This window comes from Haloarcula limicola (assembly GCF_010119205.1).
GTDB classification, from domain to species: Archaea; Halobacteriota; Halobacteria; order Halobacteriales; family Haloarculaceae; genus Haloarcula; species Haloarcula limicola.
Genome location: NZ_WRXM01000003.1, coordinates 110,295 through 167,330, shown reverse-complemented (window position 1 = coordinate 167,330; position 57,036 = coordinate 110,295). Strand labels below are relative to the sequence as shown.

At 64.2% G+C, this 57,036-nt stretch carries 52 protein-coding genes (2 of these 52 running past the window's edge); 27 read left to right on the top strand and 25 right to left on the bottom strand.

The genetic code is table 11. The features are described 5' to 3' along the window. Nucleotides 1-878: the 3' portion of a zinc ribbon domain-containing protein gene (locus GO488_RS15820; RefSeq protein WP_162318815.1), read on the top strand. The gene continues 541 nt to the left of window position 1, outside the view; 878 of the gene's 1,419 nt are visible here — the last part of the coding sequence; its start codon lies off the left edge, out of view; its stop codon occupies nt 876-878. 1 nt (nt 879) lies between these two features. Here the strand turns inward: GO488_RS15820 and GO488_RS15815 are convergent, their stop codons facing one another. The 7 genes from GO488_RS15815 to GO488_RS15785 all read right to left on the bottom strand — a co-directional run bounded on the left by GO488_RS15815 (nt 880) and on the right by GO488_RS15785 (nt 7,041). Beyond that, the gene (locus GO488_RS15815; protein ID WP_162318814.1) at nt 880-2,271 is read right to left on the bottom strand and encodes a UbiD family decarboxylase; all 1,392 of its coding nucleotides are present in this window, start codon (nt 2,269-2,271) and stop codon (nt 880-882) included. Further along, nucleotides 2,268-3,800 carry a UbiD family decarboxylase gene (locus GO488_RS15810; RefSeq protein WP_162318813.1) on the bottom strand — a complete coding sequence of 511 codons (1,533 nt, stop codon included), beginning with the start codon at nt 3,798-3,800 and terminating at the stop codon, nt 2,268-2,270. The genes GO488_RS15815 and GO488_RS15810 overlap by 4 nt, the downstream gene beginning before the upstream one ends. After that, nucleotides 3,797-4,291, bottom strand: coding sequence for a hypothetical protein (locus tag GO488_RS15805; protein ID WP_206674421.1), 495 nt, complete (start codon nt 4,289-4,291; stop codon nt 3,797-3,799). The genes GO488_RS15810 and GO488_RS15805 overlap by 4 nt, the downstream gene beginning before the upstream one ends. 63 nt (nt 4,292-4,354) lie before the next feature. After that, the gene (locus GO488_RS15800) at nt 4,355-5,326 is read right to left on the bottom strand and encodes an MBL fold metallo-hydrolase (RefSeq protein WP_162318812.1); all 972 of its coding nucleotides are present in this window, start codon (nt 5,324-5,326) and stop codon (nt 4,355-4,357) included. After that, nucleotides 5,323-6,219 (bottom strand): amidohydrolase family protein, encoded by an 897-nt coding sequence (locus tag GO488_RS15795; protein WP_162318811.1) that lies wholly within the window; start codon nt 6,217-6,219, stop codon nt 5,323-5,325. The genes GO488_RS15800 and GO488_RS15795 overlap by 4 nt, the downstream gene beginning before the upstream one ends. Before the next feature lie 64 nt (nt 6,220-6,283). Beyond that, nucleotides 6,284-6,484 (bottom strand): hypothetical protein, encoded by a 201-nt coding sequence (locus GO488_RS15790; RefSeq protein ID WP_162318810.1) that lies wholly within the window; start codon nt 6,482-6,484, stop codon nt 6,284-6,286. Between the two features lie 50 nt (nt 6,485-6,534). Next, complete coding sequence (locus tag GO488_RS15785) at nt 6,535-7,041, bottom strand: gamma carbonic anhydrase family protein (RefSeq protein WP_162318809.1); 507 nt, start codon at nt 7,039-7,041, stop codon at nt 6,535-6,537. A 131-nt stretch (nt 7,042-7,172) separates the two neighbouring features. On the opposite strand from GO488_RS15785, the gene GO488_RS15780 reads away from it, so the two are divergent. The 8 genes from GO488_RS15780 (at nt 7,173) to GO488_RS15745 (ending at nt 15,547) form a co-directional block, all read left to right on the top strand. Further along, a complete protein-coding gene (locus GO488_RS15780; RefSeq protein ID WP_162318808.1) occupies nt 7,173-8,057 on the top strand; it encodes a 3-hydroxyacyl-CoA dehydrogenase family protein in 885 nt (294 codons plus the stop codon). Continuing rightward, nucleotides 8,054-8,866 carry an enoyl-CoA hydratase/isomerase family protein gene (locus GO488_RS15775; RefSeq protein WP_162318807.1) on the top strand — a complete coding sequence of 271 codons (813 nt, stop codon included), beginning with the start codon at nt 8,054-8,056 and terminating at the stop codon, nt 8,864-8,866. Before GO488_RS15780 ends, GO488_RS15775 begins: the two co-directional genes overlap by 4 nt. Before the next feature lie 435 nt (nt 8,867-9,301). Beyond that, entirely contained in the window at nt 9,302-10,645 is a 1,344-nt protein-coding gene (locus GO488_RS15770) for an NADH-ubiquinone oxidoreductase-F iron-sulfur binding region domain-containing protein (RefSeq protein ID WP_206674420.1), read from the top strand. A 1-nt stretch (nt 10,646) separates the two neighbouring features. Next, nucleotides 10,647-11,612 carry a 2Fe-2S iron-sulfur cluster-binding protein gene (locus tag GO488_RS15765; RefSeq protein ID WP_162318805.1) on the top strand — a complete coding sequence of 322 codons (966 nt, stop codon included), beginning with the start codon at nt 10,647-10,649 and terminating at the stop codon, nt 11,610-11,612. Continuing rightward, nucleotides 11,609-13,900 carry a formate dehydrogenase subunit alpha gene (fdhF, locus tag GO488_RS15760; protein WP_162318804.1) on the top strand — a complete coding sequence of 764 codons (2,292 nt, stop codon included), beginning with the start codon at nt 11,609-11,611 and terminating at the stop codon, nt 13,898-13,900. The genes GO488_RS15765 and fdhF overlap by 4 nt, the downstream gene beginning before the upstream one ends. A 2-nt stretch (nt 13,901-13,902) precedes the next feature. After that, nucleotides 13,903-14,637, top strand: a complete 735-nt coding sequence (locus tag GO488_RS15755; RefSeq protein ID WP_162318803.1) for a helical membrane plugin domain-containing protein — start codon at nt 13,903-13,905, stop codon at nt 14,635-14,637. Between the two features lie 156 nt (nt 14,638-14,793). Further along, a complete protein-coding gene (locus GO488_RS15750) occupies nt 14,794-15,105 on the top strand; it encodes a transcription initiation factor IIE subunit alpha family protein (RefSeq protein WP_194242924.1) in 312 nt (103 codons plus the stop codon). A 235-nt stretch (nt 15,106-15,340) separates the two neighbouring features. After that, the gene (locus GO488_RS15745; protein WP_162318802.1) at nt 15,341-15,547 is read left to right on the top strand and encodes a hypothetical protein; all 207 of its coding nucleotides are present in this window, start codon (nt 15,341-15,343) and stop codon (nt 15,545-15,547) included. 74 nt (nt 15,548-15,621) lie between these two features. Here the strand turns inward: GO488_RS15745 and GO488_RS15740 are convergent, their stop codons facing one another. From GO488_RS15740 to GO488_RS19850, 4 genes are all read right to left on the bottom strand, one after another. After that, nucleotides 15,622-16,260: a trimeric intracellular cation channel family protein gene (locus GO488_RS15740; RefSeq protein ID WP_162318801.1), complete on the bottom strand. Its 639-nt coding sequence runs from the start codon at nt 16,258-16,260 to the stop codon at nt 15,622-15,624. 153 nt (nt 16,261-16,413) lie between these two features. Next, nucleotides 16,414-17,259: a VOC family protein gene (locus tag GO488_RS15735; protein WP_162318800.1), complete on the bottom strand. Its 846-nt coding sequence runs from the start codon at nt 17,257-17,259 to the stop codon at nt 16,414-16,416. 30 nt (nt 17,260-17,289) lie between these two features. After that, nucleotides 17,290-17,781 carry a DoxX family protein gene (locus tag GO488_RS15730; RefSeq protein WP_162318799.1) on the bottom strand — a complete coding sequence of 164 codons (492 nt, stop codon included), beginning with the start codon at nt 17,779-17,781 and terminating at the stop codon, nt 17,290-17,292. Further along, nucleotides 17,781-17,978 carry a hypothetical protein gene (locus GO488_RS19850; RefSeq protein ID WP_194242923.1) on the bottom strand — a complete coding sequence of 66 codons (198 nt, stop codon included), beginning with the start codon at nt 17,976-17,978 and terminating at the stop codon, nt 17,781-17,783. Before GO488_RS19850 ends, GO488_RS15730 begins: the two co-directional genes overlap by 1 nt. A 62-nt stretch (nt 17,979-18,040) precedes the next feature. Between GO488_RS19850 and GO488_RS15720 the strand changes: the two genes are divergently transcribed. Beyond that, a complete protein-coding gene (locus GO488_RS15720) occupies nt 18,041-18,397 on the top strand; it encodes a winged helix-turn-helix transcriptional regulator (protein ID WP_162318798.1) in 357 nt (118 codons plus the stop codon). A gap of 142 nt (nt 18,398-18,539) precedes the next feature. On the opposite strand, the gene gdhB is transcribed toward GO488_RS15720, so the two are convergent. From gdhB to GO488_RS15705, 3 genes are all read right to left on the bottom strand, one after another. Next, nucleotides 18,540-19,847, bottom strand: a complete 1,308-nt coding sequence (gene gdhB, locus GO488_RS15715; RefSeq protein ID WP_162318797.1) for a glutamate dehydrogenase GdhB — start codon at nt 19,845-19,847, stop codon at nt 18,540-18,542. Then, nucleotides 19,844-19,987: a rubrerythrin-like domain-containing protein gene (locus GO488_RS15710; protein WP_162318796.1), complete on the bottom strand. Its 144-nt coding sequence runs from the start codon at nt 19,985-19,987 to the stop codon at nt 19,844-19,846. The genes gdhB and GO488_RS15710 overlap by 4 nt, the downstream gene beginning before the upstream one ends. A 110-nt stretch (nt 19,988-20,097) precedes the next feature. Continuing rightward, nucleotides 20,098-23,013 (bottom strand): bacterio-opsin activator domain-containing protein, encoded by a 2,916-nt coding sequence (locus GO488_RS15705; RefSeq protein WP_162318795.1) that lies wholly within the window; start codon nt 23,011-23,013, stop codon nt 20,098-20,100. A 158-nt stretch (nt 23,014-23,171) separates the two neighbouring features. Here GO488_RS15705 and GO488_RS15700 point away from each other — a divergent pair, with 158 nt between their 5' ends. Further along, nucleotides 23,172-23,624, top strand: a complete 453-nt coding sequence (locus GO488_RS15700) for a MaoC family dehydratase (protein WP_162318794.1) — start codon at nt 23,172-23,174, stop codon at nt 23,622-23,624. Nucleotides 23,625-23,799: 175 nt separating this feature from the next. Here GO488_RS15700 and GO488_RS20240 read toward each other — a convergent pair whose 3' ends face one another. After that, nucleotides 23,800-23,955 carry a DUF7535 family protein gene (locus GO488_RS20240; RefSeq protein ID WP_422111224.1) on the bottom strand — a complete coding sequence of 52 codons (156 nt, stop codon included), beginning with the start codon at nt 23,953-23,955 and terminating at the stop codon, nt 23,800-23,802. Between the two features lie 299 nt (nt 23,956-24,254). Then, nucleotides 24,255-24,845 carry a TetR/AcrR family transcriptional regulator gene (locus GO488_RS15695; protein WP_162318793.1) on the bottom strand — a complete coding sequence of 197 codons (591 nt, stop codon included), beginning with the start codon at nt 24,843-24,845 and terminating at the stop codon, nt 24,255-24,257. 179 nt (nt 24,846-25,024) lie between these two features. On the opposite strand from GO488_RS15695, the gene GO488_RS15690 reads away from it, so the two are divergent. The 5 genes from GO488_RS15690 (at nt 25,025) to GO488_RS15670 (ending at nt 30,515) form a co-directional block, all read left to right on the top strand. Continuing rightward, the gene (locus GO488_RS15690; RefSeq protein WP_162318792.1) at nt 25,025-25,624 is read left to right on the top strand and encodes a TetR/AcrR family transcriptional regulator; all 600 of its coding nucleotides are present in this window, start codon (nt 25,025-25,027) and stop codon (nt 25,622-25,624) included. Continuing rightward, the gene (locus GO488_RS15685; protein WP_162318791.1) at nt 25,624-27,093 is read left to right on the top strand and encodes an MATE family efflux transporter; all 1,470 of its coding nucleotides are present in this window, start codon (nt 25,624-25,626) and stop codon (nt 27,091-27,093) included. Before GO488_RS15690 ends, GO488_RS15685 begins: the two co-directional genes overlap by 1 nt. A 198-nt stretch (nt 27,094-27,291) precedes the next feature. Further along, complete coding sequence (locus GO488_RS15680; protein ID WP_162318790.1) at nt 27,292-28,563, top strand: chloride channel protein; 1,272 nt, start codon at nt 27,292-27,294, stop codon at nt 28,561-28,563. Between the two features lie 190 nt (nt 28,564-28,753). Continuing rightward, nucleotides 28,754-29,020 carry a DNA-binding protein gene (locus GO488_RS15675; protein ID WP_174242505.1) on the top strand — a complete coding sequence of 89 codons (267 nt, stop codon included), beginning with the start codon at nt 28,754-28,756 and terminating at the stop codon, nt 29,018-29,020. Next, the gene (locus GO488_RS15670; RefSeq protein ID WP_422111223.1) at nt 29,004-30,515 is read left to right on the top strand and encodes a hypothetical protein; all 1,512 of its coding nucleotides are present in this window, start codon (nt 29,004-29,006) and stop codon (nt 30,513-30,515) included. The genes GO488_RS15675 and GO488_RS15670 overlap by 17 nt, the downstream gene beginning before the upstream one ends. A gap of 60 nt (nt 30,516-30,575) precedes the next feature. Here GO488_RS15670 and GO488_RS15665 read toward each other — a convergent pair whose 3' ends face one another. Beyond that, on the bottom strand, nt 30,576-31,643 hold the full coding sequence (locus tag GO488_RS15665; RefSeq protein WP_162318789.1) for an iron transporter: 1,068 nt from the start codon (nt 31,641-31,643) through the stop codon (nt 30,576-30,578). A 219-nt stretch (nt 31,644-31,862) separates the two neighbouring features. On the opposite strand from GO488_RS15665, the gene GO488_RS15660 reads away from it, so the two are divergent. The 6 genes from GO488_RS15660 to GO488_RS15635 all read left to right on the top strand — a co-directional run bounded on the left by GO488_RS15660 (nt 31,863) and on the right by GO488_RS15635 (nt 38,161). Next, nucleotides 31,863-32,837 carry a transcription initiation factor IIB gene (locus GO488_RS15660; RefSeq protein ID WP_162318788.1) on the top strand — a complete coding sequence of 325 codons (975 nt, stop codon included), beginning with the start codon at nt 31,863-31,865 and terminating at the stop codon, nt 32,835-32,837. A 127-nt stretch (nt 32,838-32,964) separates the two neighbouring features. After that, nucleotides 32,965-33,342, top strand: coding sequence for a winged helix-turn-helix domain-containing protein (locus GO488_RS15655; RefSeq protein WP_162318787.1), 378 nt, complete (start codon nt 32,965-32,967; stop codon nt 33,340-33,342). Continuing rightward, entirely contained in the window at nt 33,339-33,623 is a 285-nt protein-coding gene (locus GO488_RS15650; protein WP_162318786.1) for a DUF7521 family protein, read from the top strand. The genes GO488_RS15655 and GO488_RS15650 overlap by 4 nt, the downstream gene beginning before the upstream one ends. A 509-nt stretch (nt 33,624-34,132) precedes the next feature. Continuing rightward, entirely contained in the window at nt 34,133-35,341 is a 1,209-nt protein-coding gene (locus GO488_RS15645) for an MFS transporter (RefSeq protein ID WP_162318785.1), read from the top strand. Between the two features lie 245 nt (nt 35,342-35,586). Beyond that, nucleotides 35,587-37,080, top strand: a complete 1,494-nt coding sequence (locus tag GO488_RS15640; protein WP_162318784.1) for a sensor histidine kinase — start codon at nt 35,587-35,589, stop codon at nt 37,078-37,080. 436 nt (nt 37,081-37,516) lie between these two features. After that, on the top strand, nt 37,517-38,161 hold the full coding sequence (locus GO488_RS15635) for an SDR family oxidoreductase (protein WP_162318783.1): 645 nt from the start codon (nt 37,517-37,519) through the stop codon (nt 38,159-38,161). A 373-nt stretch (nt 38,162-38,534) separates the two neighbouring features. Here the strand turns inward: GO488_RS15635 and GO488_RS15630 are convergent, their stop codons facing one another. Next, on the bottom strand, nt 38,535-41,282 hold the full coding sequence (locus GO488_RS15630; protein ID WP_162318782.1) for a S8 family serine peptidase: 2,748 nt from the start codon (nt 41,280-41,282) through the stop codon (nt 38,535-38,537). Nucleotides 41,283-42,631: 1,349 nt separating this feature from the next. Between GO488_RS15630 and GO488_RS15625 the strand changes: the two genes are divergently transcribed. From GO488_RS15625 to GO488_RS15610, 4 genes are all read left to right on the top strand, one after another. Beyond that, on the top strand, nt 42,632-43,702 hold the full coding sequence (locus GO488_RS15625) for a glycoside hydrolase family 88 protein (protein WP_162318781.1): 1,071 nt from the start codon (nt 42,632-42,634) through the stop codon (nt 43,700-43,702). Between the two features lie 104 nt (nt 43,703-43,806). Further along, entirely contained in the window at nt 43,807-45,141 is a 1,335-nt protein-coding gene (locus GO488_RS15620) for a glycerate kinase type-2 family protein (protein WP_162318780.1), read from the top strand. 38 nt (nt 45,142-45,179) lie between these two features. Continuing rightward, nucleotides 45,180-46,529 (top strand): nickel pincer cofactor-dependent isomerase, group 22, encoded by a 1,350-nt coding sequence (locus GO488_RS15615; protein ID WP_162318779.1) that lies wholly within the window; start codon nt 45,180-45,182, stop codon nt 46,527-46,529. A gap of 189 nt (nt 46,530-46,718) precedes the next feature. Further along, nucleotides 46,719-47,816, top strand: coding sequence for a Gfo/Idh/MocA family protein (locus GO488_RS15610; RefSeq protein WP_162318778.1), 1,098 nt, complete (start codon nt 46,719-46,721; stop codon nt 47,814-47,816). A 101-nt stretch (nt 47,817-47,917) separates the two neighbouring features. Here GO488_RS15610 and GO488_RS15605 read toward each other — a convergent pair whose 3' ends face one another. The 7 genes from GO488_RS15605 to GO488_RS15580 form a co-directional block, all read right to left on the bottom strand. Then, entirely contained in the window at nt 47,918-48,727 is an 810-nt protein-coding gene (locus GO488_RS15605) for an aldo/keto reductase (RefSeq protein ID WP_162318777.1), read from the bottom strand. Between the two features lie 81 nt (nt 48,728-48,808). Continuing rightward, nucleotides 48,809-50,863: an RICIN domain-containing protein gene (locus GO488_RS15600; RefSeq protein WP_162318776.1), complete on the bottom strand. Its 2,055-nt coding sequence runs from the start codon at nt 50,861-50,863 to the stop codon at nt 48,809-48,811. 136 nt (nt 50,864-50,999) lie between these two features. Continuing rightward, nucleotides 51,000-51,164: a DUF8005 family protein gene (locus GO488_RS19710; RefSeq protein WP_164509650.1), complete on the bottom strand. Its 165-nt coding sequence runs from the start codon at nt 51,162-51,164 to the stop codon at nt 51,000-51,002. A gap of 1 nt (nt 51,165) precedes the next feature. Further along, a complete protein-coding gene (locus GO488_RS15595; RefSeq protein ID WP_162318775.1) occupies nt 51,166-52,329 on the bottom strand; it encodes an ABC transporter ATP-binding protein in 1,164 nt (387 codons plus the stop codon). 6 nt (nt 52,330-52,335) lie between these two features. Further along, a complete protein-coding gene (locus tag GO488_RS15590) occupies nt 52,336-53,247 on the bottom strand; it encodes a carbohydrate ABC transporter permease (RefSeq protein ID WP_162318774.1) in 912 nt (303 codons plus the stop codon). Next, nucleotides 53,244-54,194: a carbohydrate ABC transporter permease gene (locus tag GO488_RS15585; RefSeq protein ID WP_162318773.1), complete on the bottom strand. Its 951-nt coding sequence runs from the start codon at nt 54,192-54,194 to the stop codon at nt 53,244-53,246. The genes GO488_RS15590 and GO488_RS15585 overlap by 4 nt, the downstream gene beginning before the upstream one ends. Before the next feature lie 93 nt (nt 54,195-54,287). Next, nucleotides 54,288-55,814 (bottom strand): extracellular solute-binding protein, encoded by a 1,527-nt coding sequence (locus GO488_RS15580; protein ID WP_241692953.1) that lies wholly within the window; start codon nt 55,812-55,814, stop codon nt 54,288-54,290. 155 nt (nt 55,815-55,969) lie between these two features. Between GO488_RS15580 and GO488_RS15575 the strand changes: the two genes are divergently transcribed. Next, a protein-coding gene (locus GO488_RS15575; protein WP_162318772.1) for a hypothetical protein crosses the window boundary here: on the top strand, nt 55,970-57,036 show its 5' portion. The gene runs 988 nt beyond the window's last position; the window shows 1,067 of its 2,055 coding nt (coding positions 1-1,067); it begins with the start codon at nt 55,970-55,972; its stop codon lies off the right edge, out of view.

Below are 57,036 nucleotides of genomic sequence, written 5' to 3'. Positions count from 1 at the left end.
CCGACGGCGTCGAAGAGCTGGACATCACGACCTACGAGCGCGAGACGACCCGCGACCTCGTCTCGACGGCCGTCGAAGCGCTCGACGTCGACCACGAGGCCGTCGATGGCGCGAGTTTCCACCAGCCGACGCCGGATATCCCGCATCGGATCGCCGGCGCGCTCCCCTACGACGCGGAGGCGGTCGCGCGGGGCACGCTCGTCGACGACGTCGGCGACGCCGGCGCGGCGACGCCGGCCATCGGCTTGCTCGCGGCGCTGGGCGAGAGCGACCCCTCGTCGACGACCGTCGCGGGCTTCTTCGGGAGCGGAGCGACGGCCGTCGCGCTCGCGTTCGAGACCCGGGACGCCCTCGATACGGGCGTCTCGGCGGCCGTCGAGAGCGGCGTCTCCATCCCGTACACAGCGGCGCTACGCGAGCGCGGCGTCGTCGGCGAAACGGAGGTCGCCGGCGGCGGTGCCCACGTGAGTCTCCCCTCCTGGCAGCGGACCATCCCGCAGCGATATCGGCTCGAAGCGGGTCAGTGCCCCGAATGTGGGGCAGTCGCGTTCCCGCCCGAAGGAGCCTGTCCCGACTGTCACGAACGCGTGGAGTTCGAGACCGTCGAACTTCCGCGGACCGGCGAGATCGTCGCCGTGACCGTCATCGGTCAGGGCGGCGCGCCGCCGGAGTTCGTCGAGTTCCAGCGCCGCGACGGGCCGTTCGCCGTCGCGATCGTCGAAGTCACCGCCGGGGACGGGTCGGCTCGGTTCCCCGTTCAGCTGACCGACTGCGAACCCGACGAGGTATCCGTCGGCGACCGGGTCAGCGGGCGGCTCCGGAGAATATACAGCGTCGAGGGCGTCACTCGATACGGACTGAAGTTCGTCCCCGAGTGACTCAGTCGTCCGAGGAGTCGAATCCGAGGTTGCTCCACATCTCCGCGACGGTCCGGCGGACCTCCTCGGGATAGGAGGTCTCGTAGGTCACCCGCGGCGCGATGTACTCCTCGTCCCAGCGCGGGTCCCACGTGGCGTTGATGAACAGCCGCGACCCCGGCTCGCCGTCGGTCCGGTACCGCGGTGCGGTCGCGGCTGGGGCGCTCGGTTCGCTGAACACCCAGTCCTGAGACGGGTGAGCCTTCACCCAGATGTCGTCTAGCGGGCGCGAGAGGTCCGCAGCCGAGGTGTTCTCGTCCAAGATGAGTATCTTGTCGAACAGGCTGGAGAAGGCGAAGAGCGTGTTCGACAGTTGCCACTCGAAGCCGGCGTACAGTATCTCGGAGGCGACGACGCACATGCCGAGGCTCATCTCCGCGGGGAGGCGAATCCACTCGACGGGCTCGATGCCCCAGTAGTTGTTCACGCGGTAGTTCAGGCGCGCCGACTCGGTGATGCCGACCAGTTGGACGTCGTCGGTGAGCGGCGTTCCGAGCGGGACGAACGGGACGAGCGGCGACTCGCGGTGGGCCACCGCGTCGACGCTCACGTCGACGACCTCCGTCTCCATCGCCAGTTCCCAGGCCGTTCCCCCGTCGACCGACGGCTCCGATCCCGCCTCGAAGTCCGCGACGCGGCCCGAGAAGAGGACTTCGGACGTGGCTGGGACTACCCGTCCCTCGTGGGTCGCCGTCGGCACGGCGTCGGACTTCGTCCCCGGACGGATGCTCCCGGTCTGGGATCGGTCAAGCCAGTGGAGGAGTGTGTTGGTCACCGCCGCTCCCGGCACACCGAGACAGAGCGACACCTCGGCGCTGGACGTCAGGCCGCTGTCCGCCGGGACGACCGCTCGGACGCGATGCGTGCCGCGGACGGACCCGCGGACCGGAAGCCACCGCGTCTCGTCCCCGTGTTCGAAAGCGAGTACGCCCAGCGTGAACGCGGGCGGCGCGCCGGGTTCCAGCGGCGGCAGGCCCAGCGAGTAACAGTCAGCGTCCGACGGGTCGGCGAGCAGGTCCGTCTCCGCGGGCTCCGTCGCCGCCGCCAGCGGCGCGGCGACGCGCTCTACGACGCGTCGGTACGACGCGTCCGTCTCGAGGCCGAGCGCGGTCGCGATGCGCTTCCACGGTCTCTCCGAGCTCTGTGTCACCTGCTCCGGTCCCGCGAACGCCCCCGAGACCGGAGTCACGACGCCGCTCGTTTCGGTGAATCGCACCGCCGGCCCGTTCGAGCGGGCCGCTTCCGCTGCGACTGCGGCGACGTCCTCGTCCGAGACGCGCTCGTCGACGTCGAGGAGGTCGTCGTTCGCCGCCAGCGCGTCGACGCCCTCGCGGAACGAGCGCGCGTCCGTCATTCGTCTACCTCCCGGTCGGCGTCGGCCGTCTCGGCGGCGGCACTCGCTAGACCGGCCGCTTCGAGTATCTCGCGCGCACGCCGTCTCCGTTCCGTGTCTTCGAGCCCGAAACCGCGTTCCTGACCCTGGCCCTCGGGACGCGTCGCGTCGATGTACGTCTTCGCCGTCTTCGCCTTCGACGTCCCCATCTGCACGTCCCCCTTCTCCTCGGGCGTCTGATAGATGTTGAGCGGCACTTTCGGCATCGTCTCCGCGCCGAACTGGTGGAAGTCCTCGTCCGGGTCGGCGTACAGCGCCATCGCCTCGAGTACCGCGCGCTGGTCGAACGGGTCCACGTCCGAATCGACGAAGACGAAGAAGTCCACGTGGAGCATCCCCCACGTCGTGAAGATGAAGTTGGCGAGCTCGTGGAGGTACGACGGATTGGTCGTATCCGTCGAGACGACGTAGACCGTTCGCGGCGTGAAGGGCCACGGAGCCAGTTTCTCCACGTCGAACCCGACCGCCCGGAGGCCGAGCGTCGCGTCGGGACCGACGCACGCGACTTCCATCGAAGAGGTCGTGTTGTGCGCGTACCCGACCTCCGACCACTCGACGGTGAACGGGATGTGGGGTCGTTCCCGGTGCGTGATCGCGTCGATCTCGAGGACGGGCATCGACCGACGCGGACCGTGCATGTACCCGAAGTAGTCGCCGTAGGGCCCCTCGTCGAGGCGACTGTTGGGGAGGATGCGCCCCTCGAGGACGATCTCCGCCGTCGCCGGGACGCGGAGATCGTTCGTCTCGCAGGGGACGAGTTCGACCGGTGCGCGTTTCAGCCCGCCCGCGAACTCCGCTTCGCTCCGCCCGGTCGGGATCCACATCATCGAGACGCACTCGACCGCCGGCTCCGCGCCGACGGTGATGGCGACCGGCATCGGTTCGTCGTGGCGCTCGTACTTGTAGTAGTAGATGTTCGGCGTCTGCTCGCCGGCGAGCAACAGCACGCTCGCCCGCGTGTTGTCGTGGAACATCGCGCGATGTGACGACCAGTCCGTCCACTCCGTGTCCCTGTCGTCCGCGATGAGCGTGTGTAGGTTCGAGTAGCGCCCGCCGTCGCCGACGTGGAGGAACGGCCACGGGAACGAGAGGAGATCGACGTCGTCGCCGGTGTGGACGGTCTCCTTACACAGTGCCGCCTCGCTGTCGACGACTGTCGGCGAGATGGGCGAACGCAACCGGTCGATGACCGCCTCGTAGAAGCTATCGGTCGTCAGGTCCTCGCTCAATCCCAAGGCCATCGCGATGCGCTTCCACGGTTTCCGGCGCGCTCCGCGATACGGGTCCCCCACGAGCCGAGCCGAGGAGTCGTCGCTCACGTCTTCGAAAACCGGAATCGCCGAGTCCTGCTCGTTGGCTCGCATCGTCACCGCGCTCGCCTCGAGGTTCCACGAGATCCGCTGGTCGATTCGATTACAGACCCCGCGTTCCGCTAACCGCTCTAGGTAGTCGCGAAAGCTGTCGACGGCGTCGCCCTGGCGATCAGTCATTTACTGTCACCGAACGAACTGGAGAGATCGTCCCGGATGCGCTCCGCTTTGGCATCGAGATAGGCGTCGAGTAGTTCGGGGTAGGTCTCTCGCATGTACGCGTTTACGATGGTCCGGACGGCGTCCGAGACGGAGTCGAACTCGTCGACCGCGACGAGATACTGTAATAGCGCTCGGGCGTCTTCCGACCGGGCGTTGATGACGTTGGACTCGGTGCGACTGTACTCGATGCACTCCTGGAGGATCTCCTCGTCTATCTCCTCGAGTTCCGGGTTCGCCTCCAGTATCTCGATGTACCAGTCCTCCTTGATGTTCTCGTGGGGACCGCGAACGACCGTGAGCGGCTCCGGGTCGTCGAGTTCTGTCTCGGACTTCGCGACGCGCGCTCGCGTGACGAAAATCTCCTTCGTGTCCGTATTTGTCAGTTGCAGACGCACTTCGCCTTCGGGGTCGTCGGGGAGATTCTCTTCGGCAGTACTGTATCTAGTCATAATGGGTACTCACGAGCGGAGTCTCGGAACCTAGAACGGTGTATACAGCGGTAATATATATAGCTATGCCTGCTGGCCTGTCGACAGCTGCGGAACGTCGTCGAGGGACTCGCCCGTCGTCCGATATCGGTGAGGGCGTTCGTCGGTCCGTTCCACTAAGCCGAGTTTCGCAGCGTGGGTGAGGTGGGCCGCCGCTTCGCCGGCCCCCATCTTGGCGTGGATCCCGGACATCTCACCGAAGAGCGTCCGAGCGACGGTCCAGGGCGTGACGGCCTCTCCGTCGGGGATCGCTTCGCAGCTATCGGCGATGCGTTCCCGATGGTGCGCTCTAATGACCGCGATGCGGTCGTCGAGAGACACGAGCGGGCCGTGCCCCGGCCGAGCCGTCTGCTCCACGTTCCAGTCGCCGATGCGGTCGAGCGTCCGCAGATACGTTTCGAGCGGGTTGCCGGCGGCGGTCCGAGTGTCGCTTCCGCCGACGTTCGGCGTGTACATCGGGAGCACCGCGTCGCCGACGTAGAGCGTCCGCTCCGCGCGAACCGCGACGTGGCCGCGCGTATGTCCGGGCGTGTGCTTGAGTTCGAGGTCAGCCACGCTGTCCCCGTCCTCGTGGCCGACCACCGGGACGCTGTCGGGCATCGGTGACGGCGTGTCGCTGTCGCGAACGTCCGAGACGATCCGCTCCGGCACGCCCCACGAAGTGAGCGTCTCGGCGTCTCGTTCGACCCGCCGCCGGCGCTCGGTCCCGTAGTCGCGGATCAAGGGGGCGTCTCGTTCGTGCATGTGCAGCGCGGCGTCGGCGGCCGTCGCCAGCCGCGGCCCGAGCCCGGCGTGGTCCGAGTGCCAGTGAGTGAGGACGACGTCTTCCACGTCGGCCACTTCGAGTCCGTACGCTTCGAGGCCGTCACGGAGGACCTCCCACGGCTCGTCACCCGGCGGGCCGGGGTCGATGACGACGCCTCGCTCCGGGAAGACGTACGCGCTGTTCTCTCCCTCCGGACTGCCGTGACTGTGAGCGATACGGAACGGGTTCATCTCACGTCGAACAGTTCGGCGGCGGTCCCATAGAGGATGCGGTCGACGGCGTCCGACGGCAGCGAGAGCGAGCGGACGGCCTCGGCGTTCTCGCCGATCCCGGGGACCATCGGACCCGGCCAGTCGGTCCCGAAGAGCACCTGGTCTACGACCTCCGCCAGCCGCGGGAAGTGCTCCAGCAAGTTCGACGGCGGGATGGACGAGATGTCGAAGTAGACGTTCTCGTGTCGGCGGAGGAGGAACCAGGCCTCGTCCGTGTACATCGGCCGTCCGCCGTGGGCCATGACGATGTCGAGGTCGGGGAAGTCCACGGCGACGTCGTCCAACGGCATCGGATCCGCCAGCCGGGAGCGAGCGCCGGGGAAGATGCTCGTTCCCGTGTGCACCATCACCGGGATGTCGGCCTCCGCACAGCGCTCGTAGAGGCTGCGCAGTTCGTCGAGCCCGCGATAGCCGGGGTCCGAGAGGTAGTCGTTGGCCTGTATGTTCTGATGCGGGGGGTGTATCTTGATCCCGTCCAGGTCGAGGTCGTCGATGGCCCGGTCGAGCTCCGCTTCCGGGTCGTCGGTATCGTTCGGGTCGAACCCTCCGAACGCGAGGATGCGCTCGGGAGCCGTGTCGCGGAACTCCGCGGCCCATTCGTTCACGTCGTGTGTGTACCCCAGAATCGGCGTCACGTAGTTGATGATCGCCGCTTTCTCGACACCCTGCTCGTCGAGGTACGCCACGAACTGTTCCGGGTTGCGAGCCAGTTCCACTTTCTGGTCGAACCCGTGCCCGTGTTCGCGGAGCAGTCCACGGGCGTCGTCGTCGAGTCGCCAGAACGGGTTCATGTGGACGTGCGCGTCGATGATGCGTCCGGTACCATCGGTATTCGTTGCGCTATCGGTCATAGCTCTCAGAACGACCGACGCCTCCTTATAAGTGCTGGTGCGCTGATTCGGCGGGCCGACCGCTTCACTCCTCGCGCGGTTCGACGGAGATAGCGACGTCGCCGGTCCGCGGGTCGAGGTCCTCGAACTCGATCCGCAGGGGAGTCTCACAGGTCGGACAGACGATCGCCACGCGCAGGCTCCCGTCCTCGATGCTGTCCGGTATCTCGCCGTCCTCTTCGAGCGGGTTACCACACGCTGGACACTCGGTAACGTCGTATTGCATGTGTCAGCGACGGATACGCTCCGGCGATATAAAAACGGTCGATACCGACGTCACTCGAACCGGCCGGTCTCCTTGTAATCCCGGCCGAGTTCCACGTAGTGTTCGTGGACCATGGAGATCTCCTCGCGCTGCGTCTCGCTCAGCGGTCGCGTCTCCGCCGGGACGCCGTAGGCTAAGTGCCCCTCGGGTATGGTCTGCCCCTGCCTCACGAGACTCCCCGCCGCCACGAGGCAGTTCGACTCCACCGTCGCACCGCGCAACACCGCGCTGTGCATCCCGACGAGAGAGTGCTCCTCGACGGTGGCGTAGTCGACGACCACGTTGTGTCCGACGGACACCTCGTCTTCGAGCGTCGCCCCGTGAAGCATCGTGAACTCCTGGACGTTACACTCGTCGCCGACCGTCGTCGGCATGTCGCTCTCGTCGCCGCGCAGGCAGACGAACGGCCAGAGACTGCTCCGTTCGCCGACCGCGACGTCGCCGACGAGGTACGCCATCTTCGAGACGAACGCCGAATCCGCCACTATCGGGGAAGCACCGTATATCGACTCTTGCACACGGTACGTGTGTTCGGCCAGTCACATCGTTCTTCCGCTGTTGCACACGCCGGACGAACTGACGCCGACTGCAAGGGTGCGCCCGACGCGTAGTATTAACACTTATACCGTCTCCTGTGTCGTTCGTACATATGCGGGTAACAGTACTCGGTGCCGGCACCATGGGCCACGGTATCACACAGGTCAGTGCGATGGCCGGCCACGACGTCACGCTTCGGGACCTCGACGACGACCTCGTCGCCGACGGCATCGACGCCATCGAATCGAACCTCGACGGCGGCGTCGAACGCGGGAAGGTCACGGAGGAAGAGAAGACGGAGACGCTCGGACGCATCACGCCGGAGACGGATCTGTCGACCGCCGTCGCGGGGACCGACCTCGTCGTCGAGGCCGTCCCCGAGAAGGTCGACCTGAAGAAGAGCGTCCTCTCGGAGGCCGAGGAGGCCGTCGAGGATGACGTCGTCCTCGCGACCAACACCTCGTCGCTCTCGGTGACCGAGCTGGCGAGCACGCTCGACCGGCCGGAGCAGTTCGTCGGCCTGCACTTCTTCAACCCGGTCCACATCATGTCGCTGGTCGAGACCATCGTCGCGGAACGGACGGCCGACCGCACGCGGGAGTTCGCCGTGGACTACATCGAGAGCATCGACAAGACGCCGGTCGTCATACGCGACACGCCGGGATTCGCGTCGTCCCGGCTCGGCGTCACGCTCGGCGTCGAGGCGATCCGGATGGTCGAGGAGGGCGTCGCGTCGCCGGAGGACATCGACGCCGCGATGGAACTCGGGTACAACCATCCGATGGGCCCCCTCGAACTCACGGACGTCGTGGGACTGGACGTCCGTCTCGACATCCTCGAGTACCTCCGAGAGGAACTGGGCGAGCGGTTCAAACCGCCGCAGTTGCTGAAGCGGAAGGTTCGCGCCGGCAAGACCGGACAGAAAGCCGGCGAGGGGTTCTACGTCTGGGAGGACGGCGAACGCGTCTCGATGAGCGGGCAGTGGGGTGACCGATGACCGACGACCCGGCGGCCGTTCTGGAGGCGGACTACGAGACGATTCGCGTCGACCGAGACGGGGAGGGCACCGCCACGGTCACCATCGACCGGCCGGACGCACGGAACGCGCTGAACGGGACCGTTCGTGCGGAGCTGACCGAGGTCCTTGAGGCGGTCGAGGACTCCGACGCCCGCGTCGGCGTGATCACCGGCTCCGAGGACTGTAACGCCTTCGTCGCCGGTGCGGACGTGAGCGAATTCCGCGACCGGGGGATGCTCGAACAGCGCGACGCGAGCGAGCGCCCCCGGATCTACGAGACCGTCGCGGACCTGCAGACGCCGATGGTCGCTCGCATCAACGGACACGCGCTCGGAGGCGGCCTCGAACTCGCGACCGCCTGCGACATCCGAATCGCCCAGCGCGGGGCCAAGCTCGGCCAGCCGGAGATCAACCTCGGCATCATTCCCGGCGGCGGCGGCACGCAGCGGCTCCCCCGACTGATCGGGGAGGGGCAGGCGATGAAGCTCATCCTGACGGGCGATCTCATCGACGTGGACGAGGCCCACGACATCGGGCTCGTCGACGAGGTGAGCGACCCTGAGGGGTTCGACGACTGCGTCTCGGACGTCGTGACCTCCATCGCCGAGAAGAGCCCCGTCGCGCTCCGATACGCCAAGGAGAGCGTCCGGGCCGCGTCACGGATGAATCTGGACAACGGCATCGAGTACGAGGCCGAGCTGTTCGCCCAGCTGTTCGCGACCGAGGACAAGGACGAGGGTATCGACGCCTTCTTCGAGGATCGAGAGCCCGAGTGGAAAGGGGAATGAACCGGATTCAGCGGCGCGATACCGCCACGTATATGCACCCGGAAGATGATGAACGAACGCAGGAACGGTACTCGTACCGCTGGCTGGCACTCGTACCCAGCTCTGCCGTACCGAACGCTTACCAAGTGTCTGTCCATGTGCTTCCGTCGCTGTCTCGCGGGGCGATCCGTTCCTGTTTCACTTCTTCGACAGCGACGGTCGACCGGCCGATGAGTATCGAGACCGCCGAAGCCTCGCTTCCGACGCGGTATCGTAGTGCATGATAGTCACACCCAAAGCCAGCAATACATGAGCGCTATCGTAACTGCCGACGAGACAGTCGTACGGGTAGCCGCCAGGGACTCACCGCGGCTGCTCTCAGAAACGAACGCGACCGCGGACGGTATCGTTGCGGGAGTAGGAACGACGGGCGTACGGGCGATCGAGCCGCTCGTCATGGCGACTCGCCGCGGCCGAACCGCGTTCTACACGCGGTGTTCCCCCGAACGGATCGAGGAAATCATCGAACGGGCCGGCGAATCTGACGGCGGGCCGCCCGGTACACCGGACGCCGTCGCCGAACACGACCCCGAGGCGACCCGGCTTCCAGTTCCCGAGGCGTCCGGACTGAGTACGGGCGTGCGGGACGTACTCGGCGGCTGCGGGTGGCGGCGACCGGCGAGTCCGTCGGACCACGAGCGGGCCGGCGGATTCCCCGACACGGAACCCGCGACGGTGCTGGAAATCGGGCGACAGCTCCGTGGCAGAGGGTGGGGGGACGCCTGTCACGACGAACTCGTGGCGGACGCGTGGCAGACCGTCCGCGACGCGGACGAGGAGACGACGCTCGTCGTGAACGGCCACGGGAACGACGGTGACGCGGTGTTGCTGGCGAGCGCTCCGTTCGAGGTGCTGGACGGCGTGGCCGCCGTCGCCCGCGCCGCCGATATCGACCGGGTGGTCGTGTACGCATCGGCCGACGACGAGCGACCCGTCGAGACGCTCCGAACGGCGGTAGACGACCACCCGAACCTCCAGACGCCGCTGGACGTGGTGACGGGCCCCGCGGACTACCGGGCGGCCGAGCCGACGATGGCCGTCGAGGCCATCGAGGGGAACCATCGACTGGAGGCCCGACTCCGACCGCCCGATCTGGAGGACGTGGGAGTGCACGGGCGTCCGACGCTGGTTCACACCCCCAGAACGCTCGCGAATCTCTCGGTAGCGCTCCGCCGGAAATCGCCACCGGCCTCCCGCGTACTGACGCTGACGGGTGACGTCGCCGCGCCCGCGACGATAGAGCTCCCCGAGTCGGGGACGATCTCCGAAGCGCTCTCGGCCGTCTCCGTGGAGGGGACGGTCAAAGCCGCTTGCGTCGGTGGTCGGTTCGGCGGACTGACCCGAGACCTCGACGTCGCCGTCGACCCGCACTCGCTCTCGCAGGCGGAACTCGGGACGGACGGCACGATCAAAGTGCTCTCCGCGGACCGATGTATCGTCGGATTCGTCGGACGACTGGCTCGGTTCGCGTCCGAGGAGAACTGCGGTCGGTGCGTACCGTGCCGAGAGGGAACGACGCAGTTGACGGACCTGCTCCGCGACGTCTACGACGGCGAGTACGCCCCCGACCGCATCGCGGAACTGGTTCGCGTCATGGAGACGTCGAGTATCTGTGCGTTCGGCGTTCAGGCCGCCCGTCCGGCCCGGACGGCCATCGACGTGTTCGAAGCGGAGTTTCGGGCGCACGCGGACGGGCGCTGTCCGGCCGGCAGCTGTGACAACGCGATAGAGGTCTCGTAACATGAGTTCGGAGAACCAAGCGACGACGGATGCACCGCCACTGACAGAGGAGATCGCACCGGGGACGGCGACCGACCCGCCGGTCAGAAGCGAGGAGTCGGTCACCGTGACCGTCGACGGGACGGCGGTGACGATTCCGCCGGAATCGACCCTTATCGACGCCGTAGAGGCCGTCGATACCGAGGAATCCGTCCCCGCGCTGTGTCACTACGGCCGAGAGGAGATCGGTCCGCGCAGCGAGTGTCGCACCTGTATGGTCGAGACCGACGCCCACGGCGTCGTCCCGGCCTGTAGCTTTCCGCCCGAGGAGGACATGACTATCCGAACCGATGCGGACGCCGCTTCGGAAGCGCGGGACGTGAACCTCGATCTGGTCCTCTCGGACCACAACCTCCGCTGTACCACCTGTGGGAAGAACGGCCGCTGTGAACTGCAGGACGCGGCGATCGAACAGGAGGTCGAGGAGCCCCGCTACGGCGTCCTCGACGACCGGGGCGAGTACGAGCCGCTGGACGACTCCTCGTCGTTCATCCAGATCGACCGGAACAAGTGTATCCTCTGTAACCGCTGCGTCGAGGCCTGCAACGACGTGCAGGTCGAGGGCGTCCTCCGCATGGAAGGGTCCGGAAAAGACACGCGCATCGGGTTTCAGAGCGACGCCGAGACGATGGACGACTCGGCGTGTGTCTCCTGTGGCCACTGCGCGACCGTCTGTCCGACCGGGTCGCTCGTCGAGAAGGGCATCGAAGACGCCACGACGCTTCCGTTACCCGGGTTCACGCAGAAAAACAGTATCGGTAAGGTCCACGAAAGCTCCGGGTCGTCCACCGGCCCGATGACACCGAAGAAACACGACAAAGAGCCGACGAGCGACACGCCACCGAGCGAAGCGTCGACGAGCGACGACGAAGGGACCGACGAGACCGACGTCTGGACGGACGATGCGAACAGCGGTGAGTGGCCATGAGTGACGACGAGATGGACGGGGTGGCGGGGTATATGCAACAGGCCAAAGATCGAGCGATCCAGAACGTCGAGCACTTCGCGGAAGGCGTCGCCGCGGAGACGCTGCCGGAGGGGAAACTGTTCGAGATCGCCCAGTCGGTCGGCGACAAGCGACTCGAAGAACTGAACGTCGCCGACACCACCTGTGGCTACTGCGCGGTCGGCTGTCGGTTCGACCTCTACTCGGACGGCGAGGAGATCCTCGCCGCGCGCCCGACGGCCGAAGAGGACGCGCCGGTCAACGGCATCTCCACCTGCGTAAAGGGCAAGTTCGGGTACGACTTCGTCAACTCGGACGACCGACTGACGTCGCCGCTCGTCCGCGACGAGAGCGGGGAGTTCCGGACAGCGACGTGGGACGAGGCTCTCGAACGCGTGGCCGAGGGACTATCCCGGATCAAGGACGAACACGGCGGCGAGTCGCTGTCGGTCATCGCCTCCTCGAAAGCGACCAACGAGGACAATTACCTGATGGGCAAGTTCGCCCGCCAGGTGTTGGGTACCAACAGCATCGACAACTGCAACCGCCTCTGTCACTCATCGACAGTCGCCGGCCTCGCCCGGACGTACGGCTACGGCGCGGCCTCGGTGAACATGGACGACATCGAATCGACCGACTGTTATCTCATCACCGGGTCGAACACCACGGAGGCCCATCCCGTCATCGGGACGCGCATCAAGCAGAACGTCCGCGACGGCGCGGACCTGCTCGTCTTCGACCCCCGCGAGGTCCAGATCGCCGAGTACGCGACCCAGTACAGCCGCGTCAACCCGGGCTACGACGCGGTCTGGATAAACGGCATCACGCGCTACATCGTCGAGAACGACCTCTACGACGAATCCTTCGTCGAAGAGCGGACGACCGGTTTCGAAGCGGTCTCCGAGGCGGTGCGAGAGTTCACGCCCGAGCGCGTCCGAGAGGTGACCGGCGTCCCGCCCGAGGAGATCGCGTCGGCCGCCGAGACGATCGCGGCGGCGGACACCTGCGTGTTCGGCTGGACGCTCGGCCTGACCGAGCACTCCCACGGGACGGAGAACGTCATGGCGATGGCGAACCTCGCGGCGGTGACCGGGAATCTCGGCAAGCCCGGCGCGGGCGTCTCGCCGTTCCGCGGCCAGAACAACGTGCAGGGCGGCGGTGGCGACATGGGGCCGCTCCCCGACAGTTTCCCGGGGTATCAGGATATCGCCGACGACGAGGTCCGAGCGAAGTTCGAGGACGCGTGGGACTGCGACATCTCCCCGGAGTACGGGTACTACACCACGCAGATGTTTCTCGAAGCCGACGAGGGAAACCTCCGCGGCATGTACATCATCGGCGAGAACTCCGCCCTCTCCGAACCGGGGGTGAATCACGCCGAGGAGGTGCTGGAGAACTTAGAGTTCCTCGCGGTGCAGGACCTCTTCGTCACCGAGACTGCGAAGTACGCCGACGTCGTCCTCCCGGCCTGTTCGTTCGTCGAGAAGACGGGGACGTTCACGAACACCGACCGGACCGTGCAGAAGGTCAATCGGGTGATGGAACCGAAAGGGGACTCCCGTCCCGACTGGCGGATTCTGCAGGACCTCGCCGGTCGGATGGGACGCGACTGGGACTACGACTCGACGGCCGAGATCATGGAGGAAGTGAACTCGCTGACGCCGCTTTACGGCGGCGTGACTCACGACCGAGTCGAGAACGAGGGCGGTCTCCAGTGGCCCTGTTGGGACGAGAACCACCCGGGGACGGAGCGGTTGTACGAAGACGAGTTCAACACGGACGACGGGAAGGCCCATCTGCAGGCGGTCGGCTACAGCGAACCCGCCGAAACGCCCGACGAGGAGTACCCGTTCACGCTGACGACCGGCCGCGTCCTCTACCAGTACCACACGGGGACGATGACTCACCGCGAGGAGGGAATCATGGAGTACACGCCGAGCGACTTCGTCGAAGTCAATCCAGCGACGGCAGAAGCGTACGGCATCGAGAGCGGTGACGCGGTGACCGTCGAATCCAGGCGGGGCGAGATCACCGTCCCCGCACAGGTGACCGACCGCGTCGGGCCGGAGACGCTCTTCGCGCCGATTCACTTCGCCGAGAGCGCTGTCAACCGGCTCACCGACGAAACCCGCCTCGATCCGTCGGCGGCGACTCCCGAGTTCAAGGTCTCCGCGGTCCGGATCGCTCCCGCAGACGACGGCGCTCTGGGAGAACGGACCCCCACTCGTGAAGTAACCGACCGCCCAGAGGCGCTCGAAGGGGGCGACTGACGATGGCTAACCCCACAGACGTCTACCCGAACGACGCCACTAACGGAGAACGCCGATTAGAGACTGGCGACGGCGAGGCGGCGCTCCGTGAAGTACTCGATCGCCACGGCGAAGCGCTGGCAGCGGCGGTCGAGCGAACTGACGAAGCCGAAGACGCGCTCGAGACGGCGATACTGATGCTCGCCACGGCCGACGAGGACGAGATAGCGCATCTCACGGCGTCGTCGGCCAACCTTCTCGAGGCGGCAGACGGGATCTCGACCCGAGAGACGGCCGAGCTCGCCGCCGACGTCGGAGCGAACGCGAGCGAACTCGCGGACGCACTCGACACCGTGGTCGCGCTCCAGCGAACTGGCGACCTCGACGACCTCGTTGCGATAGCGACCGCTTTCTCGGATTCGCTCTCCGCTGAGGAGATCAGCGACTTGGCCACGGTCCTCGAGGAAGGGGGAGGAGAGATGATCGAGACCCTCGAGATGCTCCTCGAGCTACAGCGTGAGAACCACCTCGAAGAACTGGTCGAGCTGGCGACCACGCTCTCGACGCTGGAGATAGACGCCGACACTGCAGCGGGTCTGAACGCGATGCTCTCGGCGCTCGGTGAGGCGCAGCGCGATTCCGAATCGGTCGGGCCGTTGGGACTGCTCAGTCGCCTTCGATCACGGGACGCTCGCGCAGGGCTCGGGTTCGTCGTCGAGCTTCTGACGGCCCTGGGAAGCCGAATACGGCGACGATGAGTACGAGACCGATAGGCCGCGGAACAGTCTGCCCGTCCCGTTCCATCGGCTGTCAGCTGACACGCGACGGAAATCGGGAGTCCGTAGACGAACTCGGTTTCGAGCGATAGCCGAGAATCGATAAGACAAACTGGCCTCGACAGAACAACTCAGTACATGACGCAGAAGTCCAGCGGGTCCGAGGGTCAGCGCGCGTCTATCGAAGATCTCTCACCGAGTGCGAAGCTCGTCTACAAGACGCTTCAGTACGAGGGAGAACTCACGCAAAAACAGCTCGTAGAGAAGACCGCGCTCGTCCAGCGGACAGTTCGGTCCGCGGTCCATCGGCTCGAAGCGGCGGACGAGATCACCTCACGGACCAAACTCGGAGACGCTCGACAGAGCGTCTATTCGATCGCGGATACCTCCCAGGAGACGACGACAGATCAGCCCGAGTACGTGCGAACGGACGCCCACTCGAGCAGATGACGCAGTCGAGATCGATGGTGCGGGTTACTTCGAGGACCCCGAAGTCGCCGATCGCTTCGCGCTTCTGGTCGAGACCAGCGAATCTCGCCGGTCTGTCGCTGGCGGCGGCGATCTGCGCAAGCTAATCGCGTGTCTCGTCGATATTGCCGGTATCGAACGCCTGATTCGCGAATTAGAAACGAAAAGGGTAGCATCAGTGAATGGCTGACCGAGGGTGAGCGTCGGACAACCCCTCGTGAGTCAGCAGAAAGGAGAGAAGAACGCGTTCGACCTCCACGAGACAGTGCCGTTCGCGCTGGTGGATTCGCTGGAAGCGATCGACTCGCATCGGATCGCTCTGCTCGTCGAGTGTTTCGAGGACCATGTCGAGTCTCTCGTGGTCGCCCTAGTGCCGGAAGACACAGCATTCGACGACGGAACGAACCGGGTTGCTGCGGTCTGAGCAGCAACTGTGTTCGGCGTAGTGAGCGGGTCCGGACGCCAATATCAAAGCGACTCACCGATCGAAGATTGGCCTCAACGGGTAGTGTCTATCGTGTACTCCCGAATATTGGGAAGCTCCCACTCGTATCGGACTGCGACGAGCCGCGTTCCGACTGTGATCCCAGCGCACCCACCGGCCGCGAGGAGCCCCCCTCCGGCGGTCATCGAGATCACCCAGTAAGTACACCCACCGAGCAGCGCGCAACTCGCATAGAAATCCTCGAGGAGGATAAACGGTGGCCGGTCGAGCAGAATATCTGCGAACGCCCCGCCACCGACGGCGTTGATCGTCGCGATAGCGATCACCCCGAACGGAGATACCCCGACGTTCGTCGCGACGATCGCACCCGTCGTCGCGAACGCACCGAGCCCGATCGCATCGGCGGCGAGCGAAAACGGATGGCGGTCGGGGTCCCTGAGATACACCGAGAGAACTACGGCCAGAATCACACCCAGCATCCCGAAACCGATGTTCGTGAGCGTCTGGAGGGAGAGCGGAACGCGCAAAACGAGGAGGTCCCGTGTCGTTCCGCCCCCGAACGCAGTCACGAGTCCGACGACTGTTACACCGAACGGATCAAAGCCCTCTCGAATGGCTTTGCTAGCGCCGACAAGCGCGAAAGCCGCCAGTCCAACGGCATTTACGACCCAAAACAGCGAGCTATCTAGCATCAGTTACTGTGGTTTCCGTACTCGGAGCGCCTGATTGAATCTGTCGCTTCGAGGGTGAGTGCGGCGTGTTCGGGTAGCCGAGATGGAGTCTCGAATGTCGATAGTGGGCGGCGACGGCCCTCTGGGCCCGCCATCCGAAGACGGTGGGCTGCGCTATCGGTCTGTTTCGACCCGAATGCGAACTTCAATTTCGTCGGGATCGCGAACGACGAGACCGCCGTCTGTCTCGGTGAACGGAACATCGCTGGCTTCGAGACGATCCTGAATTGCCTCGAGCGCTGCCCGTTCTGGGACGAGTAGCTCGAACCACGACAGTCCCCGCCCGCTGACCGGGCCCGTCCGATGGTTCCACGTGTTCGCCCCGATGTGGTGATGGTAGCCGCCAGCACCGACGAAGAGCGCGGCCGGCATCTCCGTTTGGACCGCGAATCCGAGAGTGTCCACGTAGAAGTCGTCGAACGTCTCCAGCGAGGACACTTCGAGGTGTACGTGTCCGAGGTCCGTCTCTGGAGGGAGTCCCGAGTCACCCGTGGCAGCGGCTTCCACCGCCTCGAGGTCGAGGGGATACGTCCCCATCTGAATACGCCCGTCCTCACTGCGCGGCCAGCCTTCACGCGGGTAGTCTCGGTAAATCTCGATGCCATTGCCCTCCGGGTCAGTCAGGTACAACGCTTCGCTGACGCCGTGATCGGACGCGCCGCCCAGCTGCCAGTGCTCCCGAATGCGGGCTAACGCGTCACCTAACGCCTCACGCGAGGGAACGCGGAACGCGTTGTGAAAGAGTCCCGTACTCGACTGGTGTCGTTCGAGCGCATCCTCAGCACCCTCCAAGACGAGGAGCGGTGTGCCCGCAGCACCGAGGACGGTCCGAGCGTCGGATTGCCGAAGCACGCTGAGCCCGACGATATCTCGGTAGAACTCGGTCAGCTCAGAGAGGTCATTGACACGGAGTGCGGTTCGTCCGATACGTGCGTTTTGCGGGAGTTCGTTCGAGTTCATTGAGGTCATAGTACGGGACGTGAGCAGCGCTTATCTGTCTGTGGTCCCCGCCTGAGACGACTCGCGGGAGCGACCTGCCTGTTCGAACAGCGCACGCTCTACCGACAGCGCTCCGGGGCCACTCAAGGCGAGTGCTACCGCGATCAAGGCCAGCGTGAGCGTCAACTCGATCCCGCTGCCCGCGGCTGGATACCCGTTGGGAAGATGGACGAGCACTGTGGCAACGAGCATGTCGATGGCGACTAACGCGCTCGTGATTCGAACGGCCAAGCCGGCTACCAACAAGACGCCACCGAGGAGTTCGAGGAGACCGACACCCCACGCCGCAACCGCGGGGAGCGGAACGCCGAGACCTCCCAAGAAGCCCGCGAAGCCGGAGATCCCCATCGCTTTCGGCCCGACTGCGAAGACTTTGCCGACGCCGCCGACCAACATCGGAATCCCGAGGGCCAGTCGAACGAAGGCCAGGCTCCACTGCGTCGCCGTCTCGGAGGAGCGCCGCTGTGGCGCGCTCTCGACCATTAGCTCTCCACCACCGATTGCCCGCCGGTCGTCTGAACGACCCGGTCCGCGACGCGGGCCGCGAGTTCGGCGTCAAGTGACTCGGCCAACGTGCGATCTGCGGCGGCGGCACCTTGGTCGACAAACTGGTCCGTCACGTTCGGGCCCGCGTTCCCGGTGGCACCGAGAACGAGTACCGTCTCGCTTCGTAGTTCCATTACAGTATCTAGTTTGAATGCAAACCCACATATAGTTCAGGCGACAAGCATGTAACCAGGTTATGGCGACCCAACCATCGGAGGGGGACGGTGAGGAACCGACCGACGTCGAACGGCGGAACGCGGACGTCTGTACCGTCGTTGGCGCAGTGGAAGCGGTCGGGTCGAAGTGGAAACTCATCGTCCTCAACGACTTACGGGGCGGGGAAAAGCGGTTCAACGAACTCAAACGGTCGACGGGGGCGAGTTCCTATACGCTCTCTCGCGTCCTCGACGGCCTGGAGACGGAGGGATTCGTCGAGAATCGCAAGGAGTTGGCGTCGCCGGTCGCCAGTTACTACTCGTTGACCGAAAAGGGCGGTGACCTCTGTCCGGTGTTCGACGCCCTAGACGAGTGGGGAACCGACTGGCTCGAGTGAACCGCCTCGGATCGTCCGAGGCGACCTGTCGTCTCGTGCTACCGAGAGAACGTCGCTCTCGCACGACGTGACCCTGGGACGGGTCACACGACTGCAACGAGAACGGAATACGCGTCCACGGGGAAGAAACGTGACCGCTCGTTTACGGCCACAGTCCACGCGCTTCGTGTGCGTCCGCGATCCGTGAGAGCGCGACGATGTACGCCGCATCGCGCCAGGTGACGTCGCGCCGTTCGAACTCGGATCGAACCGCGTCCCAGGCGGCCTGCATCTCCGCTTCGAGTTCGTCGTTGACTCGTTCGAGCGACCAGGCTCGCCGGTTGATGTCCTGGAGCCACTCGAAGTAACTGACCGTAACACCGCCGGCGTTGGCGAGGATGTCGGGAATCACGGCGATGTCCCGCTCCGCGAGAATCGAATCGGCCGTCGGGGTCGTCGGACCGTTCGCGCCTTCCACGACGAAGTCCGCCGCGATCGCGTCCGCGTTCTCCTCGGTGATCACGTTCCCCAAGGCGGCCGGAACGAGGACGTCGACGTCGAGCGTGAGCAGCTCGTCGTTCGATATCACGGTGTCGGCGTACGTAGTGACGGCCTCCGGTTCCTCGTCGTGTGATGGGACGGCCGCCGTCTCGATCCCGTCCGGCTCGTACATCGCCCCGTTCACGTCACTAACCGCGACGACGGTCGCACCCCACTCGTCGAGGAGGCGGGCCGCATTCGCTCCGACGCTCCCGTAGCCCTGAATCGCGACGGTCGTGTCCTCGAGTCGCCGGTCGTAGTACTCACACACCAACTGCGTGATGATCGCTACGCTCCGTCCGGGGGCCTCCTCGCGCCCTTCGCTCCCGCCGACGACCGGCGGTTTCCCGGTGACGACGCCCGGCGTCGTCTCGCCCTCCTGCATCGAATAGGCGTCCATCAACCATGCCATCGTCTGCGGGTCGGTACCCATGTCGGGAGCGGGAATGTCCTGATTGGGTCCGATGTTGTCGCGCAGTTCCTGCGCGAATCGTCGGGTGAGCCGCTCCTTTTCCTCGTCACTCAATTCCTTCGGATTGACCGCGACGCCGCCTTTGGCACCGCCGAAGGGGAGGTCCATCACGGCACATTTCCAGGTCATCCACATGCCGAGGCCGACACACTCGTCCCGAGTGACTTCGGGGTGATACCGAAGCCCGCCTTTGAACGGCCCTCTCACGCTGTCGTGCTGGGCGCGATAGCCCGTGAACACTTCGACTGACCCGTCGTCTCGCTCGATGGGGACTGTCACCTCGTGGACTTTCTTCGGATGTTTGAGCCGTTCGACGATGTTCCGGTCGATGTCGAGGTGATCGGCCGCGTGGTAGAGCTGTCGTCGAGCAGTTTCGAGCGCGGACTCCGGGCCGGTCGACTCCGCCGAAGCGTCGCCGGATTCGTCGTGGACGCTCTCGGTCTCCGATGCCATCGTCATTCGAGTGCTGTCAGGCGGTTTCGCATCGGGCCACCGCAATCAGGACACTGGCCGGGATCGTTCTCTGCGACGATAATACTGCCACACTCGAAGCATTCGTACGGCGTCTCTTCGTCCGATTTCGGGTTGACATCTCTCATTGTAGGTCACGAGCGCCCCGTAGCGGCGGGGTACTCGTTATAGGTGTAATAAGTGTATAAGGGAATATCTGGGGGTTGAGTACCTAGCCCCGATCCAGCTAACGGGTTCGTTATTCAACCGCCCTCGTAGAAGCCGCTACCGAGAGTTCGTTCTCCTCGAATAGCGCGGCGAACAGTTTCCGCTGGACGGTCCGGACGTGCTGATAGAACGCGGGTGGGGAGATGTCGAGCATCGCCGCGATCTCCTCGCCCGTGTTCTCGCGCGGCGATTCGAAGAACCCGCTGTAGTACGCCGTCTGAATCACTTCCAGCTGCCGGTCCGTCACCGCCTCGAGGAACTTCGAGTAGAGGTCGTGTTCCGCGGTCTGATCGAGCGTCTGCTTGGCACGGAGCTCGACACCGGTGAACGTTTCGCGGACGAGCCGCGCGATCGTTCGGACGTCGATGCTCTCCGGAATGTCGATAACGAGCGTCGTCGTCGTCGGCCCAGCAGTCGCTTCACGGAAGACGGCACCGTGATCGGCCAGATCTAAGGCGAGGAACGGCTGTGTGAGTCGGAGCTGCAGCACGCCTCCTTCGGTATCCGCGCTGATCTGTCGTACCGCGTCGATACCCACCAACTGCGAGGCGGCGTCCGCAACGTCGGTTACCGCCCCGTCGTCGACGGTCACGAACACGTAGCTGCCGTCCGTCGATTGCTGGACGCCGCCCTGGTACGAGAGGGTGCACTCCGTCTCCCGTGCGAGCCGTGAGAGGACGAACGAGGAATCGTCGATGGCGAACTCGACGCGTGTCATCGACGTCGTGAGCAACGCGTTCTTCCGCTCGATCGCACTGAGGGCCGACGCGATGGTGTCGCCGAGTTCCGTGAGGACCGCTTTCGTCGTCTCGTCGAACGCGTCTTGCGTCGGTGCGTACACCGTCAGGACGCCGTGCGTGAGATCGTTGTAGACGAGCGGGATGCCGAGGACGGAGAGGTAGTCCCGAGAGAGAGCGTCCTTCCGCCACGCTTCCTCGCGGAGCCCGGCAGCGACGTTCGTCACCATCGTCACGTTACCGGTGGCTGCGGTTCGACCGGCCGGTTCCGCCTCCGACTCGGCGATGTCGAACGATTGGCTATCTAGGTAGCCCCGTTCGGTGCCCGCCCAAGCCCGCGGCTCGAGGCTCTCGCTCGCCGGGTCGACCGTGCCGATCCAGGCGAACCGGAACCGGTCGTCGGCAGTCAGGAGTTCACAGACCGTGTGATCGATCTCCTCGCGCGTCTCCGCTTGCACGAGCGCTTGGTCGATCTCCCGAATCGTCTCGTTGATGCGGTTCAGCGCGGTCAGTTGCTCGTTTCGCGTTTGCAACGTGCGATCCTGTTCGCGGAGTCGGGACTCGCGCGTGACGCGGTCGAGGGCCGCCTCGGCGGTTGCAGCGAGTAGGTCAGCTAACTCTCGGGTCACCGCATCGAAGATGCCGACTCGGTCCGAGCCGGCGACGAACACGCCGTGGTTGCCGAGCGGGATGTAGGCCGCGCTTCGGAGGTCGGTCGCCCGGTTTTCGAGTCGGTCCGAATCGTGGACGTCGTCGAAGAACAGCACTTCGTCCTCGACGAAGCTGTGGCTCGGAAGCGTCTCGCCGTTCGCGGGAACGGTCGGGAGCGGCCCGTTGAGCTCTTTCATCGTCGCCGAGTGCGCCGCGGGCCTGAGTTCGTTGGTATCGCCGTCGAAGAGATAGACGGCACTCGCATCGAGATCGAGTACCCCCGGGGTGTCGTCGACGACGTGCTGAGCGATCTCCCGGTGCGTCTCGGCGTAGAGGAAATCGCGGGCCGTTTCGTGGAGCGTCGCGAGGGCCTCCTCCCGTTGTTTCCGTTTCGTGATGTCCCGACAGCTGAAGAGGAGCGTGCCGTCCTGGATCGAGACCTCCCGAACATTGACGAGCAGCGTGTGTTCGCGCCCGGCTTTGTCCGTCACCGTGGTCTCGATGTTCTTGAGGATCCCGTTCTCGGCGAGTTCTTCCCGGTCGAAGAGGTCGCCGCCGAGGAGGTCGTCGATCGCGCCGAGTTCCCGGATCTCCGCGGCCGTGTACCCGAAGATGAAGTGGACGTTGGGACAGACGTAGGTGTATTCCCCGTCCTCGTCCGTGATGAGGATCGTATCGGTCATGTTATTGAGCGTGACGCGATGGAGCTCCTCCGACTGGCGGAGGTTCCGTTCGAGGTCGACGCGTTCGGTGACGTCGACGCCTTCGACGACGACCGAGACGGGGTCGCCACGCTCGTTTTCGACGGGACGTACGGAGAGGTCGACGACGCGCGGATCGTCGACGTGTGGCGGCTGTAGGACGACCGCACTGCCGAACGACCCGTCGAGCGCCTTCTCCACGAGTTGTTGGATATCCTTGTTTGTGCCGTCCGGGCGCGACCACCACGGAAGTGTCCAGAACGGCTCGCCGACGACCGCGTCGATATCCGCGTCGATCATCTCCCGTGCCGTCTGGTTCACGCGGGCGAGTGACCCATCCGGGTCCAGTACCCAGGTCGCCGTCCGCGTGTCGTCGAAGATCGCGTCGAACTGTCTCGCGCGTTCTCGTCGCGTGGCCGACCGCTGTGCGGACCGAATCGCGCGTTCCGCTCGGGTGACGAGCTCGTCGGGCAACTGCTCGGCTGGATCCGTAAGCGCGATATAATCGGTGACGCCGGCTTCGATGGCGCTGCTGGCAACGGCTTCGCTTCCATCCGTAGTCACGAGGAGAAACGGCAGCGTGCTGGTTTCGCTGCGGACCGCTCTGAGGAGTTCGATGCCGGTCGTCTCCGCGAGCGCGTACTCGCTGATGAGACAGTCCGCCGCTCGCTCCCGGACGAGCTCCATCGCCGCCGCTTTGGTTTCAACCTGCTGTACGGTCGCACCGATCCGGGTGTCGAGCGTCGTTGCGAATTCCGCGAGCCACTCGCTCGACCCGACAACCAAAACGGTCGACGATTCGAGAACGGTCGGGGGGACCCCGTCTCGGTGCCGTTCTGAACCGCGATGTTCGCTCATTGCTTGTTCAGCATCAAACCACAGAGAGCTAAAACTGTTTGGTGTATAACCATTCAGGGACGAGACGCGGGATATGTAACGTGACGAACTGTTTCCCCTCCGTTCACGCCAAGAGGATGTCACTCGTTTTATCGTCCTCACGGACGAGCGTTCGCTTGATGCCGGAGATCTACTTCGAAGACATCAAAGAGGGCACAGTAAGAGACGTCGGCAGTTACACCGTTCCGAAAGAGGAGATGGTCGCGTTCTCCGAGCGGTACGATCCGCAACCGATACATATCGACGAGGAGGCGGCGTCGAACCACGTATTCGGAGAGATTATCGCCAGTGGCTGGTACACCGCCTGTATCTGCATGCGACTGCTCACCGATGCCTTCCTCCGTGAGACGGTGAGTATCGGCTCGCCCGGGTTAGATACGCTATCTTGGTCGACGCCCGTGTACGCTGGCGACACCCTCACCGTCGAAAACGAAATTCTCGATACCCGAGCGTCGAGAAGTCGCGACGATCGGGGCTACGTGCGCAATCAGACTCGCGCGTACAATCAGGACGACGAGGAAGTGATCTCGTGGACCGCGACGACCATCGTGCTCTGTCGTGGTGCCGACTGAGTCCCGACTGGCTCTCTATTCCCGCATGCAGTGTCTTCCGCCTCTAGCCTACCCACTTGAAACAGCGAAAAGCGGATTGGTCAGTCCCACTTAGCACGGCCGTCGAATGAGACCCAGTCTCGCCCCTAACTGCTCTGTCTGCTAGAGCAGCCGGCCTAGTGACTGGGTCGTTTCCTTAACTTGCCGTGAGTTTGCCCCCGATCCAGAGGAGCACTATAACGGGGAGAAGCGGAAGGAGGAGGAGTACCAACGGCGCAGCGACCAGATATCCGATCAGACGCATTCCGGTATTCGAACTGTTTGGTCGAGGACGGTTTATCGATCTCGCCATGTCCGACACCACGTACCGCTACGTCAAAAACTAACTGGTCGATAAGTTCGAGAGGGTCGTTTCTATACCACTCAAAGGCCCATTTCGATTATGTATCTTTGTTCGTACTGACCTTTCGGTTAGCGAAGCAGTGCAGCTAGCGAGGGGAAGCATATGCACAGAAGGGCGGAAAGTAGCAGTAACGGTTCAACGCGAGAGCTGCTAATTGCAGTCGAGTACGCTGAAACGTCTGTTCCCGTGGCCAGTATGAGACCGTTTATCGCGGTAGCAAAAACCCGACCTTCAGAGCGAAGAAGAAGTCAACGTAACATCGCATCGACGTACTCATTTGCGGTCCGCCGTGCCGTTTCGAGGGCTTCGACCTCGTCCAACACCACGGCCCGAGTCCGGGCACCATCGACGATGGTCATCAGCGAACGAGTTACGTGGTCGGCGTCGACGTCGTCGAATACGCCTTCGTCGATACCGTGGTTGATGACCGCTTTGAGCATATACCGGATGTATTCATCGTTCTGCTGGAAGCGCTCACTAAACGCCGCTTTGTACGGGGCCTGACTCCGCATTTCCAGTAGTGCGATGGAGAGGTCGGGGTTCTCCTGTGGTTTGACCAGCAGTTCGTCGAGCAGCAGTTCTAAGCGGTCCTCCGGGTCGGTCGTCGCGACGTCGTGTATCGAATCGACGAACTGGTCCAGTAGATAATCGAGAAAGGCGGCGAGGAGCTCGTCTTTGGTGTCGTAATGGTAGTGCACCGCAGCCGTGGATTTCCCGTACTCCGCTGCAATCCGTTTTATCGTGAGGTCAGCGTACCCGTGTTTCCGAAGGGCCCGATAGGTGGCCTCCATGATCGCCTCATCGGGTTCCGAGAGGGTCCGATCCGATGGTTCGGTCATCGGATATCGATATTACCTATGAGTGGATAACGGTTGTGACCCCGTATATCGAGGGTCAGACATACCTAATAGTTAACTACTATTCTGCCGATAGACGCCTCAATAGCCGATATTGACACGATAGAGATTGGGAGAAGGTCTTTTGACTTATTAGTTAGTAAGTTACAGTAGCACTCACGATGGACGACGATACAGCTACTGAGATTCTAGAATCGACGTATCGGGCCCTCTGCAAGCACGGATACGCCGATCTCACCGTCGAGAATATCGCCGACGAAGCGGAACGGAGCAAAGCGAGCATTCACTACTACTACGACAGCAAGGAGAATCTCTTCATCGAGTTTCTCGACTTCCTGTACGACCGGTACACTGCGAAGCTCCCGGCAGCCGACGGTGGCACGCCGCGCGAGCAACTCTCCGCGCTCCTCGAGATAGTTCTCACCGAAGAAGAGGCCGCGCCTGGCCAGGAGTTCCGAACTGCACTACTCGAAGTGAAGGCACAAGCGCCGTACAGCGACGCTATCCAGACGCGACTCGTGAGCCTGGACCAGGTGCTTTTCGAACGGGTGCGGGATATCATCGCGGCCGGTGTCGAGACCGGCGAGTTCGACGCAGCCGTCGAGCCGACCGTCGCCGCCGAGTTCCTCGTAACCGTCATCAAGGGCGCTCATACGCGACGTGTGGCCGTCGATCACTCGTCCGAGCGACTTCACGAGACGGTAATCTGGTACGTTGACAGCCATCTCATCGGAGATGACCTATCGGGGGCGACCCCGTGATGGGCGTTCGGGACCGTATTCGCTCCCTGTTCAGGGGACCCGAAGAGTTCGACCTCACCGCGGGTAGCATCGGGAAGCCCCTGTTCTTCCTCTCGATGCCGATCGTCGTCACGAACCTCTTCCAGACGGCGTACAACCTCGCGGACACGTTCTGGCTCGGCCAGTACAGCACCGACGCCTTGGCGGCGATCAGCTTCGCGTTCCCGACGGTCTTCCTCCTCATCTCGCTCGGGATGGGCATCTCTGTCGCCGGCAGCGTCCTCGTCGCTCAGTTCACCGGTGCGGACGAGGAACGTGAAGCCGAATACGCGGCTTCACAGACGGTCACGTTCGCCGTCATCGCCTCGGTCGTCCTCGGCGTCGCGGGCTACTTCGGCGTCGATACGTTCCTCGGCCTGATGGGTGCGTCACAGGATGTGCTGCCGCTGGCGACGAGTTACATGGAAGTCATCTCGCTCGGACTGCTGTTCATGTTCGGGTTCGCCGTCTTCGTCTCGCTCATGCGCGGGTACGGCGATACGATCACGCCGATGCTCGTGATGTTCGGGTCGGTCGTGCTCAACATCGTCATCGATCCCTTCCTCATCTTCGGTTGGACCGTCGTCGAGAACGCGCCGCTCGTCGGCACCCTCTCCTTTCCCGAACTCGGGATCCGGGGCGCCGCCATCGCGACCGTCTTCTCACGTGCACTGGCGCTCCTCGTCGGGTTGGCAATCATGTTCCGAGGGAACCGCGGGGTTCAGATCCACCTCCGAGACATGTTTCCCGATCTCTCGTCTCTCCGGCGACTCGTCCGTATCGGTCTGCCCGCGTCGATCGAGGGCACGGGGCGGGCGCTATCGATGAACCTGCTGTTGGTCATCGTCGCGCTCTTTCCCGACACGGTCGTCGCCGCCTACGGGATCGGAACGCGCGTGTTCTCCGTCGTCTTCCTGCCTGCCATCGCCGTCGCCCGGGGGGTAGAGACGATGACCGGCCAGAACGTGGGAGCGAACGAGCCGGACCGAGCGAAACGAGCGGCGGACCTCGCGGCGAAGGTGCTCTTCGTCGTGCTTACCGCCGCAGGCATCCTCGTCTGGGTCACTGCAGCACCGGTCGCCGGTCTCTTCACGACGGATCCCGACGTCGTCGGGATCGCCGCTCAGTTCGTCCGGTACGTCGCGCTGACCTTCGGGTTCATCGGGATCACGCGGGCCTACACCGGTAGCTTTCGAGGTGCCGGCAAGACGCTCACCGCCGCGGCCATCTCCGTGTCGATGCTCGGCATCATCCGCTTCCCGATCGCGTGGATCGCCGCCGATCCGCTCGGCGAATCCGGCATCTGGCTGTCGTTCGCGACCTCGAACGTCGCGGGAGCGACACTCGCCTATGCATGGTATCGACGTGGAACGTGGCGGGAGACCACCCTCACGGAATCTCGAGTCAGCCTCGGTAAAACCACTACTGAGTCTCCAACGGACGGAGATTGATAGTAGTGACCGTGGGGTATCTCGTCTCGTCTGCGGGTCTGAACCGGCGGGGACGCGACGTGGGGGAGACTGTCTCGCGGCTCGAAAATAGAGCGATGGGACGCTCGGTATCACGGGAGAAAAGTATAGCTGCCCCGTCAGCGACGGGTGAAACGAAATCCACTTCATTCGCCGTTTATTCCGGCTAGATACGGCATTATGGCAAAGAAGAGGTCGCAATATCTACGCCCTATCTCGCCTCTCGTCGGCAACTTCTCTCGCGTTCTCTTCGTGGCCATCGGTCTCGCAGTGCTAATCGGGTGCCTGACGGGCGTATTTCTCCGCGTCCTCTACTGGTCGACGACTCTCCTCTGGAGAATCATCCCCGAAGCGATCGCCGTACTTCCGGGTCACCCGGGGTATACTCTCGTCGTCTGCACAGCCGGTGGAGTCGTCCTCGGATTGGGTCGCGAGTACCTCGGTGACTATCCCAGAGGTGCCGACGAATTGATCGCGGAAATCCGCGAGGGACGCCGGATTCATCACGGCGTCATTTCGAAGGAGGCAGTGAACTCACTCGTCTCGCTCACGTTCGGCGCGAGTCTGGGGCCCGAACTGGCGTTGGCGACGATCGGCGGCGGGCTGAGTTCGCAAGTCAAAGAGAGGTTGACTGCGGCCGTCAGCGCGACGTGGACCGCGACGGCTATGGGAACCAGTCTGTCACTACGCTCTGTCATCTTCAGAAGCGAGCAGACACTACGGCGGTTCGGAGACGGCGACGTCCCTCCGGTTCCGCGATGGTGGAAGGGCATACCGACAGTTGCCGCGCTTGCCTGTGGCCTCCTGATGCTTAAACTGGCCGCGGGTGCCGGCCTACACTTCGGCCGATCCGTTCCCCGGATCCAATCGCCGCTCGGATGGCAGTTGGTCATCACAGTGCTCCTCGGGGTCGCCGGCGGCTGTATCTCCGTATGTTACCTCCAGTTCCGATATCGGCTCCGGAACGTCGGGACAACGGGAAACGTACTCGTTCGATCCACGCTTGGTGGCGTTTTACTGGGACTCGCCGGAGCGGTCGCGCCACGAATCCTGTTTTCCGGGCAGGACGTCGTCGGCGAACTCTTCACGGGGTTGCCGCTTGCGGCCTGGGCGTTGGTGACAGCCGGTTTCGCCAAGATCGTCATGGTGAGCGTGATGCTCGAAACCGGTTGGAAGGGCGGGCCGATTCTCCCGCTGATGGCCGGCGGCGCGACTCTCGGTGCCGGACTCGCCGAAGCCGTTCCGGCGGTCGGTTCGGTAGTCGGGCTGACCGCGATGATGGCCAGTCTCCCGACTGCCGAACTGACTCGCCCGTTGGTAATTGCCGGCTCAGTCGCGCTCTTCTTCTCTCCCTCCCTGTTTCTGGTCGCAACCGTCGGTGCGGTCGCCGGTGCAGTTGTCGTCCGGTTCGCGGAGACTTTGCCGTTCGCAGATCGTGCCGAGCCACGCTGACCCGCCATTACTGGTGTATTCGGGATCGAAATGCCGTCTCGTGGCCACGAGACGGTTTCGCCGTCTCAGTCGGACGCGAGTCACTCGGTCGACAGTAGGGTAGAGCGATATCACCGCCGGAATTCGACTGGTGAACCAGAACCGTTTCAGTAGCGACTCCGCTAGTTCACATTACCGAACACCGATCGCAATGTCACAGATACAGACAGCCGTACCCGCGGACGAAACACCGGCGGGCGAGTGTGAGTACTGTGGGCAACCCTTTCCGACCGGCAAGCGGCTTTCACTCCACAAGGGAGTGAGACATCCCGACCGACTCGACGAATCCGAGCGAAAGGCGTTTGCGTCGACATTCTCTGCCGAAGGCGATAGCCTCCGTCGACTCCGTCTGAAAATGCTGGGAGTGTTGATACTCCTCTATTTTGCATTCCTGATGGTGTATGCCGTCTTCGCCTGATCCGGACGCGGACGTGTCCCCCGATACCGAGACACGGACGAAGCAGTGGTCGGCGTCGGAGGTCGGGAAGACAGTTCTCTCGGCGGCTCACTGCAGACGCATCGTCCAGTCGCTGGCGTGGCTCGTAGCGTCCGTATTTGTCGTCGATACTGTCGCGGCAGCGAACGGGCTCACGCTCTCGAAGGGGCCGCGGGACACACTCGCTATTCCACGGTGGCTCTATCTCACTACCGGCGGTGCCACGATCGGGGCGTCGGCACTCCTCGCGAGTTTCGTCACCGACAGGACATTCGTCCGCGACGTTCATAGCTGGTCGCGAGCACTCCCGACGGTCGAACAGTGGTGGGAACCGATGACGTGGCTCACTCGCGGTCTCGGCGTCGGTGCGCTCGCTCTGGCGGTGTACCTCGGATTCACCGGCCCGGAGCTCCCGACTGCGAGCTTCCCGATCTTACTCGCGTTCACCGGGCTGCGTGCCGGCCTGCCGATAGCGACCTATCTCGTCGGAAACGCGTGGCCGCTACTCAACCCCTGGCGGACTATCGCCACCGTTCTCCCCGCCGGCTTTCGCGAGTACCCTCGCTGGTTGCATCGCTGGCCGGCCGTCGCCGGCCTGTTAGCGCTGGTCTGGGCCGAAGTTATCTTCCCGGTCAGTACCGTCCCGTCCACACTCGCCACGGGGATCGTCCTCTACTCGACGATGACGATTGCCGGTGCGCTCCTGTTCGGTCCGGCATCGTGGTTCGACAATGCGGACCCCCTCTCTGTTCTCTTCGGCCTGTACGGTGCTGTCGCCCCGATTCAACGGCACAACGGGACGCTCCGGGTGACGCCTCCCGGAAGTGGACTGCGGAATTCAGACGTAGTCTCGGACACCTCCGACGTTGCCTTCATCGTCGCGCTGATCTGGGAACTCACGTACAGCGGCTTTATCACCACCAGCGCAGGCGCAACGGCCATCGAGAGCCTCGTCGGTATCGCCCCGTTCGAGGTCGTAAACGTGGAGACGCGTGCGATCGCCGTCTACACGCTGTTGTTTCTCTGCGGCTATGCCGTCTTCCTGTGTGCGTACTGGTACGCGGGCCGCGTCTCGCGACGGAGCACCGACACCTACGTCACCGTTCGGACGATCGGGTTTCGGTTCGCTCCACCGCTCCTGGCGATCGCGGCCGGTTATCACCTCGCCCACTACGCGGGACTGTTCGTCTCGCTCAGCCCGGCACTCGCCACGGCGCTTGCCGCTCCGCTGTCCCCACCGGCGAATCCCTCGGTTCTCTCCGTGCCGTCTTGGTTCGAGGGGCTGAGTATCGCGGCCGTGCTCGTCGGCCATCTCCTGTCGATCTGGGTGACTCACGCGGTCGCGTACGACGTCTTCTCCAGTCGTCTCGTCGCGATTCGAAGTCAGTACCCGTTCGTCGCCGTGATGATCGGATACACGATGATCAGCCTCTGGATCCTCTCCCTCCCCGGCGCTACGCCCCCGTACTTACCCTGATCGACGCCGGACTGTGCCACGGGAATCGAGTGCTCGATTCTCGGACGGGGCCCGACCCACTCAGACAGTGAACTCGATCGGTGGCATGTCGATGAAGGCGGTCTCGTAACCGTCGTGCCGGGCGAGTTGCGGCGGTGTCTGAACGGTAATCGCGACCGAGTCACCCGACTCGACCCCGGACAGAGACGCCCCGTAATAATAGCTGATCTCGGGGTCGAGCGACGCCTGAAGCGGCCCCTCAAAGACGGTTTCCTGTCCGCGCTTCACGGTCGCCGAGAGTGTCATTCGAGGCAGGATAACGCGGTTGTACGGCGTTCGTGGTGAGACGACCAGAGAGGGGCGACCGGCCTCACCGAAGCGGGCCCCGTCCTCGACGACGGTGGTGAAGAACGTCGCATCGCCGGAGGACCCCTCACCGATTGGCCGACCGGGAAGGTCGTTCTTTGGCGGTGCCAGCGGTTCGGGCGCCCGCTGCGTTTCCATCAGATCGACTGTTCCCCGTGAACCGGCTTTCTCCCCCAGTCTGCGATACGCGAGATCGTACGTTTCACTCGTATCGAACGTGAAACTCATCGTGGCGGAGTGCGCCTCCGTGAACCGGCCTTCGAACGGTTTCGTCCGATTGGTCTGGAGTGGCCCGACGCGAAGTGTAATATCGTACGTTCCCTCGCCCGGAAGCCCGATATTGTCCCCGTAGTGAAACCCCATGTTCGGCGAGATCATCGGCCACAGCGTGCTACTGGCCACTCGCCCGTCGGTATCGCTGATCTCTGCGGAGATATCCACCGGCAGGATCGTATTCGTCTCGACGTCCCACGCGCTCGCCATCAGGTGGAGCGAGTCGTCGGATTGGACGACGACCTCCGTCTTGTCCGTCCCCGTGAGATTCCAGAACCGGTGCGGGAACGAGTGCATCAGCGCGAATCCGACATCACCGGCGGTCGTCGTCCCATACGTTCCCATCCCCTCCACGACCGCGGGGTAATAGACTGCCCGAGGGCGATCCTCGACGAGCGGCGGGTCGCGCCACGCCGACTGCGTCTCGAAACCGAGACTGCCGAGACACCCGGTGAGAGCCGTCCCCCCCAGTAGTCCAAGTCCGCTCTTGAGGGCCCGTCTACGGTTCATTGTTGGGTAATCGAGCGGCACGCGAGTAGAGGTTCTGGTACGGTGCCCGAATCGCCTCCGTCGGTATCCCGAGGATGGGATTCGCGGATCTCGATACGACCAGACCGACGGATTCCCAGTGTATGGGAAACCGACACACCTTCTTCTGGCCGACCGCCCTCGTCCCTGATAGAGACACGCTCGGAACAACTGTGCGCCGCTATTCGAGGCCTATTACGCATGTCCAATCCGAAACTCGATACGGGAAGATCCGATATAGAGGAACAGCGAGCGGATACCGAACCCCAGCCGCCCTCGTCGTGTCCGGAGTGCGACGGACAGGTCGTCCACGACGAGGAACACGGGGAGACGACTTGCGAGGAGTGCGGGCTCGTACTCGACGACATATCGATCGACCGAGGACCGGAGTGGCGGGCGTTCTATACTGACGAGCGTGCGGAGAAGAGTCGCGTCGGCGCGCCGACGACCCAGCTCATGCACGATAAGGGGCTGAGTACGACGATCGGCTGGCAGGACAAGGACGCCTACGGGAAGTCAGTCTCCGCGCAGAAACGGGAGCAACTGCAGCGCCTGCGAACGTGGGACGAACGGTTCCGAACGAAAGACGCTCACGAGCGAAATCTCAGACAAGCGCTCGGTGAGATCGACCGCATGGCGTCCGCACTCGGCGTGCCTGATCCGGTCCGTGAAACTGCCGGAGCGCTATACCGCCGAGCGGTCGATGAGCACCTCCTCCCCGGCCGGTCCATCGAAGGCATGTCGACGGCGGCGCTGTACGCGGCCGCCCGGCGACACGGCACCCCGCGGTCGCTCTCGGAGTTCGCGACCGTGAGCCGAGTGAAAGAGATCCGCATCCAGCGGGCATACCGATACACGTCTCGAGAACTCGACCTCCGGATCGAACCGGCGGATCCACTCGAATACGTGCCTCAGTTCGCATCGGCACTCGAAGTGAGTGACGAGGCGATTCGTCAGGCTCGGGACCTCCTCAGGACCGCGAAAGCCGAAGGCGTTCACAGCGGGAAGAGTCCGGCAGGCCTCGCCGCAGCGGCGATCTACGCGGCGACGCATCTCGCGAACGAACAACTGACACAGGAGACTGTCGCCGACGCCGCACACGTCAGCAAAGTCACGATTCGAACCCGGTACAAGGAGCTACTCGAGGCGTATGCCGCGGACAGTGGTGCCGTCTGATGCCGGCGGTTACGGCAGCTATCTCCGGCAGCAGATCGCCACCGGCCCCGCTCCGAAGCGGCTGTCACCCCCGCGCCTTCGACTCGTAACCGGATGCCCGCTCCCGAGTTCCCACCACGTCCGACCGATGGCGAGTGATCCAGCGTCAGCCGACGACACGCCGTCGTTGCAGGACGTCCTGAACGCGCTGGACGACCCCGACTGTCGGGCCATCCTCCGTGAAACGGCCGAACCCATGACAGCGACCGAACTTATCGACACCTGCGAGATACCGAAATCGACGGTGTACCGGAAATTAGACCGTCTTAGCCGAGCGTCGCTCGTTCGAGAGCGAGATACGATCAACTCCGGCGGAGGGCGAACGACCAAATACGAACGGGACTTCGACGACGTCACGATCTCTATGGACGAGACGGACACCTTTTCAGTGACGGTCGGCCGACCGTCCCGACAGTCCGACGAGCGTCTCGCCGATATCTGGTCGAAGATGGGAGACGAACTATGACGTGGGTCGATACGGCCATCATCGCCGTGAAGACGGTGATCCTCCTGCTTGGAGGGGGAATCACGGTCATCGCATATAAGGCCTATCGCCGAACCGAAGCCCCGTCGCTGCGCGTGCTCGGGGTCGGGTTCGGCATCATCACACTCGGTGCACTCCTCGCTGGCATCGCTAATCAGGCCCTCTCGGTATCCCTCGAGACCGGCGTGTTGATCAATAGCTTGCTCGTCGCGGTCGGACTCGCGATCATCATGTATTCGCTCTACATGGAGCAGGGCGACTGAATGCGGAACCTCGGACACCTGTGAAGACTGCGTTACCCCTGAAGCGCCGATATATCGTCCGGAAAGCCCGCCTCGATGGCCAAGCCGCGAATCGCTGACCAGGGCTTGTATCCTACTATCTCCGCGATGGCCGTCATCACGTCTATCCGGTTCGTCCCGCGTGTGGTATCTGAATCTGTGTTTCGAGGAGTCGACCGGGAACTCTCACCAGCACAGCCGGCCGGAATTCAACGACAGCCGGTCGGTGTGAGATCGAGACATTTTTCGCACTAACTAACTAATCAGTTAGTATGCTAGACAGCCCAATCATCGGTGTTGGATCACTAGACCTCACAGCGACACAGTTCACGGCGAAGAACGCTTTCGGCACGGACACTCTTCGAGATCGATGAGACGTGCCAGTACAGGCGTAGTCCTCCAGAAGACACTCTCGATTCGGACAGCACTCTGAATGATGGCCAGTTTCCCTCGACAGACAGTACGTAACTACGGTAGCGGATGTAGAGAGTATGACTGCGACTGAGACGTCCACTGCGCGCGAAGAGGCCCTCGACTCCGCGCAGGGGTGGCTGATCGTCGGACTCGGTATCTGCCTCCTCACGGCCATCTGGGGGGCTGTCTTCACCTTCACCGTCTACGCTGACCGCCTCGCCGCGACCTTCGGCCTCTCCTCGTTGCAGGTCTCGTCGGTGTTCTCGATCACGACTGCGTTCTTCCTGCTGATCGGCGGCCTCTTCGGCGTGTTCGCTGCTCGGTTCTCACTCCGACCGATCCTCGCGGCGGTCGGCGTCGGTCTCGTCGCTGCGACCGCGCTCCTGCAAATCGTCACCTCCTACGCCGGCGTCGTCGTCGCGTTTGCACTCCTCGGTACGGCGGGAGGTACCGCGTTTACGATCGTCGTGTCGCTCGCACCGCAGTGGTTCGATATCCACGAGGGGCTCGCAACGAGTGTCACGATGACGGGGATCGGTCTCGGTCCGCTACTGCTACCGTTCGTGTGGCTCCGGCTGTTCGACCGGACCAGCCTCCGACCCGCCTTCGCTATCGTCATCGGCGTAACCGCCGTTCTCGTGTTCGTATCGAGCCTCGTCTATCACCGACCACCACGGGAGTCCCAGAGTGCCGCCACAGTCGATACCGCGTGGCTCCGTGCGAGGATCGGCGACCGGCGGTTTCTCAGCACGGCTCTCGGGTTCGCCCTCGCGTTCAGCTGGTATTACGTGCTCTCCGCTCACCTCGTCGAGATTCTCACAGCGAACGGTATCGATGTCAGGGTCGCCGCCGCTGGGCTCAGTGTCATCGGTGGCGTCAGCGTCTTCACCCGTATCGGGGGCGGGATCGTCGGAGACCGCGTGGGGCAGCGCGAGACCTTCGTAGCGAGTGTCGTCCTCGCCGGCCTCTGTACGTTTGCCTTCCCGTTCGCGCGTTCGAACCTCCTACTCTATCTCGTACTCTTCGGATTCGGTGTCGCTCTCGGCCCTCTCGCCTCGCTCTGGTCACCGATTATCCTCACTCGCTTCGGCTCCGAGAATGCGACGGCGACGGTCGGCCTGATCAATATCGCCGTGGCCGGTTCGGCATTCCTCGCACCGCTCGTCGTAAGCGCGATTCGAAACGCGACCGGTGGATCTGTACTGCCCTTCGTCGTATTGGGTGCCAGTATCGTCCTCGGGGCTGGTCTCTTCCACTGGGGAACGAACCAACGAGCGGTGAGTTAGAGCGATGCACTCGCGGACGTCTACGGGTGGACGTGTGAAATTACCGAGAGCGATACGGCGGCGTGCGGACCGCCTTGAGAATCTCATCGACTAGTCACAGCGTTCCTGATTCGTTTGCACCGCGACAGTGCGGAGCGATGAATAAATGCGGGGGACGATAACGAGGAGCAAGCCAGATTCCAACGAACGCAATAACCGCAGAGACGGGATTGGATTTATGTATTTTGAGCGACTATACTATATAAATGGCCGATCACGAACCGACAGAGACATCGGCCACTGCTACTCCGCCGATAGCAGTCTATAGACGTATTGTCGACGGTGTTGTCGGCCTTGATGAGCGGTGGCAGGTTACATATTGTAACCGATACGCCGTGGAGGTTCTCCAGCGGACCGAAGACGACCTTCTCGGAACAGATGCTCGCGAAGTCCTCTTCGGGACCCCTGAGTCGAGTCTCCAGCAAGCACTCGAACGAGCCCGTGAAACACGGGAACCGAGGTCGTTCGAAGCACAGTTCCCTTCACTGGATCGCTGGCTGGCCGGACGTGCGTATCCCATGGGGACGGACCTGTGGCTTCAGTTCCGTGACGTCTCTGAACGCGCTCGCCGCCGGACGCGACTACAGAAACGCGAGCAGGCTATGAACCGCGCGTACGACGTTATCGCAGACCCCGAACTCTCGTTTGACGAGCAGATCGACGCGCTGCTCGAGGTCGTTCGGACGGCAGTCGGAACGGACTACGCGACGCTCTCTCGGGTCGATAAAAACGCCAATTCCTACCTGTTCGAAGCCGTCGCCACACCGGCAGACGCCGACCTCGAAGCCGGCGATACGGCGCCGCTCGATATAACGAACTGCGAGCGCGCCGTCGAAACCGAGCAGACACTCGTACTGAACGATGTCCGGAATGACGCATCCGAGTTAGCCGACCGAGCGGGGAACGCGGACTGGGGGATTTCCTGCTATCTGGGGACACCGATATCCGTCGACGGAAACTCGTACGGGACGTTCTGCTTCTACGACATGGAACCGCGAGACGAAACGTTCTCTGACTGGGAAGTGGCGTTCGTCGAGCACCTCGGCAACTGGGTGAGTGCGGAAATCGAACGCCAGCGCCAGACCGCTCGCCTCGAATCGTTCGCGAGTATGCTCGCCCACGAACTGCGCAATCCGCTGGCCATCGGGCAGATATACAGTAGGCAGCTGCGAGACGAGATCACGCCGGAAGCAGTCGATCACGTCGCCGAAGCGTTCGACCGTATCGAGGAACTCATCGACGTGCTTCTCATTCTCTCCCAGGAAGCGACAGTCGGAATCGACTGGGAGACGGTCGCGGTGGCAGACGCCGCCAGAGCGGCATGGTCGGATGCCGACGTCGATGACGCGGAGCTTACGGTCACAGCGTCCCACAGTCTCGAAGTCGACCCGGTCCACTTCCGGCATCTTCTCGAGAATCTCTTCGAAAACGCTGTCACCCATCACGCGGCAGAGAACCCGGTAGAGGTTACCGTTGGAGACCTTTCGACTGGATTCTACGTCGCGGACAACGGCTCCGGGATTGCGGAAAGCGAGCGCGACCGAGTGTTCGAAACGGGTTACACCACCGCAGACGATGGGATGGGAATCGGACTCGCATTCATCGCCGAGTTGGCGGAGATGTACGACTGGCGCTGTCAGATTACGGAGAGCTATGCAGGTGGCGCACGCTTCGAATTTACGAACACCGAACGCTCCTGAACGCCCCTCGTTAGCCCGACCGAGGTGGAGAATAATGTCAGCAGCGTAGATGTGAACGCCAGTCACTACTCGTCTCGCGGTGACAGCGTGACGGCTCTGGACCGCACCCACGCCCAGCAATCCGCTCACGAAAGGGTACTCGGCGAGTGAGAGAATTCGAGTCGACAGCCCGGCGCAGATCACCTCGAATAGCCCGCTTGGAGAGCTGTTCTGTCAGTTTCGCACTTCGAAGATAGCTTTTCGATGAAGTCTCCGACGGTTTCGACGCTGTACGGGTACTTTCGCTCATTCGGTGCCGACTAGACGGACGCAGTCTCGCATATCTCGTTCGGGAATGATGGAGGCCAGTGAGACGCGAATGTCGTCTCGAGGAGTGATACAGACGCCTGAGACGACGACAGCCCTATTGCTGTGAAACCACAGTCGTGTAGACACGATGGACGTCGCAGTGATCGGTGCGAACGGAGGAATCGGCCGCGAAGTAGTTCGGCGACTCGCGGACGCCGGACACGATCCGATCGGTGTTGTACGCGACGACACGCAGTTCGAGGCAGTTCGCGAGCGTGGCGGGGAGCCCCGGCTGGGTGATCTGGAAGGGGAGTTCGCCCGGGCGCTCGAAGGCGCTGACGCGGTGGTGTTCACCGCCGGTGCCGGCGGGGACACCGGCTGGGACAAGACGCTGTTAGTCGATCTCTGGGGAGCGCGCCGAAGTATCGAGGCGTGTGTCGAGCAGGGTATCGACCGCTTCGTGATGATCAGTTCGTACCGGGCCGGCGAACCGCTCGCCGCGCCGGACGCGATTCGACCGTACCTGGTCGCCAAGCGATGCGCTGACGACGCTCTCAGGTCGTCACCGCTCGACGCCACGATTCTGCGTCCCACCGCGCTCACCGACGACGCGGAAACGGGGCAGATATCGACGGCTTTCGGACCCGAGGACGAGGACGGCGACGAGATCCCGCGTGCCGACGTCGCACAGACAGTCGTCGCCTGTCTCGATACCGAGGCGACAATCGGCGAGACGATCCGACTCTTCGGCGGTGACACCCCCATCGAACAGGCAATCAACCCCGACGAGTGAGTTCGTCGTCACCGCGGAGGAGCCGTTCGACCCCGTTCGTCGGTGTCGCTCGGGCCCGCAAGAACGATCGAACAGCAGATCGTCCGCTCTCAAGTATAGCTATGTTTCTAATTTTAGTACCTATATAAAGATATATATCACCACTTTCGGCATTTTTATTCCTATTTGCGAATTATTAGTCCCATATATTCGACCATGTATCCAGGAATTGCCAATATGAACACTAAATCCGCGAAATTATCAAGTATATCCTGGATCGAGAGACGTTCGAAAACTCACGGGTGATCGGCGGGGCGGAGGACGGACCGCGACGGAGCTCGATACGCCTTCGAAGCGGTACCCGAAGCCGTCGGGACGGAGATGGGCGCGGCCATTACAGTACTCGGCTGCCGACGAGGAGCGCACCGAGGACGGCCGCGACGCTCAGCAGCGCCGCCGTCTCGGTTCCGGGTGTGGCCCCGTTCGACGGTCCCGAACTATCCGACCGCGTCGGCGTCCCCTCGCTAACCGGTCGCGAGGATCTCGGTGCGCCACCGCCGGCCGTTACCGACGTATCGCTGTCCGTCGTAGCGGACGCGGTCCGGGATCCATCGGCAGTCGCATCCGCCGTCGCGGTCGTCGGCGTCACCGTCGACCGGGCCGTACCCCTCACAGGCGTCGCCGTCGCTCGGCTCGGTGACTCGTCCGTCGCGATTTCGCTCTCCGGGACCGACCCGTCGCCGTCGCTCTCGGGAGCCGGCGAAGACGGAGCCGACGCTGTCGACTGGTCCGATGCCGTCGCGGTCGACGTCGGTACCGCTCGTGTCGGCGTCTCCGTGGACGGTGGTGTGGCGGGAGCGGGTCGAGTCGAAGTTTGGGTCGGCGTAGGTGTCGCGACCGGTGTGTCCGTCGCCGTGGCCGTCTCCATCGACCGCGGCGTCGCGGTCTCCGTCGGGGCAGGGGTTGCTGTCTGGGTCGGGGTCGCCGTCTCCGGCGGCGTCGGTTCCGAGAACGTCGCGGTCACGTCCCGCGTCGCCGACTCGCCGTCGCCGTAGAGAGTCGCGTCGAGGTCGAGCCGGCCCGCGTACTCGCCGTCGACGGTGACGTGGAACAGGACGTAGTTCGTCTGCGGCGTCGACAGCCGATAGCGGCTTCCGAGTTCCAGGGACGACCGGTCGTACAGTCCGCCGGTCTCGTGAGCGTCGTACTCGATCTCGACGGAGATTCGTGAGGGGTCGACGGTGTTGTTCTCGCCAGTTTCGAGGCGGACCGCGCGGAGGTCCGCGACCGCCGCGCGGACGGTCCCCACGTCGTCGGCTTCGAAGTCCTCGGCATAGGTGTCGTTCCAGCGCTCGACGACGCCTGCGCGTTCGAGGCGGACCGTCCGCTCGACGTACTCGCCGTCGGGAACGCCGACAGTGACGGTCTTCGAGCGGTAGCCGGGCGCGTCGACCGTCAGCATCTGCTCGCCGGCGGCGGTCGAGAGCCCGTAGGTGCCACTGTGCGAGCTGTAGTACGCGCAGTCGCTGACGGCGACGTGAGCCTGTTCGATGCGCTCCCCGTCCTCGGTACGCACCGCCCCGCGGATCCCCTGCCCCTCGACGACTCGCTCGGTCGTCGCGTAGGCGTCGACGGTGCCCCCGCCGTAGCGGGTCGCGTCGAGGTCGGCGGCGTTAGCGGGCGGGCGCGCCGAACAGCGCAGCGCCGTCTGCAAGACCCCGGGATGGACGTCCCGACCGGCGGCGCTCTCAGCGAGCGCGAGAGTCCCGGCGGCTACCGGCGCGGCTCCGCTCGTCCCCCGGAAGGTGCCGGTCCCGTTCGTCCCGTACGGCACCGGGAGGTCGGTCCCGGGCGCGACCACGTCGGGCTTGTCGTAGGCCAGCGGCCACGTCCGGGGATACCGGACGACCCTACTGCGGTCCCGGCTGTACGGACCCGAGAAGAGCGCCCGCCGACTCGACCCGGAGAACGCCGTCACGCGGCCGTCGGTGTCGTGGGCACCGACGCCGACCGTCTCGTAGATTTTCCCGGGTGCCGAGACGTAGCCGGCCCCCTCGTTCCCCGTCGAAGCGACGACCACGGTGCCGAGTCGCTGTGCGCGCCAGACCGCCCGGACCAGCGGGTCGTAGCGGGCGGTCGGCCCGCTCTGAGTGCGGCTGATGCTGACGACGTCCGCGTCGTTCTCTATCGCCCATTCCAGGCCCGCGATCGCCGACGCGCGGCTCTCGACGAGTCCGTGCATCAACTGCGTGTCGGGCGCAACGCCCATCGCTCGGTACCGACCGGTGCCGTCGGCGGCGACCAGCCCGCTGGTCGACTGCCCGTGGGCGCTTTCGAGATGCGGGCGGGAATCGGGCACGCGACGCCCGTCAGCGTCGAACTCGGCCCAGCCGCCGGGGTAGGTCGGGTCGCTCTCGTTCTCGGTGTAGAGCGACAGCGTCGGGTGGGCGGGCGCTATTCCTCTGTCGAGGACGGCGACTCGGGTCCCGTCCCCGCGAGTGTCGTACTCCGACCACACCGCCGAGGCGTTCGTCGCGGTGACCTGCCACGCCGGTTCCGCCGACCGGTCAGCTTCGGCTCGGCGCTGCGTGCCCGGCCGTGACACCGCAGCCCACTCGGAACGGTTCGGATCCGGCATCGACGCCCCCGACGCACTCACCGAACTGTCAGTCGTTTCCGACGACTCCGGGAACAGCGCGAGCGACGCGACGCCGTCGAGCGCCGCGATTCGAGTGAGGTTCACGCGGTCGAGATCGGCCCGGAGAAGGACGCCGTCGACGAGCCAGAATCTGTTCTCGACGCTGGCCCCGCCGCGGGCGGCCGCGTACTGCAGAACCGGTGTCTGCGTCCGGTTACTCCGGACTTTCAGCCCCGTCACCGTCGTCGGCCGGTCGGTATCGGTGTCGGTTTCCGCGTCCAATCGAACGAAGATATCGACGGTGCCGGTCGCGTTCCGGAGCGCGGGGTCGACGGCGGCGGTCGAATCGTCGGGCGAAACTCGCTCCGCTTCGATGTCTGGTCCCGGGACCGACGCCGCGCTCGGGTCGTCTGTCGCGGCCGCGCCGGTGAATCCCGTCACAGCGACGAGCGACACCACGAGCGTCCCCCCGAGGACGACGGCGATCAACCGTCGAACGCTCATCGAACGCTCCCCCACCTCGTCCCTGCGTGGCATCGAGCGACGGCGGCCTGACAGCGGAACATAGTCGAGACGCAGCCTCGGCATAAATAGTTAGAAACGCAATACAAACGCGAAACAGTTGTGACGCGTGCGACGGTTCAGTTGTAACAGTGAGTCGTCACGGCGTCTGAAATGCGATAACGACCCGGATTCGGACCGACTAGTCGCCGCTTACCACCCGTTCCGACCGAAACGTCGCGGTAACCCGCGAGCCGTATCGACCGATGGTGCTTCGCAAGCGACCGTGCTGAGGACAGCCTCGACGGATTATCGAGTCGAACGTCTCGGGACGTTTTCGGTAGACTACCCCGTTCCTGTAACGACACCGGTCACGCGACGCCGATCGCGGCCGACCTACATCGCGATCACGGGCGTTCGAAGGCGAGAGGAGAGCGACTTCCTCCCGCGATATCAGAACTGCGACGGTGGAGTGGCACGACCACCTCCCTTCGTACGAGAGAGCCACGCTGTCTCACCTTGTTGGGATCAGACAGCATCCCACTACCGAACGCGTGTTCTCGACGGCTCCGAATGCACGTTCGAACACGTGCATCCACGGATAGACGAGAGGGTCTCAAAACTCTATTGGCCGTTACTATAGACTCCCGGTGTCCGGACCCGCATCAGTATATGCCTGCGACGAAACCCGACGACGAGGGGTCGGCGGGCCCGATAGCTGCTCGCCGGTCCGTGACCGTCTCACCAGAAAGCATTTATCGAGTGACAACGAATGACAGGGTGCAGGCACGGTCCCTGCATGTAGCGTCGACCGTTCGTCGCCCGCGAGAGCCGGGCGACGGTGCCCTCACTGGGAGTATCGGCTCCCATGGGCCTCCCTTCGTGTACGGCTCTATCTCTTCATGAACTACGAGTACGGCCAGCGACGCTGGTTCCGTCTGAACTGCGCTCCGCGGTAGCTACAGTCACACTATCGAACGGTTTCAGTGAGGCGGGCTCCGAACGTCGCCGCGAGACTGCTCCGGTTCGTTCGACTTCTGCCAGCACGCACCGACCCCGGAGCCTCCGTCTCCGTTCGAAGTGATATCCAAATTGTAGCATTATCTGTGCTCAGTATGGCACCGTCTTCTCTAAATTGGTGAGAAAAAGATATCTAATGGAGAATATCCTGTATCTATCTGATTATATATAACCAAAATTATATATTTGTCTTTACAATCTACGATTCTATAGTTAGAATAGGGAATCTTGGTAGTAGAAGCGTCTCGACTCTCCCGCTCCGCTAACTGGCTGAAAGGCGCGTCCCGTCGGACAGCTACTTTTTTAACGGTACGGGCTGAGGTGCCAGATAGATGGCGTCAGAGAATTCTACACCCCCAGCGGCACGTGCAGCGTCGCATCTACGGACCCTCGACCTCGACGGACAGTCGTGGATCACCGGCGTCGCGATCAACGGACTGTTGGCCGAGGGGAGCGAAGAGTCCGTACAGACCGCCAGAGAACTCGTCGACAGGGCCGTCGCGACGCAGGACGACGACGGACAGCTGGGATACGGGCCGAGCTATCCCATCGAGGTGTTCAGCCACGGCCGGGAGTACGAGGCCAGCTGGGAGCTGACGGTGAAGAAATGCATGAACGCGAACAACACGACCGCGATCGGCCACGGCGTGCTCGACTTCTACGAGCGGACGGGAGACGAGGAGTATCTCGACGCGGCGAGGAACGAGTACGAGTGGCTCATGTCCGTCGACCGGACGAAGACCGGCGGCATCCCCCACCACGACCCGGAGGTGGCCGGCATCAAATCGCTGTGGATCGACTCGGTGTACATGATGTGTCCGTTTTTCAGCAGGTTCGCCGAGGCGGCCGAGGAACCGACGGCACACGACGAGGCCGTCGAGCAGTATCAGGTCCACGCCGAACATCTCCGCGACCCGCGAACCGGGCTGTTCCGCCACATCTGGGTCGAGGAGCCCGACCACTATCCACAGGGGACGTTCTGGGCGCGAGGAAACGGCTGGGCCGCCACAGCGGCCGTCGAGATTCTCGACCGACTGCCCGCGGACCACGACCAGCGCGACGCGCTGGTCGAGCAGTTCCGAGACCACTGCGAGTCGCTGCTCCCGCTGCAGGACGGCAGCGGCTTCTGGCACAACCTCGTCGACGACCCGAACACGCCGCTGGAATCCTCCGGCACGCTGATGTTCGCCTACGCGTTCGACCGCGGCATCGAACTCGGACTGCTCGACGAGGCGCAGTACGGTGACGCGGCGGCCGACGCGCTCGACGCGGTGACGCGCGTCGTCGACGACGACGGCGAAGTCGGCCGCGTGGCCGGCCCGCCGGGCGGACCCGAAGCGCCGCTGACGGTGACGCCGTACGGGCAGGGCTGGTACCTCATGGCGGCCGACAGCGTTCGCTGACCGCGCGAGCGGCCACGGGACCGCGAGAGACCGCGAGACGACGAACGACCGCGAGACGCGAGCCGCTGAGGCAGATTTTTACCGATCGGCTCGGAAGTGAGCGTATGATTCACAACCGAAGCGCGCTCGCGGTCAGCCCCGACCACGAGGTCGCGCTCGACTGTATCGAGGCCGCCATCGACGCCGCCGCGCCGGAGACGGCCACGCGCGCGGCCGTCGACCTATCTGGCCAGACGCTCACGATCGGGGAGACGACGTACGACCTCGGCGAGTACACCGAGGTCGTCCTCGTTGGCGGCGGGAAAGCGACGGGCGGCGTGACCCGCGCGCTCGAATCCGTCCTCGGCGAGTCCCTCAGCGGCGGACAGGTCGTCGTCAAGCAACCGGTGGACACCGCGACCGTCGAGAGCGCGGTCGGTGACCACCCACTTCCATCCGCACGAAACGTCGAAGCGACGGCCGCGATGCTCGATATCGTGGACGAGGCCGACGAGGAGACGCTCGTCCTGTTCGCGCTCACCGGCGGCGCGAGCGCGCTCCTGTCCGCGCCGGCCGGGGACCTGACGCTCGAAGATCTACAGACGACGACGGACCGCCTGCTCGACGGCGGCGTCCCCATCGACGAGATCAACGCCGTCCGCAAGCACCTCTCGGCGGTGAAGGGCGGACAGCTCGCGCGGCGAGCGGCCCCCGCGACCGTCGCCGGCCTGCTCCTGAGCGACGTGGTCGGCAACGATCTCTCGACGATCGGAAGCGGGCCGTCGGTCCCCGACGAGACGACCTACGGAGACGCCCTCGCGGTGCTCGACCGTCACGGCATCGACCCGCCGGCGGCCGTTCGGGAACACCTCGAAGCCGGCGACGCCGGGGAGCTATCGGAGACGCCGTCCCCAGGCGACCCGGTCTTCGACCGCGTCACGAACCACCTCGTCGGCGACAACGCGACGGCGCTCGACGCCGCCGCCGCGGTGGCCCGGGAGCGCGGCTACGAGCCGCTCGTCCTGACCTCGCGCCTGCGAGGGGAAGCCCGCGAGGTGGCGAAGCCGCTCGTCGCCGTTGCCGAGGAGGCCGCGGCGACGGGGACGCCGGTCGATCCGCCGGCCGTCCTCCTCGCTGGCGGCGAGACGACGGTCACGGTCACCGGGGACGGCGGGCGGGGCGGCCCCAATCAGGAACTCGTCCTCTCCGGCGCGCTCGAACACGGGGGGAGCGCGGTCGTCGCCGCCGTCGACACGGACGGCGAGGACGGGAGTTCCGACGTGGCCGGTGCCATCGCCGACGTGACGACTGTGAGTGAGCGCGAACGGGCCCGAGAGGCGCTCCTCGCGAACGACGCGGGGTCGTACCTCTCGGCGGCCGGGGCGACCATCGAGACCGGGCCGACCGGGACGAACGTCAACGACGTGGTCGTCCTGGTCGTTCCCGACGTCGACGAGTGAGGGGCACGCTTATGAGCGGACAGACTGATACGAAGAGTATGGACGCGAACGAGCAAGCGATAGCAGCGAACGCGCTCTCCGTTCCGGAGGAGACCATCGTCGAGGCCTGCGACGACCCGCCGCTTCCCGAACTCGGAGTGATCGAACAGGTCTGGGAGACCGACCCGATAGCGCCCGACGAAGTCGCGGCCCACGCGGCTTTGGCCGTCGAGTCGCTGTCCCTCGACGGCGTTCCCGACGGCGGCGAAATCGCGCTGGGCGTCGGTAGCCGCGGAATCGCGAACCTCGCGACCGTCGTCACGGGAGTCGTGGACGCGCTCGCCGACGCCGGCTACGAGCCGTTCGTCTTCCCGGCGATGGGGAGCCACGGCGGGGCCACCGGCGAGGGCCAGCGGGAGATGCTGAACGAACTCGGCGTGACCGAGTCGGCCATCGGCTGTGAGATCCGCTCCAGCATGGACGTCGTCGAGGTCGGGCGGACGCCGGACCGCGACGTTCCCGTCGTCGCCGACGCCAACGCCGTCGCGGCGGACGCCATCATCCCCATCAACCGCGTCAAACCGCACACGGACTTCGACGGCTCCGTCGAGAGCGGGCTCTCGAAGATGCTCGTCATCGGCATGGGCAAGCAACGCGGCGCGCAGATCGCGCACAAGTGGGCGGTCGACTGGTCGTTCAGGCGGATGATTCCGGAGATCACCGACCAGTTGCTCGACGAACTGCCCATCGTCGGCGGCGTCGCCATCGTCGAGGACCAGCACGACGAGACGACGCTGGTCGAGGGCGTTCCGCCGAGCGGGTTCCTCGACCGCGAGGAGGAACTGCTGGAGACGGCCTACGACCTGATGCCGAAGCTCCCGTTCGAGGAGCTCGACCTCGTCGTCTTCGACCGGCAGGGCAAGGAGATCAGCGGGCAGGGCATCGATACCAACGTCATCGGTCGCCGCCCGTTCTCCATCAACGAGCCCGCGCCCGAGAAACCGGACATCAAGCGCATCTACACCCGCGGGCTTACCGAGAAGACCCACGGCAACGCGATGGGCGTCGGCTCGGCGGACGTGATCCACGAGGACATCGTCGCGGAACTGGACGCGCCGACGACGCTCATCAACGCGCTCACCGCCAGCACGATCCGCGGCGTGAAGCTCCCGCCGGTGGTCGAGACCGACCGCGCCGGTCTCGTCGCCGCGCTGTCGACCATCGGCGTCGTCGACACCGACACCGTCCGGGTCCTCCGCGCGGCCGACACGATGCATCTCCACCGCCTCTACGCCTCGCCCGGACTGATCGAGGCCGCGCGCGATCGCGACGACCTCCGGGTCGTCGAGGAGCCGAGCCCAATCGAGTTCGACGACGGGCAGTTCGCCGCGCCGTCGCTTCGGGAGTAGCGCTCCATTCGTCCTCGGACTTCCGCCGGTTTCTCACCGCCAAACGCCGCGTACACTCCAACATTTATATAGCGTGATACTGAATGACTACCCACGGAAATCGACCGCCGCTGGTAGCGGATCGTCTCGTCAGCGTCGCGGATAGCCGACGAGCCGCGTCTGCGACCAGCCGCGGGTCCGAACACACATATGACATATAGAGCAGGCGTAATCGGCACGGGCGGTATCGCAGGCATGGGTATCCTCGGGATGCACGACGAGGAGGCCATCGGCACGGAGAAGATCGACGCGAGCCACGCCGGCGGATACGAGAGCACCGACGAGATCGAGCTAGTCGCGGTCGCCGACGTCGACGAGGAGAAGCTCTCGACGTTCGGCAGCGCGTGGGACATCCCGTCGGAGCGCCAGTACGTCGGCCACGAGGCGATGCTCGACGCCGAAGACCTCGACGTCGTCTCGGTCTGCACGCCGTCGTTCCTCCACCACGAACACGCGATCGACGCCGCACAGTCGGCGGCCGATCCGTCGGTCATTTGGTGTGAGAAGCCCATCGCCTCGCAGGTCAGCGCCGCCGAGGAGATGGTCGAGGTGTGCGAGGAGACGGACACCGAACTCGTCATCAATCACTCGTTCCGCTTTACCGACAAGCTCCAGCGCCTCCGCGACCTCATCCACGAGCAGAACCTCCTCGGCGAGGTGAAGTCGGTGAGCACGCAGTATCGGATGGAACTGATGCGAAACTCCACGCACGTCCTCGACACGCTCGTCTATCTCTTAGACGCCCGAGCGGAGCGGGTGAGCGGCTACATCACCGGCGAGAACGAGGCCGTCGATTCGCTGGACGCGGCGGAGGACGTCGTCGACGCCGGCGGGGGCGGCCACGTCGTCATGGACGACGGCTCGTTCGTCACCGTCGACTGCACGATTCCCCGGGACATCTCCTCGATGACGCTGAACTTCATCGGCACCGAGGGGAAACTGTACCTGAACAACGACGACGGCGAGTGGCGGTACTGGTCGCTCGAAGACGGCGAGCACGTCGAACAGTCGCTGCCCGGCATCGACGGCGCGTGGACGTGGGAAGACGACTACAAGCGGTCGTTCGCCAACGCGGCGAGACACATCCAGGACCTCCTGAACGGCGACGGAGAGAACTATTCGCCCGGCGTCGAAGCCGCCCGGTCGCTCGAGATCATCGTCGGGTTCTACCTCTCGCATTACACCGGCTCGACGGTCGACGTGCCGCTGGCGAAACCGCTGCGCGAGATCCCGATCACGTCCTGGTAGTCGGTCGTTTCGCGACGGCACTGTATTGTACCTGGCTTCACACCACTGAGACCACGTCGGCTCCACTTCTCGCGTGAAAATAGGTGTCCGCTAGTCGCCGATCAGGCTTCGAGCCACGGCGCGCCGTCGCGGCTGACGTATCGCTCAGTCTGCTCGATGTTCTGTATCGCCTCGACGTCCTCGTCGTCGAGTTCGAGGTCTTTCGCGGCGAAGTTGTCTCTGATGTGGTCCTCGCCCGTCGCCTTCGGGACGACGCTGACGTTCTCCCGGGAGAGGAGCCACGCGAGGCTGACCTGCGACGCGCTGACGCCGTGTTTCTCGGCGATATCCGTGATTTCGGAAATGTCGAAGACGTTGCCGCGGGCGAGCGGGGAGTACGCGATGTGGTGGTAGTCGTTGTCCTGCGCGTGGCCGACGAGTTCGTCCTGCTGTAACAGCGGGTGGGTCTCGGCCTGGTGAGCGAACAGCGGCGACTCCAGGTGGTCCATCGCTTCGTCGAGTAAGTCGACGCCGAAGTTACAGACGCCGACGTGGTCGATAAGCTCGCGGTCGACGAGCTCGTCGAAGGCCGGCATCGTCTCGGCGGCGTCGTAGTTGCCGACCGGCCAGTGGACGTACAGCAGGTCGAGGTAGTCGAGGTTCAGGCGGTCGAGCGTGACCTCCAAGCCCTCGATGACTTCGTCGTGTGCGAGGCCGAACTTCTCGGCGTGGACCTTCGAGCCGACGAAGACCTCCTCGCGGGGGACGTCGGCGCGGGCGATGCCCTCACCGACCGCTTCCTCGTTACCGTAGTACTGCGCCGTGTCGATGTGTCTGTACCCGGCTTCGAGCGCCGTCCGCACGCTCTGTGCGCACGTCTCCGGGTCGGTGTTCTGCCACGTACCGAGGCCTATGGCTGGTAGGTCGCTCATACGAAACGACTCGCCGGCGACCACCATATTTCCTTCGGATGGTCGCCAAATCTGCCGCGGAACCTCGGCGAGTCGGTCCCGCTACAAGCGCTCGAACAGCCAGATCTGGTTCGCGCCGCCCTCCCACTCGCCCTCGACGACGTTCGCGCCGTCTTCCAGCGAGGCGTCGGCGACCTGGAACCGGCCGTCGCCGGTCTTTATCTGGTGGCCGTTCTCGTAGCGTTCGAGCGTGAACTCCCGGCCGGGGCCCTGTACGGCGTTCTCGCCGCTCTCGTCCAGCGCCAGGCTGCTGTGTTCGGGTTCGATCCGCTGGGCGGTGACCCGCCAGTCCTCCCCGCCGCCGGTGACGGTCCACCGCTGGGAGGGCTCGTCGTTCCACGTCCCCTGCTGGACGTTCGCCCCGACCGACGTCGACCCGTTGGCCACTTCGAGCACCTTGCCGCTGTTGGCGTTGACGATGCGGTAGGTACCGGGTTCGACCGTCGCAACGGACTCCTCCCAGACTGCCTCGCGGTCGAACTCGCGGTCGGTCGTCGCCTGCGGCCGGTCGACGATGTATTCGAGCGTCAGCGACGTCCCGGGGTCGGTCCGCCACTCGACGACGAGGTCCCACTGGTCGCCGGTCCACTCGAAGTAGTGCTCCCACGCGAACGCGGCGTCCGGCGCGTCGAGCGGTTGCGCTCTGAGTTCGAGCGACGACAGTTCGTCGGCCGTCACGCCCTCGACGCGCGCGGCCGGCGACCCGGACGTGAGCGTCACCGTTCCCGAGTCAAGGCCGCCGCCCGAGTTCCGGTCGACCACCGTCGTCTCGGAGGCCACGTCGATGCGGCCCTCGGTGCCGCCGCCCCGGACGTCGTTGTCGATGAAGCGGTTGTTGAGACACGCGCCGTCCTCGCTGATGGCCCACGTCTGCCGTCGCTCGCCCTCCGGTCGCTCGTCGGTGATGCGCAGGTTGCTCAGCGTGATGCCCTCGTTTATCTCCGAGGTGGTCCCCTGCAGGCCGAGCGACCAGATGTTGACGCCGGGACCGTCGACGTTCTTGATGACGCCCCCGAGGATGTTGATATTCCGAACGTCGACGAGGAGCATCCCCGCCTTCCGGCCGCCGTGAATGTTGACTTCGCCCACAGTCACGTCGCGGGTCCCGGTAATGATGGAGACGCCGCGGACGCCGCCGCGGCTCACCACCTGCCCGCACGTGACGTTCCGGCAGCCGTTGGCCAGGCGGAACGTGGCGTAGTCGAACTTGGGGTTCTCCCCGACGACCTGTCCCACCGTCGCGTCGAACGTCTGGTTGAGCAGCACCACGGAACTGCCCGGATCGACGCCGATGACCTGCCCGATCTGGATGCGGGTCACGTCGTACGTCTCGACCCCGTGGTGACCGGTATCTTCGAGGTAGACGGTGTCTATCTGGACGTCCTTGGTCCCGCCCTGAATCCGGACGCCCTGTACCGTGACGCCCTCTATCCACAGGCGGCCGATGCGGACCTCACTACAGTCGTCCATGAAGACCGCCCTGCTGGCCGGTCCTTCGACCGTAAGCCGCGGTATCTCGACGTTCTCCGCGCCCGTGGCCGAGAACAGGTCGCCGGCCTCGGCGTCGTCTTCGACCGTTATCGTGCCCGCGACGTCGACGACAGTGTGACTGGGCAGGTCGACGCCCGTCACCTCGTCGTCGGCGCTGACCGTCCCCGAGTCGGCCACGAGGACGCGCTCTTTGACGCTCCGGTCGTCGCTCAGGCTGTCCACCGCGGCCTGGACGACGCCCATTAGCTCCTCGCCGCTGGCGACGACGCCGGCCTCCCCGTCGGCGTGGTACGTGCCCTCGTCGTCGCGCCAGACGACGACCTCCGCCGCGCGGGCGTCGGTGTGGACGTGGTCGACGTCTACGCTGTTGAGGTTCCAGAGGCAGTTATCGCCGGCATCTACGTTCGCTTCCCACTCGTACCACGGTTGGTTCCCGACGCCGCCTCGACCGCCCTCACCGTTCGCTTGGGCGTTCGCCGACCCGGCGAACGCGCCGCCGAGGCTGACGCTCCCGACGGCGCTCATCACGTCCCGGCGGCTGAGTGCGAAGTCGCTCGATCCTGTACGCGCGTCGCGCTGCTCGTCGCTATCGTATTCGTCGCTCATGGTGTGCTACGACGCCTCACGGCGTCGAAAATTCCTTGAAGTGCTGGTATGTTATGGTTTTTGTTGAAAAATCGTACGAGTTTATAACGAATCTGGAGAAAGAAAGCGAAAAGCGGGCGAGACGGCGGCGGGACCGCTACATGAGGTGGCGCGGATCGGCACGGCGCTGTCGCAGCCACGAGTAGAGCCGGGGCAGGAACTTGTGGCGGACGTCGAAGTACAGCGAGACGAGCCCGTATATCCAGAGGAAGAACAGCACCGTCACGGCGACGATGTATCCCACGCCGAGCGGAGTGACCATCTCAGCTCTCCCCCCGTGCGGTCGAATCGTCGCCGACACCGGTCCGGTCGACGAGGCTGTGCGTGACGGCGTCGCCCGTCGCCGCGTCGAACAGGTGGACGTCGTCGCGCGAGAAGACCACCTCGACGGTGGACTGCTCTTCGATGTCCCGGTCCGGGTCGAGGCTGGCGAGCACCTCCGTCGGATCGTCGCTGTCGCCCACCGCGTCCTCGACCAGCATGTAGGCGTACGTCTGGTCGCCGACGGGTTCGAGCACGTCCACCGACACTCTGACGGGGTCGCTCGGGTGCGGCACGTTGTCGGCGTCATCCGCGAGGTAGATGTCCTCCGGGCGGACGCCGACCCGGACCGCGTCGCCGTCGTGGAGACCAGTTCCGACGGTGTCGAACTCGGCCCGGAAGTCGCCCACGTCGAGTTCGTCGCCATCGACCTCGCCGTCGAAGAGGTTCATCGAGGGGCTCCCGATGAACTGCGCGACGAAGGTGTTGGCCGGCTGGTTGTAACAGACCAGCGGCGGCGAGCACTGCTGGAGTTCGCCGTCGTTGATGACCGCGATGCGGTCTGACATCGTCATCGCCTCCTCCTGATCGTGGGTGACGTACACCGTCGTGATGCCGAGTTCCTTCTGGAGGCGCTGGATCTCGGTCCGCATCGACACGCGGAGCTTGGCGTCTAAGTTCGCCAACGGCTCGTCCATCAGGAACACCTCGGGCTGGCGCACGATGGCGCGCGCGATGCCCACGCGCTGTTGCTGGCCGCCCGAGAGCTCGTCCGGACTCCTGTCGAGCATCCCCTCCAGTTGGACGATCTCGACGGCCCGCTCGACGCGCCGGTCGATCTCGTCGTCGTCGTAGTTGCGGAGCCGGAGGCCGAAGGAGATGTTCTCGTAGACGTCCATGTGCGGGAACAGCGCGATGTTCTGGAACACCATCGCGATCTCTCTATCCTTCGGCGGCTTATCGGTCACGTCGAGGCCGGCTATCTCCACTGTTCCGTCCGTGGGCATAGTGAGACCGGCGATGGTCTCGAGCGTGGTCGACTTGCCACAGCCCGACGGACCGACCAGACAGACGAACTCGTCGTCCTCGATGGTGAGGTCCATGCCTTCGACTGCCACTACGTCTTCGTACTCTTTGCGAACGTCGGTGAGGTTGACTTGTCCCATGTTGTATCACTCCTTGAGGCCGCCCGAGGTCAGGCCCCGGACGATGTGGTCCTGCGCGAAGATGACGAGCACCGCGATGGGGATAATCCCCATGAGGCTCGCGGCCGCCATCAGGTTGTACTGCGTGGTGTACTGCTGCTGGAAGTTCAGGATCCCGTACACTAGGACGGCCCAGTTCCCCGGCGAGCCATCGGTCATGATGAACGAGAAGAAGAACTCCCGGTAGACGCCGATGAAGACGATGATGGCCGCGGTCACCACGCCCGGTGCCGAGAGGGGCATGATGACGCGGAACAGCGCGCCGAGGCGAGTCGTCCCCTCAACGCGTGCGGCGTCCTCCAGTCCGTCGGGGATCTGCTCGTAGAACGTCGTGAGGATGAAGATGGTGATGGGGAGACTGAGCATCGTGAACGGGAACACCATCCCCCACGGCGTGTTGTAGAGGTCCGGCGAGGAGACGCCGAGCACGCTCACCGACCCGGTGAGCAGCTCGAAGAGCGGGATGAGGAACGCGATCCCCGGGAAGTACGAGATGGCCAGCAACACGAGCAGGAGCGGGCCCTTGAACGGGAAGTCGACGCGACCGAAGGCGTAGCCCGCCAGGCTGCCCAGGGTGATGCAGACGACCACCGTGATCGACGCGAGCACGACGCTGTTGAAGATGTAGTGGTGAAGCGGGTACTGCTGGAAGACGGTGATGAACACGTTCGGATTGAACGACTCCGGCAGCACGCCCATCTGGTAGAGCTGGTCGCTCGGCGTCACCGCCAGCACCAGCAGCCAGTAGAACGGGAACAGCGTGATCATGATGAACGACGTCAGCCCGACGTAGAAGCCCAGTCGGTAGACGTCGGTCGCGTTGTGGACCGCGTACTCGACGATCCGACCCAGCGTTCCGGAGTATTCCTCGTTACTCATTCTCTGGCCTCCCTGAACCGCAGGACGTACACCATGACGACGACGGCGATGATCAGCGCGGACAGGAACGCGATCGCCGACGCGGTCGGCCAGCGCTGCTGTCTGAACGTCGAGACCACCAGACAGGTGAGCGTCGGCACCGTGCTACACCCGGCCGACGCCTCGACGATCCCGTAGACCTTCATCGAGCTGATGGTGTAGAAGATCATCCCGATGAACAGCACCGGCTTGACCAGCGGTAGCGTGATGTAGCGGAACTGCTGCCACTTCGACGCGCCCGCGACCTTCGCCACGTCGTAGAGATTCTGGTTGATGCTGGCGAGCCCGGCCATGATGATGAGCGCGATGAACGGGATCTTCCGCCAGATGTCGATGAGGATGATGATGAGCGTCGAGTCCTGACTACTCACCAGCGGGTTCCCCGAGAAGATCCCGAGCGACGCCAGCGGTTCGACCAGGAAGCTGATCGACGGCTGGAACAGCAGGTAGAACATCATCCCCTGGATGACGATGGGAATCGACCACGGCAGGATGACGATGGTCCGGGCGAGTGCCCGGCCGCGGAACTCCTTGTTGAGGATAATCGCCATCCCCAGTCCCATGATCGTCCCGACAGCGACGCTGACGCCCGTGATGAGGAGCGTGACCGGAAGCGCGCTGGAGAAGGGTTCTTGGAGGCTGAGGAAAGGGTAGCTCAGGATGACGTTCATCTGGCCGGTGACGAGTTGGACGTAGTTGTCGAGGCCGGCGAACTCGCCGATGGGGCTCACGCCGGTGAGTGAGTCGTCGTGGAACGAGAAGAACAGCGTTCGGAGCAGCGGATAGAACGCCAGCACCGAGAGTACCAGGAACACTGGGGCGACCAGGAGGTACCCGTACTTCTCCTCGTCCAACTGCTCGATCTTGAGGAAGATCGGCGATACCGCCTGTTGGACTATTTGTAACATGTTGTGTGTGCTAAGCTTGACCAAGCCAATCGGTTAGTAGTTTACGATAGTTGTCGGTCCGGTTGCCGGTCCGAAACGGCCTCGACGGCCGTCTCACCCCTCCTGGTTTTCTATCTGCTCAACTTGGTTCTGCGCGGCTTTGGCCGCCTCCGTCGGCGACTTCTCCCGCTTGAGACACGCCAGGAACTGCTCGCCGATGGCCGATTTCTCGGCGCTCCAGACGGCCACCAGCGGCGGGGCGAACTGGTTCTGTGCCTGATACTGCAGCGTATCGAGGTACCGGTTCATCACGTCGATCTGCTGTGCGCGGTCGCTCTCCAGCAGTCCCGGCTTCGGCGGCGTCGACCCCAGCTCCTCGAAGATGGTCATGTAGAACTCGTCGGTCGTCATGGCGTTGATGACTTCCACCGTCGCGGCGAGGCGTTCCGTGTTCGGATTTATCGAGAGGTGCCAGCCGCCCAGTTTGGCGTTGGAACCGCCGGTTCCCTCGTAGGGGGCCTCGTCCTCGCTCGTCCCGTACGGATACGGCATCACACCGAGGCTGTCGCCGAAGTTCTCCTCCGCGCCGTAGTCGGCAATGGCGAACGACCAGTTCCGGTGAGCCACGGCCTCGCCGGCCGAGAACGACTCCATGGACGGGTTGGTGTCCCAGCCGAGCGCCTCGGTGGGCGTGATGTTCCCCGAGAGCCCCTCGATGGCGTACTCGTCCTCGCTCCCGTACATGAACGTCCGGAGCTGTCGGAGCGTCCGGATAGTCTGCTCCTCGTTGATGGTAACCGGCCGATCGCCGACGGGACCGTTCTGGTTCGACATGTCGCCGAAGTAGTTGCCCCCGTTGGTCACCAGCTGCTCGTATCCGGCGATGGAACCGATGTTACGCTGGTTGAGCGCCACGGTGTAGCCGTCGTCGGTGCCCGCTTGTTCCTTGGTGTCGGCGACGACCTTCGCGAACCGGTTCCATTTCATCGGCTCCGTGGCCCAGTTCTCGCCCTCGGGGTCGTAGCCGGCCTCTTTCACGAGGTCCTTCCGGTACTGGATGGTAGGGATGTCGATGAACTGCGGGATGCCGTACAGGCCGCCCTCCCACGTCATCGAGTCGACCATCACCTGCGAGTAGTCGTTCTCGAGGGCGTTCATCTTCTCGTCGCCGAGGACCTCCGAGAGGTCGAGCAGCCACTCCCGCGGCGCGAAGTAGGGCGTGTACGAGAAGTTCGTGAGCATCATGTCCGGCGTCGCGCGACCGGCCGAGAGTATCTGGTTGTACCGGGACTGCAGGTCGTCGGCCCCCCATACCGTCGTGGAGAAGTTGACGTCGATGCTCTCCGGCAGTCCGACCTCGTACAGCGTCTCTTTCAGCATGTCGGCGACGTTGCCGAACAGCGGCGCTGTGCTGTACTCGACGGTGACGTCTTCGCCGTTGTACTCGAGGTCTTCCGTGGACGTTCCGCCGCCGCTGTTACCGTCACCGCCGCCGTCGCCGCCATCGCCACCACTACCGGTATTCGAACAGCCTGCCAGTCCGACCGTGAGTCCCGATGCGCCCACCGTCGCGACGAACTGCCGCCGGGAGAGCGCGCTTCTTCGACTAGCCGTACTGGAGCCGCGACTATCACGTTCCATAGTCCACAATACCAGAGTCGAACTATATAAAACTATCGTTGGGCCGGGCTCGGAGAGTCACATTCGACGCCGGCCAGACTGATCCGGTCCGCGTACAGAAATTATAAATGATGAGCATCACACATCAAATGCGCTGTGGCAACGCAGCGCACACTATGAGCTACGACGAGACAGATACCAATAGCGACGAATCGACAGAGGAGAGCGCGATCTCGCGGCGTGGAACGCTCGGGTTACTGGGGACCGGGCTCGGCGGCCTCATAACGGGAACCGCCAGCGCTCGTCAGGACAACGGTAACGGCGGTAATCAGCCCTGGTACGACTGGGACGGCGACGTCGATGCGAACGGACACGCCCTGTCAGGTCTCGGGTCGCTCTCGATGTCGGCGGGCGACGCGCCGGTTTCGGAGCTCGCCGGCGCGAACCTCTCGGTGACGGACGGGACGCTCAACGCCGACAGCTGTACCCCCGGGTCTATCCACGTCGTCACGGAGTACCCGGGCGAGACGCTCGACCAGAAGGTCGAGAACGTCCTCGAAGCGCTCCCCGGCGGCGACGACATCCCGAACCAACAGCCGGGGCACCGCATCGTCATCCCCGCGCCGGACCCCGACGACCCCGCCGCGGCCGACGGGCTGCCCGCGTGGCGCGTCGAGTCGCCGATGGTCATCGCGAACAATACGGGCAAGCTCGTCTTCGACATGGGCTGGACGCTCATCTACGCGACCGACACCATCGAGAGCTTCTTCGTCGTCGGCCCGGACGAGAAGACGGAGAACATCACGCTCAACGGCGGGATGTTCTACGCGAAGGAGAACCTCGAACGCTCCTTCGTCGACATTCAGGGCGTCGGGCACATGCACATCTCCCGGATGTACCTCCAGAACCTCGAAGGACGGAACACGGTGCCCGCGGGCATCCGGCTCGCCGACTACCACGGCTCCAGCGAACTCACCGTCCTCGATACGGAAGTGACCGGTTGTCGAGACGGGTTCCTCGCGAAACCCGGCAGCGACGACATCCCGTACGGTCCTGCCTTCGACCTCGACATCTACAACTGGCGCGGCGGCGGCGGCGAGCACAGCATCCGCATCGACGGCGGCGCGACGATCAACCTCGACTCCATCCAGTGCGGCGGCCATCCGCTCCAGTCGGTGAGCGAGAGCATCGTCAAACTGGAGAACTCGGAGACAGCGGTGCGGAAGATATCCATCCAGAACGT

Excerpts from the sequence above, each read along its gene's own strand:
- GO488_RS15815 (WP_162318814.1), bottom strand. The coding sequence starts at position 2,271 with ATGACGGACGCGCGCTCGTTCCGCGAGGGCGTCGACGCGCTGGCGGCG.
- GO488_RS15810 (WP_162318813.1), bottom strand. The coding sequence starts at position 3,800 with ATGACTGATCGCCAGGGCGACGCCGTCGACAGCTTTCGCGACTACCTA.
- GO488_RS15805 (WP_206674421.1), bottom strand. The coding sequence starts at position 4,291 with ATGACTAGATACAGTACTGCCGAAGAGAATCTCCCCGACGACCCCGAA.
- GO488_RS15800 (WP_162318812.1), bottom strand. The coding sequence starts at position 5,326 with ATGAACCCGTTCCGTATCGCTCACAGTCACGGCAGTCCGGAGGGAGAG.
- GO488_RS15795 (WP_162318811.1), bottom strand. The coding sequence starts at position 6,219 with ATGACCGATAGCGCAACGAATACCGATGGTACCGGACGCATCATCGAC.
- GO488_RS15790 (WP_162318810.1), bottom strand. The coding sequence starts at position 6,484 with ATGCAATACGACGTTACCGAGTGTCCAGCGTGTGGTAACCCGCTCGAA.
- GO488_RS15780 (WP_162318808.1), top strand. The coding sequence starts at position 7,173 with ATGCGGGTAACAGTACTCGGTGCCGGCACCATGGGCCACGGTATCACA.
- GO488_RS15775 (WP_162318807.1), top strand. The coding sequence starts at position 8,054 with ATGACCGACGACCCGGCGGCCGTTCTGGAGGCGGACTACGAGACGATT.
- GO488_RS15770 (WP_206674420.1), top strand. The coding sequence starts at position 9,302 with ATGGCGACTCGCCGCGGCCGAACCGCGTTCTACACGCGGTGTTCCCCC.
- GO488_RS15765 (WP_162318805.1), top strand. The coding sequence starts at position 10,647 with ATGAGTTCGGAGAACCAAGCGACGACGGATGCACCGCCACTGACAGAG.
- fdhF (WP_162318804.1), top strand. The coding sequence starts at position 11,609 with ATGAGTGACGACGAGATGGACGGGGTGGCGGGGTATATGCAACAGGCC.
- GO488_RS15755 (WP_162318803.1), top strand. The coding sequence starts at position 13,903 with ATGGCTAACCCCACAGACGTCTACCCGAACGACGCCACTAACGGAGAA.
- GO488_RS15750 (WP_194242924.1), top strand. The coding sequence starts at position 14,794 with ATGACGCAGAAGTCCAGCGGGTCCGAGGGTCAGCGCGCGTCTATCGAA.
- GO488_RS15740 (WP_162318801.1), bottom strand. The coding sequence starts at position 16,260 with ATGCTAGATAGCTCGCTGTTTTGGGTCGTAAATGCCGTTGGACTGGCG.
- GO488_RS15735 (WP_162318800.1), bottom strand. The coding sequence starts at position 17,259 with ATGAACTCGAACGAACTCCCGCAAAACGCACGTATCGGACGAACCGCA.
- GO488_RS15730 (WP_162318799.1), bottom strand. The coding sequence starts at position 17,781 with ATGGTCGAGAGCGCGCCACAGCGGCGCTCCTCCGAGACGGCGACGCAG.
- GO488_RS19850 (WP_194242923.1), bottom strand. The coding sequence starts at position 17,978 with ATGGAACTACGAAGCGAGACGGTACTCGTTCTCGGTGCCACCGGGAAC.
- GO488_RS15720 (WP_162318798.1), top strand. The coding sequence starts at position 18,041 with ATGGCGACCCAACCATCGGAGGGGGACGGTGAGGAACCGACCGACGTC.
- gdhB (WP_162318797.1), bottom strand. The coding sequence starts at position 19,847 with ATGACGATGGCATCGGAGACCGAGAGCGTCCACGACGAATCCGGCGAC.
- GO488_RS15710 (WP_162318796.1), bottom strand. The coding sequence starts at position 19,987 with ATGAGAGATGTCAACCCGAAATCGGACGAAGAGACGCCGTACGAATGC.
- GO488_RS15705 (WP_162318795.1), bottom strand. The coding sequence starts at position 23,013 with ATGAGCGAACATCGCGGTTCAGAACGGCACCGAGACGGGGTCCCCCCG.
- GO488_RS15700 (WP_162318794.1), top strand. The coding sequence starts at position 23,172 with ATGCCGGAGATCTACTTCGAAGACATCAAAGAGGGCACAGTAAGAGAC.
- GO488_RS20240 (WP_422111224.1), bottom strand. The coding sequence starts at position 23,955 with ATGGCGAGATCGATAAACCGTCCTCGACCAAACAGTTCGAATACCGGA.
- GO488_RS15695 (WP_162318793.1), bottom strand. The coding sequence starts at position 24,845 with ATGACCGAACCATCGGATCGGACCCTCTCGGAACCCGATGAGGCGATC.
- GO488_RS15690 (WP_162318792.1), top strand. The coding sequence starts at position 25,025 with ATGGACGACGATACAGCTACTGAGATTCTAGAATCGACGTATCGGGCC.
- GO488_RS15685 (WP_162318791.1), top strand. The coding sequence starts at position 25,624 with ATGGGCGTTCGGGACCGTATTCGCTCCCTGTTCAGGGGACCCGAAGAG.
- GO488_RS15680 (WP_162318790.1), top strand. The coding sequence starts at position 27,292 with ATGGCAAAGAAGAGGTCGCAATATCTACGCCCTATCTCGCCTCTCGTC.
- GO488_RS15675 (WP_174242505.1), top strand. The coding sequence starts at position 28,754 with ATGTCACAGATACAGACAGCCGTACCCGCGGACGAAACACCGGCGGGC.
- GO488_RS15670 (WP_422111223.1), top strand. The coding sequence starts at position 29,004 with ATGCCGTCTTCGCCTGATCCGGACGCGGACGTGTCCCCCGATACCGAG.
- GO488_RS15665 (WP_162318789.1), bottom strand. The coding sequence starts at position 31,643 with ATGAACCGTAGACGGGCCCTCAAGAGCGGACTTGGACTACTGGGGGGG.
- GO488_RS15660 (WP_162318788.1), top strand. The coding sequence starts at position 31,863 with ATGTCCAATCCGAAACTCGATACGGGAAGATCCGATATAGAGGAACAG.
- GO488_RS15655 (WP_162318787.1), top strand. The coding sequence starts at position 32,965 with ATGGCGAGTGATCCAGCGTCAGCCGACGACACGCCGTCGTTGCAGGAC.
- GO488_RS15650 (WP_162318786.1), top strand. The coding sequence starts at position 33,339 with ATGACGTGGGTCGATACGGCCATCATCGCCGTGAAGACGGTGATCCTC.
- GO488_RS15645 (WP_162318785.1), top strand. The coding sequence starts at position 34,133 with ATGACTGCGACTGAGACGTCCACTGCGCGCGAAGAGGCCCTCGACTCC.
- GO488_RS15640 (WP_162318784.1), top strand. The coding sequence starts at position 35,587 with ATGGCCGATCACGAACCGACAGAGACATCGGCCACTGCTACTCCGCCG.
- GO488_RS15635 (WP_162318783.1), top strand. The coding sequence starts at position 37,517 with ATGGACGTCGCAGTGATCGGTGCGAACGGAGGAATCGGCCGCGAAGTA.
- GO488_RS15630 (WP_162318782.1), bottom strand. The coding sequence starts at position 41,282 with ATGAGCGTTCGACGGTTGATCGCCGTCGTCCTCGGGGGGACGCTCGTG.
- GO488_RS15625 (WP_162318781.1), top strand. The coding sequence starts at position 42,632 with ATGGCGTCAGAGAATTCTACACCCCCAGCGGCACGTGCAGCGTCGCAT.
- GO488_RS15620 (WP_162318780.1), top strand. The coding sequence starts at position 43,807 with ATGATTCACAACCGAAGCGCGCTCGCGGTCAGCCCCGACCACGAGGTC.
- GO488_RS15615 (WP_162318779.1), top strand. The coding sequence starts at position 45,180 with ATGGACGCGAACGAGCAAGCGATAGCAGCGAACGCGCTCTCCGTTCCG.
- GO488_RS15610 (WP_162318778.1), top strand. The coding sequence starts at position 46,719 with ATGACATATAGAGCAGGCGTAATCGGCACGGGCGGTATCGCAGGCATG.
- GO488_RS15605 (WP_162318777.1), bottom strand. The coding sequence starts at position 48,727 with ATGAGCGACCTACCAGCCATAGGCCTCGGTACGTGGCAGAACACCGAC.
- GO488_RS15600 (WP_162318776.1), bottom strand. The coding sequence starts at position 50,863 with ATGAGCGACGAATACGATAGCGACGAGCAGCGCGACGCGCGTACAGGA.
- GO488_RS19710 (WP_164509650.1), bottom strand. The coding sequence starts at position 51,164 with ATGGTCACTCCGCTCGGCGTGGGATACATCGTCGCCGTGACGGTGCTG.
- GO488_RS15595 (WP_162318775.1), bottom strand. The coding sequence starts at position 52,329 with ATGGGACAAGTCAACCTCACCGACGTTCGCAAAGAGTACGAAGACGTA.
- GO488_RS15590 (WP_162318774.1), bottom strand. The coding sequence starts at position 53,247 with ATGAGTAACGAGGAATACTCCGGAACGCTGGGTCGGATCGTCGAGTAC.
- GO488_RS15585 (WP_162318773.1), bottom strand. The coding sequence starts at position 54,194 with ATGTTACAAATAGTCCAACAGGCGGTATCGCCGATCTTCCTCAAGATC.
- GO488_RS15580 (WP_241692953.1), bottom strand. The coding sequence starts at position 55,814 with ATGGAACGTGATAGTCGCGGCTCCAGTACGGCTAGTCGAAGAAGCGCG.